The organism is Stenotrophomonas sp. C3(2023), from assembly GCF_032911385.1.
GTDB lineage: Bacteria > Pseudomonadota > Gammaproteobacteria > Xanthomonadales > Xanthomonadaceae > Stenotrophomonas.
The window spans coordinates 2435605-2493275 of record NZ_JAWJLO010000001.1; the positions used below are offsets into that span (position 1 = coordinate 2435605).

At 67.0% G+C, this 57671-nt stretch carries 48 protein-coding genes and 1 riboswitch (1 of these 49 running past the window's edge); of the genes, 27 read left to right on the plus strand and 21 right to left on the minus strand.

Going from position 1 to position 57671, the window contains the following annotated elements; all coding sequences use genetic code 11:
- Positions 1-71 precede the first annotated feature (71 nt).
- The 3 genes from obgE to rplU form a co-directional block, all read right to left on the minus strand.
- Entirely contained in the window at positions 72-1124 is a 1053-nt protein-coding gene (gene obgE, locus RZA67_RS10990; RefSeq protein ID WP_317212782.1) for an Obg family GTPase CgtA, read from the minus strand.
- A gap of 177 nt (positions 1125-1301) precedes the next feature.
- On the minus strand, positions 1302-1565 hold the full coding sequence (rpmA, locus tag RZA67_RS10995; RefSeq protein WP_317212783.1) for a 50S ribosomal protein L27: 264 nt from the start codon (positions 1563-1565) through the stop codon (positions 1302-1304).
- A gap of 18 nt (positions 1566-1583) precedes the next feature.
- Positions 1584-1892: a 50S ribosomal protein L21 gene (gene rplU, locus RZA67_RS11000; RefSeq protein ID WP_108748943.1), complete on the minus strand. Its 309-nt coding sequence runs from the start codon at positions 1890-1892 to the stop codon at positions 1584-1586.
- A 288-nt stretch (positions 1893-2180) separates the two neighbouring features.
- Here rplU and uvrA point away from each other — a divergent pair, with 288 nt between their 5' ends.
- Together uvrA and RZA67_RS11010 are read left to right on the plus strand one after the other, a co-directional pair.
- A complete protein-coding gene (uvrA, locus tag RZA67_RS11005; RefSeq protein WP_317212784.1) occupies positions 2181-5144 on the plus strand; it encodes an excinuclease ABC subunit UvrA in 2964 nt (987 codons plus the stop codon).
- Complete coding sequence (locus RZA67_RS11010) at positions 5144-5551, plus strand: thioesterase family protein (RefSeq protein WP_317212785.1); 408 nt, start codon at positions 5144-5146, stop codon at positions 5549-5551. Before uvrA ends, RZA67_RS11010 begins: the two co-directional genes overlap by 1 nt.
- A 74-nt stretch (positions 5552-5625) precedes the next feature.
- Here RZA67_RS11010 and RZA67_RS11015 read toward each other — a convergent pair whose 3' ends face one another.
- Positions 5626-6063 carry a copper chaperone PCu(A)C gene (locus tag RZA67_RS11015; RefSeq protein ID WP_317212786.1) on the minus strand — a complete coding sequence of 146 codons (438 nt, stop codon included), beginning with the start codon at positions 6061-6063 and terminating at the stop codon, positions 5626-5628.
- A 33-nt stretch (positions 6064-6096) separates the two neighbouring features.
- On the opposite strand from RZA67_RS11015, the gene RZA67_RS11020 reads away from it, so the two are divergent.
- The 6 genes from RZA67_RS11020 to RZA67_RS11045 all read left to right on the plus strand — a co-directional run bounded on the left by RZA67_RS11020 (position 6097) and on the right by RZA67_RS11045 (position 11866).
- Positions 6097-6876 carry an enoyl-CoA hydratase/isomerase family protein gene (locus RZA67_RS11020; RefSeq protein WP_317212787.1) on the plus strand — a complete coding sequence of 260 codons (780 nt, stop codon included), beginning with the start codon at positions 6097-6099 and terminating at the stop codon, positions 6874-6876.
- Positions 6877-6970: 94 nt separating this feature from the next.
- Positions 6971-7879, plus strand: a complete 909-nt coding sequence (gene tesB / locus RZA67_RS11025) for an acyl-CoA thioesterase II (protein WP_317212788.1) — start codon at positions 6971-6973, stop codon at positions 7877-7879.
- A 9-nt stretch (positions 7880-7888) separates the two neighbouring features.
- Positions 7889-8383, plus strand: a complete 495-nt coding sequence (locus tag RZA67_RS11030) for a pathogenicity-like protein (RefSeq protein WP_317212789.1) — start codon at positions 7889-7891, stop codon at positions 8381-8383.
- An 84-nt stretch (positions 8384-8467) separates the two neighbouring features.
- Positions 8468-9676 carry an RNA polymerase sigma factor gene (locus RZA67_RS11035; RefSeq protein WP_317212790.1) on the plus strand — a complete coding sequence of 403 codons (1209 nt, stop codon included), beginning with the start codon at positions 8468-8470 and terminating at the stop codon, positions 9674-9676.
- A 178-nt stretch (positions 9677-9854) separates the two neighbouring features.
- Positions 9855-10610, plus strand: coding sequence for an arginyltransferase (locus tag RZA67_RS11040; protein ID WP_317212791.1), 756 nt, complete (start codon positions 9855-9857; stop codon positions 10608-10610).
- A 38-nt stretch (positions 10611-10648) separates the two neighbouring features.
- Complete coding sequence (locus RZA67_RS11045) at positions 10649-11866, plus strand: endonuclease/exonuclease/phosphatase family protein (RefSeq protein ID WP_317212792.1); 1218 nt, start codon at positions 10649-10651, stop codon at positions 11864-11866.
- A 75-nt stretch (positions 11867-11941) separates the two neighbouring features.
- Here the strand turns inward: RZA67_RS11045 and purT are convergent, their stop codons facing one another.
- A complete protein-coding gene (gene purT, locus RZA67_RS11050) occupies positions 11942-13132 on the minus strand; it encodes a formate-dependent phosphoribosylglycinamide formyltransferase (protein WP_317212793.1) in 1191 nt (396 codons plus the stop codon).
- Positions 13133-13260: 128 nt separating this feature from the next.
- Here purT and RZA67_RS11055 point away from each other — a divergent pair, with 128 nt between their 5' ends.
- The 9 genes from RZA67_RS11055 to pnuC all read left to right on the plus strand — a co-directional run bounded on the left by RZA67_RS11055 (position 13261) and on the right by pnuC (position 21616).
- Positions 13261-14142 (plus strand): SPFH domain-containing protein, encoded by an 882-nt coding sequence (locus RZA67_RS11055; RefSeq protein WP_317212794.1) that lies wholly within the window; start codon positions 13261-13263, stop codon positions 14140-14142.
- 66 nt (positions 14143-14208) lie between these two features.
- Positions 14209-14388: an Arc family DNA binding domain-containing protein gene (locus RZA67_RS11060; protein WP_317212795.1), complete on the plus strand. Its 180-nt coding sequence runs from the start codon at positions 14209-14211 to the stop codon at positions 14386-14388.
- Positions 14385-14564, plus strand: coding sequence for a DUF4177 domain-containing protein (locus RZA67_RS11065; RefSeq protein WP_317212796.1), 180 nt, complete (start codon positions 14385-14387; stop codon positions 14562-14564). Before RZA67_RS11060 ends, RZA67_RS11065 begins: the two co-directional genes overlap by 4 nt.
- A 1-nt stretch (position 14565) precedes the next feature.
- Positions 14566-15849, plus strand: coding sequence for an alpha/beta fold hydrolase (locus tag RZA67_RS11070; protein WP_317212797.1), 1284 nt, complete (start codon positions 14566-14568; stop codon positions 15847-15849).
- The gene (locus RZA67_RS11075; RefSeq protein WP_317212798.1) at positions 15846-16403 is read left to right on the plus strand and encodes a PH domain-containing protein; all 558 of its coding nucleotides are present in this window, start codon (positions 15846-15848) and stop codon (positions 16401-16403) included. Before RZA67_RS11070 ends, RZA67_RS11075 begins: the two co-directional genes overlap by 4 nt.
- Before the next feature lie 261 nt (positions 16404-16664).
- Positions 16665-17450 carry a D-alanyl-D-alanine carboxypeptidase family protein gene (locus RZA67_RS11080; RefSeq protein WP_317212799.1) on the plus strand — a complete coding sequence of 262 codons (786 nt, stop codon included), beginning with the start codon at positions 16665-16667 and terminating at the stop codon, positions 17448-17450.
- A gap of 58 nt (positions 17451-17508) precedes the next feature.
- The gene (locus RZA67_RS11085; protein ID WP_317212800.1) at positions 17509-18645 is read left to right on the plus strand and encodes a phosphotransferase; all 1137 of its coding nucleotides are present in this window, start codon (positions 17509-17511) and stop codon (positions 18643-18645) included.
- A gap of 53 nt (positions 18646-18698) precedes the next feature.
- Positions 18699-18795, plus strand: a riboswitch (TPP riboswitch).
- A 68-nt stretch (positions 18796-18863) separates the two neighbouring features.
- Positions 18864-21032 (plus strand): TonB-dependent siderophore receptor, encoded by a 2169-nt coding sequence (locus RZA67_RS11090; RefSeq protein WP_317212801.1) that lies wholly within the window; start codon positions 18864-18866, stop codon positions 21030-21032.
- Positions 21029-21616: a nicotinamide riboside transporter PnuC gene (gene pnuC / locus RZA67_RS11095; protein WP_317212802.1), complete on the plus strand. Its 588-nt coding sequence runs from the start codon at positions 21029-21031 to the stop codon at positions 21614-21616. The genes RZA67_RS11090 and pnuC overlap by 4 nt, the downstream gene beginning before the upstream one ends.
- 278 nt (positions 21617-21894) lie before the next feature.
- Here the strand turns inward: pnuC and RZA67_RS11100 are convergent, their stop codons facing one another.
- The 4 genes from RZA67_RS11100 to RZA67_RS11115 all read right to left on the minus strand — a co-directional run bounded on the left by RZA67_RS11100 (position 21895) and on the right by RZA67_RS11115 (position 25489).
- Positions 21895-22269: a DUF423 domain-containing protein gene (locus RZA67_RS11100; protein WP_317212803.1), complete on the minus strand. Its 375-nt coding sequence runs from the start codon at positions 22267-22269 to the stop codon at positions 21895-21897.
- A gap of 85 nt (positions 22270-22354) precedes the next feature.
- Entirely contained in the window at positions 22355-23434 is a 1080-nt protein-coding gene (locus RZA67_RS11105) for an SRPBCC family protein (protein ID WP_317212804.1), read from the minus strand.
- A 235-nt stretch (positions 23435-23669) separates the two neighbouring features.
- Complete coding sequence (locus tag RZA67_RS11110) at positions 23670-24311, minus strand: response regulator transcription factor (RefSeq protein ID WP_317212805.1); 642 nt, start codon at positions 24309-24311, stop codon at positions 23670-23672.
- Positions 24311-25489, minus strand: a complete 1179-nt coding sequence (locus tag RZA67_RS11115; RefSeq protein WP_317212806.1) for a sensor histidine kinase — start codon at positions 25487-25489, stop codon at positions 24311-24313. Before RZA67_RS11115 ends, RZA67_RS11110 begins: the two co-directional genes overlap by 1 nt.
- A 140-nt stretch (positions 25490-25629) precedes the next feature.
- On the opposite strand from RZA67_RS11115, the gene RZA67_RS11120 reads away from it, so the two are divergent.
- From RZA67_RS11120 to RZA67_RS11140, 5 genes are read left to right on the plus strand one after another with little or no spacing between them, the layout of a single operon-like run.
- Positions 25630-26226 (plus strand): GNAT family N-acetyltransferase, encoded by a 597-nt coding sequence (locus RZA67_RS11120; RefSeq protein ID WP_317212807.1) that lies wholly within the window; start codon positions 25630-25632, stop codon positions 26224-26226.
- Between the two features lie 14 nt (positions 26227-26240).
- Entirely contained in the window at positions 26241-27017 is a 777-nt protein-coding gene (gene minC / locus RZA67_RS11125) for a septum site-determining protein MinC (protein WP_317213998.1), read from the plus strand.
- A gap of 37 nt (positions 27018-27054) precedes the next feature.
- Positions 27055-27864 (plus strand): septum site-determining protein MinD, encoded by an 810-nt coding sequence (gene minD / locus RZA67_RS11130; protein ID WP_317212808.1) that lies wholly within the window; start codon positions 27055-27057, stop codon positions 27862-27864.
- Positions 27865-27866: 2 nt separating this feature from the next.
- Positions 27867-28127 (plus strand): cell division topological specificity factor MinE, encoded by a 261-nt coding sequence (minE, locus tag RZA67_RS11135; RefSeq protein ID WP_317212809.1) that lies wholly within the window; start codon positions 27867-27869, stop codon positions 28125-28127.
- A 44-nt stretch (positions 28128-28171) separates the two neighbouring features.
- A complete protein-coding gene (locus tag RZA67_RS11140; protein ID WP_317212810.1) occupies positions 28172-28651 on the plus strand; it encodes a hypothetical protein in 480 nt (159 codons plus the stop codon).
- Positions 28652-28728: 77 nt separating this feature from the next.
- On the opposite strand, the gene RZA67_RS11145 is transcribed toward RZA67_RS11140, so the two are convergent.
- The 3 genes from RZA67_RS11145 to RZA67_RS11155 form a co-directional block, all read right to left on the minus strand.
- A complete protein-coding gene (locus RZA67_RS11145; RefSeq protein WP_317214000.1) occupies positions 28729-29973 on the minus strand; it encodes a DUF819 family protein in 1245 nt (414 codons plus the stop codon).
- A gap of 92 nt (positions 29974-30065) precedes the next feature.
- Positions 30066-32144: a S9 family peptidase gene (locus RZA67_RS11150; protein WP_317212811.1), complete on the minus strand. Its 2079-nt coding sequence runs from the start codon at positions 32142-32144 to the stop codon at positions 30066-30068.
- A 279-nt stretch (positions 32145-32423) separates the two neighbouring features.
- Positions 32424-34388 (minus strand): oligopeptide transporter, OPT family, encoded by a 1965-nt coding sequence (locus RZA67_RS11155; RefSeq protein ID WP_317212812.1) that lies wholly within the window; start codon positions 34386-34388, stop codon positions 32424-32426.
- Between the two features lie 184 nt (positions 34389-34572).
- Between RZA67_RS11155 and RZA67_RS11160 the strand changes: the two genes are divergently transcribed.
- Entirely contained in the window at positions 34573-36345 is a 1773-nt protein-coding gene (locus RZA67_RS11160) for an oligopeptide:H+ symporter (RefSeq protein ID WP_317212813.1), read from the plus strand.
- Between the two features lie 40 nt (positions 36346-36385).
- On the opposite strand, the gene RZA67_RS11165 is transcribed toward RZA67_RS11160, so the two are convergent.
- Positions 36386-38362, minus strand: a complete 1977-nt coding sequence (locus tag RZA67_RS11165; protein WP_317212814.1) for a S9 family peptidase — start codon at positions 38360-38362, stop codon at positions 36386-36388.
- A 205-nt stretch (positions 38363-38567) separates the two neighbouring features.
- Complete coding sequence (locus RZA67_RS11170; RefSeq protein WP_317212815.1) at positions 38568-39203, minus strand: LysE family transporter; 636 nt, start codon at positions 39201-39203, stop codon at positions 38568-38570.
- A gap of 137 nt (positions 39204-39340) precedes the next feature.
- Between RZA67_RS11170 and RZA67_RS11175 the strand changes: the two genes are divergently transcribed.
- The 3 genes from RZA67_RS11175 to RZA67_RS11185 all read left to right on the plus strand — a co-directional run bounded on the left by RZA67_RS11175 (position 39341) and on the right by RZA67_RS11185 (position 43257).
- The gene (locus RZA67_RS11175; protein WP_317212816.1) at positions 39341-40249 is read left to right on the plus strand and encodes a LysR family transcriptional regulator ArgP; all 909 of its coding nucleotides are present in this window, start codon (positions 39341-39343) and stop codon (positions 40247-40249) included.
- Positions 40250-40436: 187 nt separating this feature from the next.
- Positions 40437-42131, plus strand: coding sequence for a malate dehydrogenase (quinone) (mqo, locus tag RZA67_RS11180; RefSeq protein ID WP_317212817.1), 1695 nt, complete (start codon positions 40437-40439; stop codon positions 42129-42131).
- A 178-nt stretch (positions 42132-42309) separates the two neighbouring features.
- On the plus strand, positions 42310-43257 hold the full coding sequence (locus RZA67_RS11185; protein WP_317212818.1) for a nucleoside hydrolase: 948 nt from the start codon (positions 42310-42312) through the stop codon (positions 43255-43257).
- A 147-nt stretch (positions 43258-43404) separates the two neighbouring features.
- Here RZA67_RS11185 and RZA67_RS11190 read toward each other — a convergent pair whose 3' ends face one another.
- Entirely contained in the window at positions 43405-44535 is a 1131-nt protein-coding gene (locus RZA67_RS11190) for a metallophosphoesterase (RefSeq protein ID WP_317212819.1), read from the minus strand.
- A gap of 347 nt (positions 44536-44882) precedes the next feature.
- Between RZA67_RS11190 and RZA67_RS11195 the strand changes: the two genes are divergently transcribed.
- A complete protein-coding gene (locus RZA67_RS11195; protein WP_317212820.1) occupies positions 44883-46415 on the plus strand; it encodes a M4 family metallopeptidase in 1533 nt (510 codons plus the stop codon).
- A gap of 70 nt (positions 46416-46485) precedes the next feature.
- Here RZA67_RS11195 and RZA67_RS11200 read toward each other — a convergent pair whose 3' ends face one another.
- The 6 genes from RZA67_RS11200 to RZA67_RS11225 all read right to left on the minus strand — a co-directional run.
- On the minus strand, positions 46486-46971 hold the full coding sequence (locus RZA67_RS11200; protein ID WP_317212821.1) for a chemotaxis protein CheW: 486 nt from the start codon (positions 46969-46971) through the stop codon (positions 46486-46488).
- Positions 46968-48278, minus strand: a complete 1311-nt coding sequence (locus RZA67_RS11205) for a chemotaxis protein CheB (protein ID WP_317212822.1) — start codon at positions 48276-48278, stop codon at positions 46968-46970. The genes RZA67_RS11200 and RZA67_RS11205 overlap by 4 nt, the downstream gene beginning before the upstream one ends.
- Entirely contained in the window at positions 48265-54765 is a 6501-nt protein-coding gene (locus RZA67_RS11210; RefSeq protein WP_317212823.1) for an Hpt domain-containing protein, read from the minus strand. The genes RZA67_RS11205 and RZA67_RS11210 overlap by 14 nt, the downstream gene beginning before the upstream one ends.
- A 115-nt stretch (positions 54766-54880) precedes the next feature.
- Complete coding sequence (locus tag RZA67_RS11215; protein ID WP_317212824.1) at positions 54881-56917, minus strand: methyl-accepting chemotaxis protein; 2037 nt, start codon at positions 56915-56917, stop codon at positions 54881-54883.
- A gap of 47 nt (positions 56918-56964) precedes the next feature.
- Positions 56965-57495 carry a chemotaxis protein CheW gene (locus tag RZA67_RS11220; protein WP_317212825.1) on the minus strand — a complete coding sequence of 177 codons (531 nt, stop codon included), beginning with the start codon at positions 57493-57495 and terminating at the stop codon, positions 56965-56967.
- Positions 57495-57671: the end of a response regulator gene (locus RZA67_RS11225; protein WP_317212826.1), read on the minus strand. 186 nt of this gene lie beyond the right edge of the window; 177 of the gene's 363 nt are visible here — the last part of the coding sequence; the start codon falls outside the window, past its right edge — the gene reads right to left on this strand; its stop codon occupies positions 57495-57497. The genes RZA67_RS11220 and RZA67_RS11225 overlap by 1 nt, the downstream gene beginning before the upstream one ends.

Here is a 57671-nt window from a genome sequence, read left to right on the forward strand (position 1 = left end):
CGACCGTTGGTCGTCACGCTTCTCAAGAGAGTGACGACCAACGGTCGTCACCTACCACAGCCCACACGGCCTCAGCCGGCGTTGCGGGCTTCCAGCTCGTCTTCTTTCTGGCGGTCGAAGAACGCCATGATGCGGCTCATGATCGGGAACGTGCCTTCGCGGCCCAGCGCCGAAACCAGGAACCACGGCTCCTTCCAGCCCAGCTCGGCCACGATCTGCTCGGCGGCAGCCCTGGCCTCGTCCTCGAACATCAGGTCGGCCTTGTTGAGCACCAGCCAGCGCGGCTTGGCCAGCAGTTCAGGGTCATGCTTCTCCAGCTCGCGCTCGATCGCACGTACCTGCTCGACCGGCGAAACGCCGTCCACGCCACCTTCCATCGGCGAGATGTCCACCAGGTGCAGCAGCAGACGGGTGCGCTGCAGGTGGCGCAGGAACTGCGCGCCCAGGCCGGCACCGTCAGCGGCACCCTCGATCAGGCCGGGAATGTCGGCGATCACGAAGCTGCGGTAATTCTCCACCTTCACCACGCCCAGGTTTGGGTACAGCGTGGTGAACGGGTAATCGGCCACCTTCGGCGTTGCCGCCGATACGGCGCGGATCAGCGTGCTCTTGCCTGCGTTGGGGAAGCCCAGCAGGCCGACGTCGGCCAGCAGCTTCAGCTCCAGCTTGAGCGTACGCTCTTCGCCCGGCTCGCCCGGCAGCGCCTGGCGCGGCGAGCGGTTGGTCGAGCTCTTGAAGTGCATGTTGCCCAGGCCGCCGCGGCCGCCCTTGGCCACCAGCAGGCGGTCGCCATGGCCGGTGAGGTCGCCGATGACTTCGTCGGTGGCCACGTTGATGATCACGGTGCCCACCGGCACGGTGATGACCAGGTCTTCGCCGCCCTTGCCATAAGCCTGCCGGCCCATGCCGTTCTCGCCGCGCTGCGCCTTGAAAATGCGGTCATGGCGGAAGTCGACAAGCGTGTTCAGGTTCTCGTCGGCGCGGATCCACACGCTGCCGCCCGCACCACCGTCGCCGCCGTCCGGGCCGCCGAGCGGAATGAACTTCTCGCGACGGAAGCCAATGCAGCCGTTGCCGCCGTTGCCGGCGAACACTTCGATTTCTGCTTCGTCTACCAGTTTCATTGTTTTGATGCCTGCGATGCGCGCGGCGTCAACGCCGCTGCCTTGAGTGATGCCGACCTCAGGCCAGCAAACGGACCGAGTCCGTTTTTTACCATTGATTCCAACGAAAAGCCCCGCCGAAGCGGGGCTCTTCATGCAGCATTCCATGCCGGGGCATGGCTGCCGGCGCTGGCCTGATCAGGCCTCGGCCGACACGATGCTGACGGTGCGACGCTTCTTCGCACCCTTGACCGAGAACTCCACCTTGCCGTCCACGAGGGCGAACAGGGTGTGGTCGCGGCCCAGGCCGACGCCTGCACCCGGATGGAACTGGGTGCCGCGCTGACGCACGATGATGTTGCCGGCTTCGATGGCCTGGCCGCCGAAGATCTTGACGCCCAGGTACTTCGGGTTGGAGTCGCGACCGTTGCGCGAGGAGCCTACGCCCTTTTTATGTGCCATGACTGCTTCTCCTGATGCTTAGCCGGCGATGCCGGTGATTTCGATTTCGGTGTAGTACTGACGGTGCCCCTGGCGCTTCATGTGGTGCTTACGGCGACGGAACTTGATGATCCGGACCTTGTCAGCACGACCCTGGGACACGACCTTGGCGGTGACCGAAGCGCCGCTCAGTGCGTCGCCGATCTTGATACCGTCGCTGTCGCCCAGCAGCAGGATGTTGTCAAACTTGATCTCGCTGCCGACTTCGACTTCGAGCTTTTCGACGCGGAGCTTTTCGCCCTGCGCCACGCGGTATTGCTTACCGCCGGTGACCAGTACTGCGTACATGACCAGACTTCCTCTGTAGTTATTGTGGTCTGTTGAACTGCCGCCATCGAGGGCGGACAGGAGCGGGATTGTACGCAGATCAGTGCGGCACGGTCAAGTCAAGCCCCGCCATGACCGGAGCGTCTTCATGAACGGGCGCGTACCCGATCTCAGCCGGTGAGACCAGCGACTGGCATTGTCGCCCATTGCCCCCATCTGGTCACCTCGGTAGGCTGCTTGATTGCCGCCGTTTCAGACCCGTTTCTTTCGGCTGGCCGGCCCAGCCCCGCCCCCACAACCGGATTCCCCATGGCGATGGATTACATCCGCATCCGCGGTGCGCGGACGCACAACCTCAAGAACCTGGACCTGGACCTGCCGCGCGACAAGCTGATCGTGATCACCGGTCTGTCCGGCTCGGGCAAGTCATCGCTGGCCTTCGACACGATCTACGCCGAAGGCCAGCGCCGCTACGTGGAATCGCTCAGCGCCTATGCGCGGCAGTTCCTGAGCGTGATGGAAAAGCCGGACCTGGACCACATCGAGGGCCTGTCCCCGGCCATTTCGATCGAACAGAAGTCGACCTCGCACAACCCGCGCTCGACCGTCGGCACCATCACCGAGATCTACGACTACCTGCGCCTGCTGTTTGCCCGCGTCGGCACCCCGCGCTGTCCCGACCACGGCTATCCGCTGGAGGCGCAGACGGTCAGCCAGATGGTCGACCATGTGCTCACGCTCGACCCTGAGCAGCGCTACATGCTGCTGGCCCCGGTGATCCGCGACCGCAAGGGCGAGCATGCGCAGGTCTTCGACCAGCTGCGTGCGCAGGGCTTTGTGCGCGTGCGGGTGGACGGCGTGCTGTATGAGATCGATGAGGTGCCGCCGCTGGCGCTGCGCCAGAAGCACACCATCGAGGCGGTGATCGACCGCTTCCGCCCGCGCGAGGACATCAAACAGCGCTTGGCCGAGAGCTTTGAAACCGCGCTGAAGCTGGGCGATGGCATGGCCTCGGTGCAGTCGCTGGACGCCGACGGCGCCAGCCCGGCGCTGTTCTCCTCCAAGTACTCCTGCCCGGTCTGCGACTACTCGCTGCCCGAGCTGGAGCCGCGCCTGTTCTCGTTCAACGCCCCCATGGGCGCCTGCCCCGGCTGTGATGGTCTGGGCATGGCCGAGTTCTTCGACCCGGCGCGCGTGGTCGTGCACCCGGAGCTGTCGCTGGCTGCCGGTGCGGTGCGCGGCTGGGACCGCCGCAACGCGTACTACTTCCAGCTGATCGCCTCGCTGGCCAAGCACTACAGGTTCGACGTCGATGCGGCCTGGAACACCTTGCCCGAAGGCGTGCGCAAAGCAGTTCTCTACGGCAGCGGCGATGACATGGTGACCTTCACCTATTTCACCGAAGCCGGCGGGCGCACCCAGCGCAAGCACCGCTTCGAAGGCATCATTCCCAACCTGGAACGCCGCTACAAGGAAACCGAATCGGCGGCGGTGCAGGAAGAGCTGGGCAAGTACATCAGCGAGCGGTCCTGCCCCGAGTGCGGAGGCGCACGCCTGAACCGGGCTGCGCGCAATGTGTTCGTGGCCGACCGCGCCCTGCCCGAACTGGTGGTGCTGCCGATCGACGATGCGCTGACGTTCTTCCGCGAGCTGAGCCTGCCGGGCTGGCGCGGCGAGATCGCCAGCAAGATCGTCAAGGAGATCGGTGAGCGGCTTGGCTTCCTGGTCGATGTGGGTCTGGATTACCTCACCCTTGAGCGCAAGGCCGACACCCTGTCCGGTGGTGAGGCGCAGCGCATCCGCCTGGCCAGCCAGATCGGCGCCGGCCTGGTCGGGGTGATGTACGTGCTGGATGAGCCGTCCATCGGCCTGCACCAGCGCGACAACGAGCGGCTGCTCGGCACCCTCACCCGCCTGCGTGACCTGGGCAATACGGTGATCGTGGTCGAGCACGATGAAGATGCCATCCGCCTGGCCGACTACGTGCTGGACATCGGCCCGGGTGCCGGCGTGCATGGTGGCGAGATTGTCGGCCAGGGCACGCTGCAGGACATCCTGGACGCACCGCGCTCGCTGACCGGCCAGTACCTCTCCGGCAAGCGGGCCATCGAGATTCCCAGCCGTCGTCACGCGCCCAACCCGAAGACGACCCTGCACCTGCGTGGCGCCTCGGGCAACAACCTCAAGGGCGTGGACCTGGCCATCCCGGCCGGCCTGCTGACCTGCGTGACCGGTGTGTCCGGCTCGGGCAAATCGACCCTGATCAACGACACACTGTTCTCGCTGGCTGCCAACGAGATCAACGGCTCCTCGCACCCGGTCGCGCCGTACAAGCGCATCGACGGACTGGACCTGTTCGACAAGGTCGTGGACATCGACCAGTCGCCGATCGGCCGCACCCCGCGTTCCAACCCGGCCACCTACACCGGCCTGTTCACGCCGCTGCGCGAACTGTTCGCCCAGGTGCCCGAGGCGCGCGCGCGTGGTTATTCGCCGGGACGTTTCAGCTTCAACGTGCGCGGCGGACGCTGCGAGGCCTGCCAGGGTGACGGTCTGATCAAGGTGGAGATGCACTTCCTGCCCGACGTCTACGTGCCCTGCGATGTCTGCCATGGCAAGCGCTACAACCGCGAAACGCTGGAAGTGCTGTACAAGGGCTACAACATCAACGACGTGCTGGAGATGACGGTCGAGGATGCGCTGAAGCTGTTCGAGCCGGTGCCGTCCATCGCACGCAAGCTGGAAACACTGGTGGATGTGGGCCTGAGCTACATCAAGCTGGGCCAGAGCGCGACCACGCTCTCCGGTGGTGAAGCGCAGCGCGTGAAGCTCTCCAAGGAGCTCTCGCGCCGTGATACCGGCCGCACCCTGTACATTCTCGACGAGCCGACCACCGGCCTGCATTTCCACGACATCGAAGCGCTGCTGGGCGTGCTGCACAAGCTGCGCGATGAAGGCAACACCGTGGTGGTGATCGAACACAATCTGGATGTGATCAAGACCGCCGACTGGATCGTCGACCTCGGTCCGGAAGGCGGCCACCGCGGTGGCACCATCCTCGTCACCGGCACGCCCGAGGACGTGGCCGCCTGCCCGCAGTCGTACACCGGCCAGTTCCTGGCGCGCATGCTGCCTTCCACCGAAGCGCGCCCCGAGCGGCCGGCCGCTGTGGCCAACAAGCCCGACGCGCGGCCGCCGCGCAAGGTGAAGCCGGAAAAGCCGGCGAAGAAAGCCGCCGCGAAGAAGACCACGCGGAAAACCGAGAAAGCATGATGAGCAGCGAACACAAAATACTGGCCCGCATTCCCATCAGCGTGCGCTGGCGCGACATGGACAGCATGGGACACGTCAACAACGCCAAGTACATTTCCTACCTGGAAGAGGCGCGCGTGCGCTGGATGCTCGGGGTGGAAGGCGTGGCGATGACCGATGCCATCGCCCCGGTGGTGGCCGCCACCAATGTCAACTACCGCCAGCCGCTGGTGTGGCCCAACGACATTGTGGTGGAGCTGTTCGTCGAGCGGCTGGGCAACAGCAGCGTGACCATCGGTCACCGCATCGTCGACCAGCAGGACCCGTCCAGGCTGTACTCGGACGGCAACGTGGTGGTGGTCTGGATGGACACCACCACCGGCCGCAGTGCCCCGCTGCCCGAGGCGATCCGCAACGCGTCGACCTGAGCGGACACCCGCCCGTCTGCGGTACGTGAGACGGGCATGGCTCGCCAGCACCGCGTGCCCTCTGGCGGCGCGCGTTACCGGGCGCTGCCGCGCACCGCCAGCGGCACGCGCACTTCACCACCATCGTGCAGCTGCAGGGTCACCTGCAGCTGCTGCGCCGGCTGCAGGGGCGCCACCGGCTGCATCAGCATCAGATGCAGGCCACCGGGCTTGAACTCCACCGACGCGCCACGCGCCAGCGGAACCTCGTGCACATGCTGCATGCGGCTGACGCCATCGTTGAGTGTGGTCTCATGCACGGAAACGTCAGCGAACTGGGCGCTGCGGGCACCGACGATGCGCACGGCATCCGGGCATTCATTGCGCAGCGTCATGTAGCCGGCGGTCATGCTTGCCGCGCCGGGCGGCAGCCGCGCCCAGCCGTCACTGACCTTCACGCAGTCCACCTGCACGGCCGACGCCGACCCCGCACACAGCATCAACAATACGCCAACGAATGGTTTGGTTATCATCGGGTCCATATCCTCTGTGCACGAGACCGCAGCATGACCAGCTCCATCGAGGTGATCAACCACGGCCCGATCCGCGAACTGCGCCTGGCACGGCCTCCGGTCAATGCACTGGACACCGACCTGTGTCGGCAGCTGATCCATGCGGTAGAACTGGCGATGGCCGAGGATGCCCACGGCATCGTGCTCTCCGGCAGCCCGCGCGTCTTCACCGGCGGCATGGATGTGCCGCACCTGCTGGCCCATGGCGACGACAGCCCTGCCCTGCTGGACAGCTGGAATGCCTTCTTCGGCGCGGTGCGCTCCATTGCCGAGTGCCGCATCCCCGTGGTGGCCGCGCTGACCGGCCACGCGCCGGCCGGCGGCTGCGTGATGGCTCTGTGCTGCGATTACCGGGTAATGGCGCGCAGTGTCGACGCCGGCCACCCGTACACCATCGGCCTGAACGAGGTACAGGTCGGGCTGGTGGCGCCCGAGGGCATCCAGCGCCTGCTGCGCCGGGTGGTGGGCGTCCACCGTGCCGGCGTATTGCTGACCACCGGGGCGATGCTGCCAGCCGAGCAGGCCCAGCAGATCGGCCTGGTCGACGAGCTGGCCGACGGCGAGCTGGTGGTGCCACGCGCCATCGCCTGGCTGCAGCAGCTGCTGAAGATGCCGCGCCAGCCGATGCTGCTGACCCGGGCGGTGGCCCGCGAAGATCTGCATCAGGCCCTGCACCCGGACCTGATCCAGCTCGACCGCTTCGTTGAGGCCTGGTACGCCCCCGACGCCCAGCAGGCACTGCACGCACTGACCGCCCGGCTGGGCAAAGGCTGAGCGCGCAGGCCACGTGCCGGGTCGTTCAGAGCAGACAGATCGCCACCGTCGCCACCGCTATAATCACGCTCTGTCCCACACCGGCTGCAGCCCTTTGAGCGCCTCGCACGAACCCGTCGTCTCCGAACTGATCGACCTGCTCACGCTCGAGCGGCTGGAAGACAACCTGTTCCGCGGACAAAGCCGCGACATCGGCACCAAGTACGTCTTTGGTGGGCAGGTGCTGGGCCAGGCGCTGGCCGCCGCGCAGGCCACGGTCGACAACGGCCGCCATGTGCATTCACTGCACGCCTACTTCCTGCGCGCGGGCAACATCGATCATCCCATCGTCTACGACGTGGACCGCACCCGCGACGGTGGCAGCTTCTCGGTGCGCCGCGTGACCGCGATCCAGCATGGCAAGGTGATCTTCTTCTGCGCCGCCTCGTTCCAGCAGGCCGAAAGCGGGGCCGAGCACCAGCACAAGATGCCCGAGGTACCACAGCCGGAAGATATCGAACCGAGCCGTCCGCTGCCCCCTGAAGTGCTTGAACGTCTGCCGATCAAGGTGCAGCGCTGGCTCTCGCGCGGCGGCCCGTTCGAGTTCCGCCATGTCTACCCGCGCGATGAGCTCAATCCGCCCAAGCGCCCGCCCTACCACCAGGTCTGGCTGCGTCTGACCGAGCCGGTGGGCGATGCGCCGGAGCTGCACCAGGCACTGCTGGCCTACGCCTCGGACTTCCATCTGCTCGGCACCGCCACCTTCCCGCACGGCATCAGTTACTACCAGCCGCACGTGCAGATGGCCTCGCTGGACCATGCGCTGTGGTTCCACCGTCCGTTCCGCGCCGACGACTGGCTGCTCTACTCGCTGGACAGCCCCAGCGCGCAGGATTCGCGCGGCCTGGCGCGCGGTCAGTTCTTCGACCGCCATGGCCGCCTGGTCGCCAGCACCGCGCAGGAAGGCCTGATCCGTGTGGTGCCCGACAGCGCGGCTGCCGCTGCCGTGCCGGCCAAGGACTGAGGACATCCCATGCGCCAGATTTTCAGCAGCCAGCGAGTGGAAACCGTGGAGGGCGTGGCCGAGCTGCTGCGCAGCCACGACATCGAGGTGCGCGTGACCAACGGCCGCACCTACCACAGCCGCCGCCGTGGCCAGTTCAGCTATCTCGACCAAGGCAAGGCCAGCACCCATCCGGCGGTCTGGATCGTGCGCGCCGACGACCAGCCGCGTGCGCGCGAGATCCTGCGTGACGCGCGCCTGCTCGACACCACCCGTCGCGACCATCCCACCGCCGAGTTTGCCTTCCGCGACGAGCCCAGTACCGGTACGGGGCGCAGTTGGGCCTGGCGGATCCGCATCGCGCTGCTGGTGGTCATCGCCGGCGTCGCATTGGTGATCGGCCTGCGCCACCGGGGTGGCGATGCGCCCGCCGCACCGCAGACGCAGCCGCAGAACGCACCGGCCAGTCCGGCGCCGGCCGAAGACGAAGAAGAAGTGCGGGTACGGGTGCAGCCGGCCGGCTGAGCCGCCCCGGCCGGCGACGGTCACATCGCCGGCAGCGCTTCGTCTGGGTCACACTGCCAACGGCGCCTGCCGGAGATGACCGTGATGATTGCTGCCAGCATCGACGACACCCTCGACCACGAGCTGCCCGCTGCGGCCGCCGGTTGCCAGCATGCCTACGGTCGTATCGTGCAGGCGTGCCAGAACACCATCACCGCCATCGCCCTGGCCATCACCGGCGACCGCGCGGCCAGCGAAGACATCGCGCAGGAGGCATTCGTGCGCGGCTGGCAGCAGCTGCATCAACTGCGCAGCCCCAGCAGCTTCCTGCCATGGCTGCGGCAGATCACCCGCAACCTCGCCCGCGACTGGCTGCGCGCCCAGCGTGGACGGCCGATGTCCGGTGAGGCAGCCGAGCTGGCGATCAGCATGGCCGCCGATCCGGCGCCCGACAGCCTGGACAGGCTGGCACGACTGGAAGAGGAAGTTGCCGCCGAGGACATCATTTCAAGCCTGCCAGCCGACAGCCGAGAGGTGCTGCTGCTGTATTACCGCGAAGGCCAACGCTCGCAGCAGGTGGCATCGCTGCTGGGGCTCAGCGATGCCGCCGTGCGCAAGCGCCTGTCGCGCGCACGTGCACTGGTGCGCGAGGGGCTGCTGCAGCACTTTGCCGGGTACGCACGCAGCAGCGCGCCGAGCGCTGCTTTCGCCACCGGCGTGGTGTCGCTGCTGATGGTGGCCGCCCCCGGTACCGCCAGCGCGGCGGCCATCGCGCTGGGTACGGGACTGGGTGTGGGCGGCAGCAAGCTCGGTCTCGGCGGTGCCAGCGTCGGCGGCGGTACGGCGATGGGCTCGCTGACCGCTGTCGCCAGTCAGGCCCCCGCGCTGCAGGCGCAGATCGGTCTGTCCAGCATCGTGGCAGCGGTAGGTTTCGGCATGCTCGGTGCCTACGTGGGCGGACGCTATCTGCTGCGTTATGCCGACACCGCGGATGAGCGTGCGCGCATCAGTCGCTTCGTGGCGGCCAACAGCCTGACCGCCGCCGGGGTCTGCGTGGCGATTCTGGGGACCATGCTGCTGCATCTGCCGGCCATTGCGGTTGTCGCGGCACTGGTGCTGGGCATGGCGGTGCTGAACTGGCAATGCCTGCACACGCTGCAGCGGCTGATGGCGCCGCTGATCGCGCGCGACGCGGCGCGGCGCGGCCGTACCCGGTGCAACTGGGCTTACGAGCTGAGCTATGGCCGGACGGCTGTCATGGTGATGAACGTGATGGTGATCGGCTCGGTGTTCTACGCGCTGTATCGCACGTAAGGCCGGATTACGGCCGGCTGCTGTTCGCACAGATCGCGACGGCACACAGCCGCGCGGTGCGCGGCGAGCCGACCGCAGTGCCGGTTCGAGCAATGACCGATCCCAGTGCCCCCTGCCCCTGCCCGCTGTCCGCTACGCAGTCGCGGCTGCTGCGACCGCCAGCGGCTATGCTGTGGTCATGGCGATACACGGCGATCGAGACGATGACCTGCGGCTGTTCCAGACCGGCGAGCACCCCTGTGGCTACTGGCCCGAGCGGGTGGCCCGCGATCTGGTGCTGGACCCGCATGACCGCCGGCTCGGCGGTCTGTACCCGCTTGCACTGAGCTGGGGCTTCCGCCGCAGCGGCGACCTTGTCTACCGCCCCCACTGCGCGCACTGCCAGGCCTGCGTGGCCGTGCGCATTCCCGTGGCCCGCTTCCGGCCCGACCGCAGCCAGCGGCGTTGTGCCGCCCGCAACGCCGATCTGGAAGTACGCATCACCGCCGCCAGTGCGCGCGATGACCTGTTCGCCCTGTACCAGCGCTACCTGCGCCACCGCCATCGCCACGGGGGCATGGACGAGCATGGGCCGCACGAGTTCGAGCAGTTTCTGATCGGCAGCTGGTCACACACCCGCTTCATGGAAATCCGCCTGCCCGGCCGCGACGGGGCGCCCAGCACCCTGCTCGGCGTGGCGGTCACCGACGTCACCGAACAGGGCCTGTCAGCGGTCTATACCTTCTTCGATCCGGCCTGCGCCGAGCGGGGCCTGGGCACCTTTGCGATCCTGCAGCAGATTGCCTGGGCCGAGCGCGAAGGCCTGCCGCATGTCTACCTGGGGTACTGGATCCGCGAACACCAGAAGATGGACTACAAGCGCCGTTTCCGCCCGCTGGAAGCCTACGATGGCCGCCGCTGGCACGATTTCGACAGCGAACTGGACGGACGCTGACAAACCGCTGACACCGGGCCGGGTGCACAATAGCGCCCATGAACAACCTCGCCCGACGCCATCTGCTGCCCTTCGCCCTGGCCCTGCTGTGCGGCGCCTGCTCCCAGACGCCGGCAAAGACCGCTGCCATGCCCGATCCCGCCACCGCGCCACTGCGCCTTGCCACCTACAACACCTCGCTGTATTCGGACGAGGCCGGCGGGGTGATCGAGCAGCTGCAGGGTGACAGCGAACACGCGCGCAAGATCGCCGCCGTGCTGCAGCAGGTGCGCCCGGACCTGGTCCTGCTCAACGAGTTTGATTTCGACCAGGCCCATCGCGCTGCCGACCTGTTCCAGCAGCGCTACCTCGAAGTGGCCCAGCCCGGCGGTGGGCAGCCTCTGCACTACGCCTACCGGTATCTGGCCCCGGTCAACACCGGCGTGCCCAGCGGCCTGGACCTGGACAACAACGGCGTGATCGGCGGCGAAGGCCGCAGCCGTGGCAACGACGCCTGGGGCTACGGCCTGCACCCGGGCCAGTACGGCATGCTGGTGCTGTCGCGCTACCCGATCGATGAGGCCCGGGTGCGCAGTTTCCAGCTGCTGAAGTGGAGCAGCATGCCCGGCGCGATCCGCCCGCTGGACCCGCGCACCGGCCAGAGCTTCTACAACGACCACGTCTGGTCGCAGCTGCGCCTGTCGTCCAAATCGCATTGGGACGTGCCGGTGAAAACCCCGGGCGGCGTGGTGCACATGCTGGTCTCCCACCCCACACCACCGGTGTTTGACGGACCGGAGAAACGCAACGCGGCGCGCAACCACGATGAGCTGCGGCTGTGGAAGGAGTACCTGGACGGCGGTGAGGCGCCGTGGCTGTGCGATGACAACGGCACCTGCGGCGGCCTGGCCGCCGATGCACGCTTTGTGATTCTGGGCGACCTCAACAACGATCCGGTCGATGGCGATGGCCGCCACGAAGGCATTCTCGAGCTGATCGAACACCCACGCGTGCTGCGCTACCCGACGCCACGCAGCGTGGGCGGTGAGCAGACCAGCCTGGCCTACGCCGAGAAGGGCATCACCCGGCGCGGCGCACCCGCCCACGCGACCGGCGACTTCGGTCCGAAGAGCGGCACGATGCGTCTGGACTACGTACTGCCGTCGGTGGGCTTCCAGTATGCGGGGAGCGGCGTGTTCTGGCCGGCGCAGGAAAGCCCGGAGGCGAAGATCGCCGATGGCAGCGACCACCACCTGGTCTGGGTGGACGTGCGCTGAGGCACCCAGGCCGACCTTGGTCGGCCCTGATCAACGTGCTGCCGACCGTTGGTCGGCCCTTGCGGCTCCCGGTTCTCAGGCCGGGCGCAGCGCCACGCCGATCGTCTCCGCCGCCTGACGAGCGGTCGCACGCGCTTCATCAATCGTCTCACCGCGCGCCAGCGTGACGCCGACGCGGCGCTGACCGTCCACGCTTGGCTTGCCGAACAACCGCACCGCCGTATCGGGCGCCTGCAGCGCCGCCGCAACGTTGTTGAAATACGGCACACCCGTGCCCTGCGCAAGCAAGGCGCACGACGCTGACGGACCGCTTTGTCGGATCAGTGGCACCGGCAGGCCGAGAATCGCTCGCGCATGCAGCGCGAACTCGCTCAACTCCTGCGACACCAGGGTCACCAGCCCGGTGTCGTGCGGCCGCGGCGACACCTCGCTGAACCACACCTGGTCACCTTTGACGAACAGCTCCACACCGAACAGGCCCCAGCCGCCGAGGTCGTCGGTGATCGCGCGCGAAACCGCTTCGGCACGCTGCAGCGCGCGCGGCGACATCGCCTGCGGCTGCCAGCTCTCACGGTAGTCACCGTCGCGCTGCAGGTGGCCGATCGGTGCGCAGAACGCGGTGCCACCGGCATGGCGCACGGTCAGCAGGGTGATCTCGTAATCGAAATCGATGAAGCCCTCGACGATGCAGCGACCCGCACCGGCACGGCCACCGGTCTGCGCGTACTCCCACGCCGGGCCGATGTCGGCCTCGCTGCGCAGCGTGCTCTGCCCCTTCCCGGAGGACGACATCACCGGCTTGACCACGCACGGCAGGCCGATGGCCGCCACTGCCTCGCGGTACTCCGCTTCGGTATCGACGAAGCGGTACGGCGAGGTGGGCAGCCCGAGAGTTTCGGCGGCCAGACGACGGATGCCTTCGCGGTCCATGGTCAGCCGTGCCGCGCGTGCGGTCGGCACCACGCGCAGGCCCTGCTCCTGCTCCAGCGCCACCAGTGTTTCGGTGTGGATGGCCTCGATTTCCGGCACCACCAGGTGCGGCTGTTCCTGTGCGATCAGCGCACGCAGGGCCGCCGCGTCGAGCATGTCGATCACATGGCTGCGGTGGGCCACCTGCATGGCCGGTGCGTTGGCATAGCGGTCGGCAGCAATGACTTCCACGCCCAGTCGCTGCAGCTCGATGGCCACCTCCTTGCCGAGTTCGCCCGAGCCGAGCAGCAGCACGCGGGTGGCGGAGGGAGACAGCGGGGTTCCAAGAGGCGACATGGGCGGTCCGGCAGCAATCTGAAGGCGGATGGGCATTCTAGCCGGTCCGCCCCGGTTTCCCGACCAACGGCACTTGCAACCTGATATCACTTTGATATCTTTCATCCAACCCTCAAGGACGTACCGCCATGAAAGAGAAGTCACTGTCCTCCCTCAACGGCCTCGGCTTCATTGCCCTGGGTCTGCTGGTCGCCGCCGTCGGCGCGGTGATGTTCGTGCTGGGCATCGCTGCCAAGGCGTCGGTCGGCGCGCCCAACCTGTGGCTGCTGTTTGGCGGCCTGCTGACAGGCACCCTGGCCCTGCTGGCCATGGCCGGTCTGTACACGGTGCAGCCCAACCAGTCGGCGGTCGTCAGCCTGTTCGGCAAGTACATCGGCACCGTCAAGGACAACGGCCTGCGCTGGAACAACCCCTTCTACAGCAAGCGCCGCGTCAGCCAGCGCGTGCGCAACTTCGAAAGCGGCAAGCTCAAGGTCAACGAGCTCGATGGCAGCCCGATCGAGATCGCCGCGGTGATCGTCTGGCAGGTCGTCGACGCGTCCGAAGCGGTCTACAACGTGGACGACTACGAGAGCTTCGTGCACATCCAGTCCGAGTCGGCCCTGCGTGCGATGGCCACCAGCTACCCCTATGACCAGCACGAGGAAGGTCAGCTGGCGCTGCGCAGCCATGCCAACGAGATCTCGCTGCACCTGAAGAACGAACTGGCCGAGCGCCTGGCCGACGCCGGTGTGCAGGTGCTTGATGCGCGCATCAGCCACCTGGCGTACGCACCGGAGATCGCCCAGGCAATGCTGCAGCGCCAGCAGGCCAACGCGGTGATCGCCGCGCGCACGCGCATCGTTGCCGGTGCGGTGGGCATGGTGGAAATGGCTCTGGCCGAACTGCAGAAAAACGGTGTGGTGCAGCTGGACGAAGAGCGCAAGGCACATATGGTGAGCAACCTGCTGACCGTGCTGTGTTCCGACCGCGGCACCCAGCCGGTGGTCAACGCCGGCTCGCTGTACTGATCCATTGCTGCAGCCGCCTGGCGGCACGCATTACCGGGGCGCCCCCGCGCCCCGTCAGGAGTCACCATGAGCGAGAAGAAAGCCTACCCGCTGCGCATCAATGCCGACGTTCTGGCGGCGGCACAGCGCTGGGCCGACGACGAGCTGCGCAGCCTCAATGCCCAGATCGAGTACGTGCTGCGCGACGCGCTGCGCAAGGCCGGGCGGCTGCCAAAACCCCAGTCAACGCGTGAGGACAAGGAATGAGCAAGCGCTGGAACTACCAGACCATCGAGCTGAAACCACGATTCCGCGGCACCCTGTGCCCGGAGACGGTGCAGAACGAACTGACAAAGCAGGGGCTGCAGGGCTGGGAGCTGGTCAACATCATCCACCCGGCCACCAACCACCCCGCCCTGCTCGTGTTCAAGAAGGAGAACTGAGATGCGTATCGCTGCCCTTCTGTTGACTACCCTGCTGGCCTGCACGGTCGGCAACGCGCACGCCACGCCGCGCGACACCGCCCAGCAGCTGATCGACCATCTGCAGGCCGGACGCACCGATGCCGCCGAGGCCATGTTCACCGCACAGATGGCCGCCGCCGTGCCCGCCGATCGCCTGAAGGTCCTGTGGGACTCGCTGGGTGCACTGCAGTCGCGTGGCGAGCCGCAGATCACCGAACAGCAGGGCATGCAGGTAGTGGCCTGGCCGTTGCAGTTCGCCAACGGCGCGGTCGTCGCCCAGGTCGTGGTGGACGCGCAGGACAAGGTCGCCGGCCTGATGCTGCGCCCCGCACCGCCGACTGCGGCACCGCCTGTGCCGCCCCATGCCGGCTACAGCGAGGTCGCGTTCGATGTGCCGCAGGCGCGCGGCGCGCTGCCCGGCACCCTCGCGGTACCGCAGGGCAAGGGCCCGTTCCCGGCCGTGGTACTGGTGCATGGGTCGGGCCCGCAGGACCGCGACGAAACCATCGGTGGCAGCCGTCCGTTTCTGGATATCGCACGCGGGCTGGCCGCACAGGGCATCGCCGTGCTGCGCTACGAAAAGCGCAGCCACGCGCATCCGGAGCAGTTCCAGGGCAGCTTCAGCATCGACGATGAAACCACCGACGACGCGGTAGCCGCCGTGGCCGCTCTTGCTGCAGATGCGCGTGTCGATGGTGCCCGCGTCTTCGTGCTGGGCCACAGCCTGGGCGGGATGATGGCACCGCGCATCGCCAGCCGCGCAGCACAGGCGCGCGGTGCGATTCTGTGGGCAGCGCCGGCACGCGACCTGCTCGCCCTGCTGGCCGAACAGAACCGCTACCTGTTCGGTCTGGACGGCAGCATCAGCAGCGAGGAGCAGGCGTTCCTGGACACCCTCGATGCACAGATCGCCGCAGCCCGCAGCAGCGCCCCGGCCACGCCGGCGCAGCTGCCGCTGGGGGTGCCGCAGGCGTACTGGCACAGCCTGCTGGCGGTGGATGCACGCGCCGAGGCCAAGGCGCTGGGCAAGCCGATGCTGATGCTGCAGGGCGGGCGTGACTTCCAGGTGCCCGATACAGACTGGACGCTGTGGCAGCAGGCGCTGCAGGGTCGCACGGACGTGCAGTGGCAGCGCTTTGCCGAGCTCAACCATCTGGGCATCGCCGGCACCGGCGCCAGCTCGCTGCAGGAATACGGCCGCGCCGGCCATGTCGACACGCGACTGGTCGACACCGTGGCCGGTTGGGTCAAGGCGCAGCGATGAGCACGCGCGACGGACGCGGATTCGCCCTCGCCGAAAGCTCGCCGCTGCGCCTGGGCTGGGTGGTGCTGCCGCTGGTAGTGACGCTGGGGTACACCGTGTACAGCCAGCTTGATGGTCGCCCGCTCCAATCGGTGTGGGGCGTGGACAACGTGAGCGTCTGGAGCACGGTCGCGCTGGTCGGGCTGGGCGTGGTGCTTGGCGGTTTTTTCTTCCGCCGCGAGGTATCACTGGAGAGAGGAACCCTGATCGTCCACTCGACCCTGTACAGTCGCCGCGTTGCGGTCTCCGCGCTGCAGCTGGACCGGGCCGAAGTGATCGACCTCAAGCGCCACCCGCGCTGGAGCCTGCGCTGCAAAAGCAACGGGTACAGCGTGCCGGGCTTCCACTCTGGTCACTATCGGCTGCGTGATGGAAGCAAGGGCTTCGTGCTGGCCACACGGATGGACAACGTTCTGGCGCTGCCGGTGAGTGGCGGTGCGACCCTGCTGCTCAGCGTGGAATCGCCCCAGACGCTGCTCGACGCATTGAGCAAGGCGCAGCCGAGGGTGTCCTGACGCCCGGCGTTGCCCGGCGCTACAACACCGCGCCTTCGGTAGGTGACGACCGTTGGTCGTCACGCTGTTGCCCGTGCGCGCAGCGGCACGGCACGCCTGCGCCGCTCGACGCGAGCAGCCGCGCTGCGCGCTGCGCGCTGGCCGGGCAGAGCCCGGCGCTACGAACCCCGCGCTGCGGCACGGCACGGCTACGCCGCTGGAGCGTGACGACCAACGGTCGTCACCTACCCCAGCTGCGCTGCCGCGCGGTAAGCTGGTGGCATGCTGCGAACCGCTCCCCTGCTGCTCAACGGCGCCGAGATCGAGATCTGGCCAGCGGCGCTGCTGCGCGCTCGCGGCAACACCGACGCCCGCCTGCTGGCGCAGGCCACGCATGTTCTCCGCCGCAAACGCGATGGCCGCTATCTGGCGACCGTGTCCGCGCGTGGCGTGCATTCGCTGGTGCCCCGCCTGCCCAGCGAACCCGGTGTGGCCCAGGCACTGCAGCTGCTGGACCAGCGCGCGCAGACGCTTGAACCTCACCTGCAGCCGCTGCACGCGCTGCACCAGTACCTGCACCACCTCGGGCTGGATGCGGACCGCTACGCCGCCGACACTGGGTTGTCGCTGGAAGCCGAACCGAGCGTGCTGCATTTTGCCGGTCGCGACCGCTTTGCGCGGCCGCTGTGGCTGCGACGCGGCGCGGCGCACGCCTGGCGCCGCCTGCGCCGGCACGCTGCCATCGATGGCATCGCGCTGGATGCGATCTCAGGCTACCGCAGCCATGCCTACCAGCTGGGCATCTTCGAACGCAAACAGGCCCGCGGCCAGTCCGTCGACCAGATCCTGACCGTCAACGCCGCGCCCGGTTTCAGCGAACATCACAGTGGGCGGGCACTGGATATCGGCACGCCTGGCGCACCGCCCGCCGAAGAGCAGTTTGAAACCACCGCGGCGTTCGCTTGGCTGCAGACCCACGCGGGACAGCACGGATTCCACCTCAGCTACCCGCGCGACAATCCGCACGGCATCGTCTACGAACCGTGGCACTGGTGCTGGCGCGGTTGAATCCCGGCGCGGTGCCGGTATTCTCGCTGCCCTCGCCCACCGTGCTGTGCTGCCCGCAATGACCCACTCTCCGCACCGCGTACAGGGCCTGGCTGACGACGAGGTTGCCGCCGACTGGCCTCCGATCAGTGCGCAGGAGATCGCCGCACTGGGTGCGCTGCATCCGCGGCTGCACGGGCGCTGCACGCTGCGCTGGCGCAGCCCGCGTCCGTTCTCGGCTGCGGCCATCATCGATACCGCCACCGGTGCGGTCTTCCTCAAGCGTCACCACCACAGCGTGCGCAGCGTCGCCACCCTGCTGGAAGAACACAGCTTCATCGAGCACCTTGGCCGGCAGGGCATGCCGGTGGTGCAGCTGCTGCCCGATGCGCAGGGCCGGACCGCCTTCGCCCACGGCCGCTGGACCTACGAACTGCACAGTGTTGCTCCCGGTCATGACCTGTATCGCGATGCGGCGTCCTGGACCCCGGTGGGTGCGCGCGCGCAGGCGCAGCAGGCCGGGCGCATGCTGGCACGACTGCATCAGGCATCGGCCAGTTACCGCGCGCCGCAGCGGCAGACCCACATCCTGGTGGCACGTGACGACCTGATCCGGGCCGACGACCCGATCGCCGCGCTTCAACAGCAGTTGCCCGGCCGACCTGCGCTGGCCGACTACCTCGGCAGGCGTGACTGGCAGCAGCAGCTGGGCGAGGACGTGCTCGCGCTGCACTCCGGCCTGCCCGGAAAGCTGCGCGGGGTGCCACGGCAGTGGGCGCACAACGACTGGCACGTCTCCAACCTGCTGTGGCGCGCTGAGCCGCAGCCGCCTGGCATCAGCGCGGTGTTCGATTTTGGTCTGGCCTCACCCACCAGCGCGCTGTTCGACCTGGCCACCGCCATCGAACGCAACGCCATCGCCTGGCTTGCACTGGACGGCCCCGCACCGCCCGCGCGCACCGATATCGCGTTGGGGCTCGTGCAGGGCTACAGCGAACTGCAGCCGCTGCGTCCGGAACAGCTGGAGTTGTTGGCCGCGCTGCTGCCGGTGGTGCATCTGGATTTTGCCCTCTCCGAGGTCGAGTACTTCCACGGCATCACCGGCTCCACCGCCAACGCCGACGTGGCCTGGTACACCTTCCTGCTCGGCCATGCGCGCTGGTTCGGCAGCAGCGATGGCCAGCAACTGCTGGATACCCTGCGCGGCGCGCGGTGAGCCGCCTGCGCCGGCGCCGATTGGCATTCCCGGCCGGTTTGGTGTGAAATAGGCCCCTGAAGCGGGGGTGCCTGGCAACAGCCAGGCTGAGAGAGTCCCTTGGAACCTGATCCGGTTTGCACCGGCGTAGGGAGCTTTGAGCAGCATCCATTCCCCGCCCCGCGCGGGTCATGGGCGCGCGCCTTCGCTTCGTCTCCCCTTGGCTGATGACGAACCGAATGAACCGCTGCCTGCGCCCCACCCTGCTTACCCTCGCCCTGTGCGCCGCCCTGCCCCTGCATGCGGTGGCCGACAGCGTGCACGACGCTCAATCGCCGACCGACCTGGCCGAGGTGCGTGTCCAGGCACGCAAGGCCGAGGTCAGCCCCTCGCCGTCGGGTGCGTTCGGCGCTGCCAGCTGGAAGGACGCGCCGGCCTCGATCAACGTGGTGAGCCGTGCCACGCTCGATGATCGTCACGTCCGCACGCTCAGCGAAGTGGCGCGGCAGGATGCATCGCTGGGTGACAGCTATGCGCCGCTTGGTTACTACCAGAACGTTGCCATCCGCGGCTTCGCGCTGGACACCGGCACCGGCTACCAGTTCAACGGACTGTCGACCACTGGCGAACAGCGCATTGCGCTGGAACACATCGCCCAGGTCGAAGTACTCAAGGGAGAAGCGGGGCTGGCGGCCGGCGTCATGGCGCCGGGCGGCATCATCAACTACGTGGCCAAACGCCCCGACGAAGTACGCGCGCTCACCTTGGGCACCGACTCGGAGGGCTCGCGCTACGTGGCTGCCGATGTGGGCCACTGGCTGACGCCACGCTTTGGTGTGCGCCTGAATGCCGCCTGGGAACAGCCGCATACCTACATCGACCACACCGACGGGCGCCGCAATTTCTACGCGCTGGCCACGGACTGGCTGATCAGCGACCGCAGCCGCCTGCAGGTGGACGCCAATTACCACACCAGCGCACAGCGCTCCGCCTCCGGCTACCAGCTGCTGGGCGGCAGCGCGCTGCCCGGACGTGTGGACCGCTCGCAGCTGCTGGGCTACCAGGCCTGGCAGAAGCCGGTGGCCATCGCCAGCACCAACATCACTGCGCTGCACACCTACCAGTTCAATGACGCCTGGCAGTCGCGGCTGTCGGCCGGGCACAGCCGCAGTGTCATCGATGACAACGTGGCCTTCGCCTACGGCTGCTTCTACGCGGCAGCGTGCGCTGACGGCAGCGTGCCGGGGCAGTTCTTCGCGCCCGATGGCGACTATGACATCTACGACTACCGCAGCCCGGACGACACCCGCATCAACCAGCAGGCACGCGCCGAACTGCGTGGCCGTTTCACTACCGGCAGTGTCAGCCACGAACTGAGCCTGGGCGCCGATGTGCTGCGCCGGACCGTGGACAAGCGCCGCAACGTCAACGAATACGTCGGCACAGCCAACATCGGCGACCGGCAGGTGCCGCAGTTCGAGCCGTCGCCCCTGCAGCCGGGCCCGTCGGTGCGCCGCCTGTACAGCCGCCAGGATGCCCTGTTCGTGCTGGACCGGATCAGTCTGGGCGAGCAGTGGCAGCTGCTGGCCGGCGGCCGCCATGTGCGGCTGGACGAGCGCGCCCATGACAAGCGCGGCAATCTGGAGCGACACAGCCGTCTGTCGCGCTTCCTGCCGCAGGCGGCAGTGATCTGGAAGCTGGATGCGGACACCAACCTCTACACCAGCTACGTGCGCGGCATCGCGCTCGGCCAGGAAGCACCGTTCTGGACCACCAATGAAGGCACCTTCCTGGCACCGGTGCTGTCGCGCCAGCTGGAAGTAGGCCTGAAGCATTCGCCCGTTGCCGACCTGCAGCTGGGGGCAGCGCTGTTCCGCACCTCACAGCCGTTCCAGTATGCGATGCCGGACGACAGCAGCGCCGGTTTCAGCTTCGTCCAGCGCGGGCAGCAGACCCACACCGGGCTGGAGCTGACCGCCAATGGCCGGCTGACCGAGCGGCTGCAGCTCACCGCCAGTGCCAGTTTCCTGCAGGCGCGTGCACGCGACGCGGGCACCCCCGCCTATGAAGGTCACCAGCTGGTCAATGTGCCCAAGCTGCGCGCCAACGTGCACCTGGATTACCGCCTGCCACAGGTTGAAGGACTGGCAGTGAGCGGCGGCTGGCGCTACGCCGCGGCCAACCCGGCCACCGCAAATGGTGCGGCGCGCGCGCCGGGCTACAGCGTGTTCGATGCGGGCCTGCGGCTGCAGCACGAGGCAGGCGGGCGCCCGCTGACCTGGCGCCTGTCGGTGGACAACGTGTTCAATACCTTCTACTGGCGTGACACCGGCAGCAGTGCGGGCGATTACTACCTGTTCCCCGGTGCGCCACGCCAGGCACGCCTGACGGTGACCGTCGGCCTATGAACCCGGCCGTGCTCGAATGGACCGCCGCAGGCGTCAGCATGCTGGGGGTGTGGCTGATGTCACGCCGCGTGCTGGTCGCCTGGCCGGTGGGCCTGGTGTCGGTCGCGCTGTACGCGCTGGTGTTTGCGCAGGCGCGGCTGTATTCAGACACGCTGCTGCAGGTGGCTTTCGGCGGCTTTCTGTTGTTCGGCTGGGTGAGCTGGCGCGGCAGGCAGCAGGACGATGGCAAGGTCGCCATCGTCGCGCTGTCCCGGCGCCTGCTGGTGCGCGATCTGAGCATGGGGCTCGGTGCCGGCGTGCTGCTCGGAGCGCTGATGCATCACTTCACCGACGCCGCCCTGCCGTGGCTGGACGCCATGCTGGCCAGCCTCAGCCTGGTCGGTCAATGGTGGCAGGCCCGCCGACATGTGGCGGCCTGGTGGATGTGGCTGGCCGTGGATGTGGTCTACATCGGCATGTACGTGGTCAAGTCGCTGCACGTAACGGCGGCACTGTACGCGGTGTTTCTGGTGCTGGCGGTGATCGGGCTGCGCGCGTGGCGTGCGGCGGCGGCGCAACAGCCGGTGACGGCGGCCGGTAGGTGACGACCGTTGGTCGTCACGTCGTTGCCTCCGCTCCGGCAGGTGACGACTGTTGGTCGTCACGCTGTCGCCTCCGCTCCGGCAGGTGACGACCGTTGGTCGTCACGCCGTTGCCTCCGCTTCGGCAGGTGACGACCGTTGGTCGTCACGCTGTCGCCTGCGCTCCGGTAGGTGACGACCGTTGGTCGTCACGCCGCTGCCTCTGCGCGCAGCAGCACGGCGCGGGTGCGCGGTTGGAGCGTGACGACCAACGGTCGTCACCTACCAGCAGCATTGCAACGTCAGCGCCGCAGCGCGTTCACTGCCAACAGCAGCCAGCCGACCATCAGCGTGGTGCCGCCGACCGGTGCCAGCCGGGTCGGCCATTGCCACAGGGCCCCGCCGGCCAGGCTGCCGGCGAACAGCAGCGTGCCCAGCAGCAGCAGATACAGCGCAAGATGGCCGACGACCCCACGCGCACGCGCGCCCAGCGCCGCCAGCACCGCGCCATGGGCGAAGGCATATGCCGCCGCCAGGTTGAGGTGCGACTGGGCAAGCGCATCACTCACCCCGTGCGAGGCATAGGCGGACAGGCCGACCGCCGTCCCGGCAAGCAATGCGCCCAGGAAGGCCAGCAACGAGGGCTGGCGGGCACGTCTATCGGTTGCGAAAACCACGTTCCTTCTCCTGCACGAGGACCAAAAAAAACGCGCCGCAATATGCGGCGCGTTTTCGTTTGCAGCACTACATCAGCTGCCGGGCTTACTTGACGGCCCAGTAGATATCGTAGGTGCCTTCCTGGGTGAACGACTTGGCCACGCCGTCGTTCCAGCTTTCGTACGGACGGTCGACCACGTCGTTGCCGTTGGTCACAGCCCAGGCACGCAGGGCGTTGCGGGCAATGTCCAGGCCGGCCATGTGGCCAACATAGGTCGCGTGAGCCGAGCGGTGCGGTGCGGCGCGCACGTACTTGACCGGAGCGCCACCGTCGATCTTCACTGCCAGCTCTTCAGCGGCAACGCCTTCGGCACCCTTCTTCTTGACCGGCTGGGCCACGTCGAAGGCGTACTTCTCAGCACCGAAATCGGTGGTGATGATGCGCATCGGGCCGGCAGCTTCCAGACCGTTGGCTTCCATCACGCGCTTGATCCACTCCTGGTTGTCCTGGATCGACTTGGTGATGGTGGCTTCGCCACGCTCCACGTTACCGGCATTGACCACCAGCAGGTCTTCGGCCGGCACCTCGATGATGCCCAGATCCTTCAGCGGCGCTTCGGCCTGGCGGTAGTCCACGTTCGGCACGGTGGCCAGCATGTTCGCCATGCGCGAAAGACCCAGCTTCATGTCATCGCCGATGTGGCGGCTGACATACAGGCCGGCGTAACGACCGAACAGGTCGAAGCCGTACTTGACGCTGTAGTCCTGGGTGATCTTGACGTTGCGGCCACCCTTGCCGGTCGGCTCGAGGTTGAACGTGGTCACCTTGTCATGGCCCTTGGACGAGTCCTCGATGGCGATGGCAACACGCTTGTTTTCTTCGCTCTCGGTGATCTTCCAGGTGCCCTGGCCCAGCGACGCGTCCTTGGACACATAATCCAGGGTGGCGCCGACGCCGGAGGCCGGGCCGGAGAATTTCAGTTCAGCAGCGGGATCGCGCAGCAGGAGCGGATTCCAATCCTTGAAACGGCGCAGGCTGTTGACCGTGTCGTACACGATCGTCATCTTGCGGTTGGTCTCGATGCTCTCGGTGATGTGGCGCTCGCCCGGCAGACACACGCCAATGATGACGAACAGGCCAGCCACGATCCCCAGGGCGATCAGGAACTCGATAATACGGGTCATTCAGGAGGTCTCCGGGGCCGATCCCACGGCCGGGTTGATATTGAAGCGAAGCGCCAATCCTAGCAGGCTTCGCGGACATTGTTCATCTGGATTGGCGCACCGGTTTCCTTGCCGGCGCCGGAATCTTCCACACAGGGTCCGGAAGGGTAACGCAAACACGAGCGCCGCCAACAGGGGCCTGCCTGGCCTGTTTTGTTCAGGCTTTTCGCAACCCGTTGTTTAGCCTGCGATTTGTCTAGACAAGCTGAAGTTCAAAAGCCTTCAACACGGCGCGGGTGCGGTCGCGCACGCCGAGCTTTGAAAGAATGTTGGAGACGTGGTTCTTGATGGTGCCTTCAGCCACGCCCAACGAGTTGGCGATCTCCTTGTTCGAGAATCCGCTGGCCATCAGGCGCAGGATCTCGGTTTCACGGTCTGTGAGCGGATCGGGCCGGTCCAGGCTGACAAACTCGTTACGCATGTGCTCCAGCCCGGAAAGCAGTCGCTGGGTCACCGCTGGCTGGACCAGCGAGCCCCCATCGGCCACGGTACGGATCGCCCCGACCAGCTGGTCCAGTGTCACGTCCTTGAGCAGGTAGCCCTTGGCGCCGGCTTTCAACCCGGCCAGCACCAGCTGGTCATCGTCGAAGGTGGTCAGAATGATGGTCGGCGGCAACTGCTGCAGCTTGGACAGCATCTGCAGCGCTTCCAGCCCGGACATCACCGGCATGCGCATGTCCATCAGCACCACGTCCGGCTTGACCTGGGGCACCAGCTCCACGGCCTGCCGTCCATCGCCCGCCTCGGCCACCACCTCGATGCCATCATCCAGCGCCAGCAGCGATCGGATGCCTTGCCGCACCAGGGTTTGGTCGTCCACCAGACACACGCGAATCATCAACGCACTCCTTCGGGGGCGGTACTGAGCGCCAGGGACGGCGCCGCAGGGACCGACGCGCGCAGGCCGAAACCTTCGCCGCGACCGGTTGTGATCTGAAGCTCTCCACCACATTGCTGCAGGCGTTCACGCATGCCGCGCAAGCCATTTCCCACCAGCAGCGCATCGGCACCACGACCATCGTCGCGGGCCTCCAGCACGATACCCTGCTCGTCGCGCCGCACCTTGATCCACAGGTTGCGCGCACCGGAATGGCGGATCGCGTTGGTGATCGCTTCCTGTGTGCAGCGTAGCAGCACGTGGGCCCGCTCGGGGTCTTCCACGCTCAGCGGGCTGGGCATGTCCAGATGGATGTCCAGCGACGGTACCTGTTCGGCCAGCGGACGCAGTGCGGCGGCCAGGTCGATCGCCCCGCTGTCGCGCAGGTGGCTGACCGCTTCGCGCACATCGGTCAGCAGCAGACGGGCCAGCGTGTGCGCCTGGTGCACATGCTCCTGGGCCCGGCCCTCGGTGATGTGGCCGGCCACTTCCAGATTCAGGCTCAGCGCGGTGAGGTGATGGCCCAGCAGGTCATGCAGCTCGCGCGAGATGCGGGTGCGCTCGTTGACCCGCGCACTTTCAGCCAGCAGCACGCGGGTGGCCCGCAGTTCGGTATTGAGACGGCGCTGCTCTTCGCGCGCGTCGGTCTGCTGGCGGGCCACCAGACTGGTCACGAAGATGAACATCGAGAACCCGCCGTACAGCAGTGACTGCATCACGGCCTCGAACAGCGGGAATGGCAGGAACAGGTAGTAGACCGGCGCCACCGCCAGCTGGCTGGCCAGCAGCCAGAACACGCCGAAGCGCGCGGGCAGCATCCACGGAATCACCCCGGCAGCGACCATCATCAGGATGCTGCCCAAGCCCGAGCCACTGAGGAAGCTGACGGCGAGCGCGCAGACGGTCAGCAGCAGCAGCATGGCGCGATCGAAGAGGCTGGCGTGGCGACCGCTGCGCAGGTCGCGGGTCAACCAGAAGTACGCCCCACCAAAAATGAAATACGCCGCAAACAGCAGCAGCCCCCAGCGCATGGCCGACGGGTCGCCAGCGGCGAGCAACGCCAATGGCAGACCGACCATGATCCAGGTGAACAGACCGGCCAGACGGAGGACGCGGGTATGACTGAGGGCTCCCAACATGCCTGCATAGTAGGCTGAACCCGCAATGCTGCCGTGCGACGGAAGTCATGCCCGCATTTACCCCGGCGGCGGCGGCCCATGCAATAATCGTGCGAACAGGTCCACCCGCTGGGCCTACCGCGTTACCCCACGGAGTCACAATGTCGATTGTCATCCGCGACGTGCGCGAGCACGAGCTCGATTCCGTCCTGGCCTTGAACAACAATGCTGGCCTGGCGATCCTGCCGATGGACGCGCACCGTCTGCACCGGTTCTACGAACAGGCGGAGTATTTCCGCGTTGCCGAGCGCGACGGCAACCTGGCCGGCTTCCTGATCGGGTTCGGCAGCCACAGCGATCACGACAGCAGCAACTTTGCCTGGTTCAAGCAGAACCTGGACAGCAGCTTCTTCTATATCGACCGCATCGTGGTGGCCAGCCGCCGCCGCGGTGGCGGCGTCGGCCGTGCCTTCTACGCCGATGCCCAGAGCTACGCCGAACTGCGCTACCCGCAGATGACCTGCGAAGTGTTCCTCGACCATGGCGCCGACGCCGCGCTGCTGTTCCACGGCAGCTTCGGCTTCCGCGAGCTGGGCCAGAACACCATGCCGCAGGTGGACGTGCGGGCCAGCATGCTGGCCAAGGAGCTGTGCAGCTACAGCTGGGTCAACGACACCTACGCCGGAAAGCTGCCGGACGTGCCATGGGCGCGTGGCCGGGCCCTGCCGGTGCAGGCACAGCGGCCGACGGGGACCTGAGCGTGGCGGTGAACATGGATTACGAACAGGCCGGTGAACTGAAGATCGGCCAGGTGGGCATCGCCAATCTGCGCATCCGCACCATGGATGTCGCGCGGCTGGTGCAGGAAATGCAGGAGCGCGTCGCCCGTGCGCCCAAGCTGTTCGGGCGGGCGGCGGTCATCCTTGACTTCGGCGGCCTCAGCCGCACGCCCGATGTGGACAGCGCGCGCGCCCTGCTTGATGGGCTGCGCGGAGCTGGCGTGCTGCCGGTGGCGCTGGCCTACGGTACCTCGGAGATCGACCTGCTGTCACAGCAGCTTGGCCTGCCCCTGCTGGCCAAGTTCCGCGCCCAGTACGAGCGCAGCGAACCGGCAGCGGCAGCGACGGCACCCGCGCCGCCGCCTGCGCCTGCACGTGAGCCTCGCCGCGCAGCCCCGGCCGCTGTGGCAAGCGTGGCCGCACCGACCGAGGCGGCGCCCAAGCCGGGCCGCATGCAGCTGGCCAACGTCCGTTCGGGCCAGCAGTTGTATGCGGAAAACTGCGACCTGACCGTGATGGCCACCGTCGGCGCCGGCGCCGAGGTCATCGCCGACGGCAGCATCCATATCTATGGCACCCTGCGCGGTCGCGCGCTGGCCGGTGCCCAGGGCAATACCGCGGCACGTATTTTCTGCCGCGAATTCCATGCCGAACTGGTGGCCATTGCCGGCCACTACAAGGTATTGGACGATGTACCGGACAACCTGCGCGGCAAGGCCGTGCAGGTCTGGCTGGAACAGGACCAGATCAAGATCGCTGCGCTGGATTGACGCAGCACCAACCTAATGCAGAACCAGGAGAAGTCCTTTGGCTGAAATCATCGTAGTCACCTCCGGCAAGGGCGGCGTCGGCAAGACAACCACCAGCGCAAGCCTTGCCTGCGGCCTGGCACGCCGTGGCAAGAAGGTTGCGGTGATCGACTTCGACGTCGGCCTGCGCAACCTGGACCTGATCATGGGGTGCGAGCGCCGCGTGGTGTACGACTTCGTCAACGTCGTGCACGGCGAAGCCACCCTCAAGCAGGCCCTGATCAAGGACAAGCGCTTTGACAACCTGTACGTGCTGGCTGCCTCGCAGACCCGCGACAAGGACGCGCTGACCCAGGAAGGCGTAGGCAAGGTGCTCAAGGACCTGGTTGCCGACGGCTTCGATTTCGTCATCTGCGATTCCCCGGCCGGCATCGAGAAGGGCGCATTCCTGGCGATGTACTTCGCTGACCGCGCCGTGGTGGTGGTGAACCCGGAAGTCTCCTCGGTACGTGACTCGGACCGCATCATCGGCCTGCTGGATTCGAAGACGCACAAGGCCGAATCGGGCCAGAGCGTGCCGGCCTTCCTGCTGCTGACCCGCTACAGCCCGCCGCGCGTGGAAACCGGTGAGATGCTCAGCATCACCGATGTGGAAGAAGTGCTTGGCCTGAAGGCCATCGGTGTGGTGCCCGAATCCGGCGACGTGCTCAACGCCTCCAACAAGGGCGAGCCGGTCATTCTCGATACCGAATCGGCAGCCGGCCAGGCCTACGAGGATGCGGTAAGCCGCATTCTTGGCGAGGAGCGCCCGATGCGCTTCACCACCGTGGAGAAGAAGGGCTTCTTCAGCAAGTTGTTTGGAGGTTGAGCATGGGGCTTTTTGATTTCCTGAAAGCGAAAAAGACCACGGCCGAGACCGCCAAGAACCGTCTGCAGATCATCATCGCGCAGGAACGCAGCCACCGCGGTGGTCCTGACTACCTGCCACTGCTGCAGCGCGAGCTGCTCGATGTCATCAAGAAGTACGTCAACATCGACGCCGATGCGGTGAAGGTGGACCTGGTCAAGGACGGCCAGCATGACGTGCTGGATATCTCCGTTGCCTTGCCCGAAGGGCCGGACAAACCCTGATCCCCTGCCCGCCCGTGCCTGGCACGGGCAGGCGCGGCTGTGCCATGACGACCACTCCGACCGAAGCCGACGTGACCTGCGTGGGCGACATTGCCTTTGCCGATGCCCGGCAGCTGCTTGCCGGGCACGGCCTGCTGCTGCATCACGTGGCAGCAGGTGAGCCGATTCCCGGAAGTTACTGGGGCGAGCCCGAGGCCGGGATCATCGGCAGCAACGTGTACGTGCGCGATGACACGCCGGTGCACTCGATGCTGCACGAAGCCTGCCACCTGATCGTGCTGCCGCCCGAACGACGCGCCCTGGTACACACCGATGCCACCGACTCGGTAGCCGAGGAAGATGCCACCTGCTATCTGCAGATCGTGCTGGCCGGACAGCTGCCGGACGTGGGCAGCGCGCGTCTGATGGCCGATATGGACGCGTGGGGGTATACGTACCGGCTGGGCTCGACCCAGGCCTGGTTCGAGCAGGATGCCGAGGACGCCAAAGCCTGGCTGCTGGAGCGCGGCCTGCCGGTCGCGTAGAGCCGGGCTCTGCCCGGCTGCTCTTCGGTCAGATCACGCTGAAGCCGCGCTGCGCGCTCGCCGGGCAGAGCCCGGCGCTACGAGGCCAGCGCGCGCAGGGTAATGCCGACGATGTAGGCCAGACAGGTGCCGGTGGCATAGCCCATTGTGCCCAGCAGAACACCCACCGGCGCCAGCGCGGGATGGAACGCGGCGGCAACCACCGGCGCCGATGCCGGTCCGCCGATGTTCGACTGTGACCCGATGGCGAAATAGAAGAACGGTACGTTCAGCAGCCGGCCCAGCAGCCACAGCAGCACGATGTGCACGGTGATCCAGATCAGCCCGAGCAGGAACAGCAAGGGCCGCTCCAGCAGCGCCAGCAGGTCCATCTGCATGCCGATGCAGGCGATCAGGAAGTACAGCAGCAGCGACCCCAGCTTCGATGCACCGGCCCCCTCCAGCGTCCGCGCCCGGGTGAAGCTGAGCACCAGACCAAGGCTGCTCGACAACACCACGACCCAGACAAACGGCGCATCCAGGCTGAACTGCGCAGCCCAGCCAACGTTCGCCTTGAACCACGCGGCCAGCGGTGCGGCGATGGCGTGAGCCAGCCCGACGCCGCCAAAAGCCACCGCCACGATCAGCATCAGGTCGGTCAACGAGGGAATGCGTTCGTGCTCGGCCTGGAAGCGCGCGATGCGCGCTTTGAGCGCATCGATCGCCGAGGTATCAGCGCCGCTGGCGCCGTCGATCCGGGCGGCGCGACCGGCCATGAAGATCAGCACAGCCATCCACACATAACCCACGCCCACATCGACCACGGCAAACTGGCCGAAGGTGGTGGCGTCGACATCGAAGACCTCGCGCATGGCGAGCATGTTGGCGCCGCCGCCGATCCAGCTGCCCGCCAGTGCGGCCATGCCGGCCCACGCATCACCGGCCACAGTGGGCGGGTGGATCAGCCGCATCAGCAGGAACGCCAGCACCGCACCGATCATGATGCTCAACGACGCACCGAGGTACATCAGCACCAGCTTGGGACCCAGGCGCAGGATGGCCTTGATGTCCACCGCCAAGGTCAGCAGCACCAGCGCGGCCGGCAGCAGGATGTCACGCGCGACCGGGTTGTACAGCCGCGTGTTCTGGCCGTCGATGAGCCCGACCGTGTTGTAGATGCCCGGCAGCAGATAGCACAGCAGCAGTGCCGGCACGAAGGTGTAGAAACGCTTCCACGGACCGTGCGGTCGCGAAGCGGTCCAGAACACCGCCCCCAGGGTGGCGGCGATCAGCCCGAAAACCACGATGTCATTCTGGATCAGGGCAGTGCCGATCATGCGCAGGCTCGGGTAACGCCGGGCCCTGCCCGGCGGCGGTGGGTGCGGAAAGGGGACTTGGAAAAAAAACGCCGCCCCGAAGGGCGGCGCTGTCTGCATCAGTTGCCGATGTGCTGCTTCAGCCAGCCGTTGACCGTGTCGTGCCAGAGGATGCTGTTGTGCGGCTTGAGCACCCAGTGGTTCTCGTCGGGGAAGTACAGGAACTTCGACTCGATACCCTGGCGCTGGGCGGCGGTGAACGCCGCCAGCCCCTGTTCGACCGGGATGCGGAAGTCCTGCTGGCCGTGGATGATCAGGATCGGCTTCTTCCAGTCAGCCACGTGGTTGACCGGGTTGAACTTCTCGTAGTTGGCCGGCTTCTCGTACGGCGTACCGCCCTGCTCCCATTCGGTGAACCACAGTTCCTCGGTGGCGTACCCCATCATGCGCTGGTCGAACACGCCGTCATGGTTGACCAGGCACTTGAACGGGCTGTTCCAGTTGCCGGCAATCCAGTTGACCATGAAGCCGCCGTAGCTGGCGCCCAGCGCACAGGCCTTGTCACCGTCGAGGAAGCTGTACTGCTTGAGCGCGGCGTTCCAGCCCTTCTGCAGATCCTCAAGCGGGCGGTCGCCCCAGTGCTGGCTGATCGCATCGGTGAAGGACTGGCCGTACCCGGTGGAGCCGTGGAAGTCGATCATCACCACCGCGTAGCCCTGACCGGTATAGGTCTGCGGGTTCCAGCGGTAGCTCCAGCCGTTGCCGAAGCTGCCCTGCGGACCGCCGTGAATCAGGAAGGCCACCGGATACGTGCGCCCTTCCTGGTAGTCATGTGGCTTGACCACATAGCCGTGCACGGTCTCGTTGTTCCAGCCTTTGAACGAGAACTGCTCGTAGTCGCCGAACTGCACGTCCTTGAGCACCTCACCCGCTTCGGGGGTCAGCGCGCGCAGGCCGTCGATGGCCTGCCCGTCCTGGCCGATGCGGCCCACCAGCACCTGGTCGTTGCTTTTGAGGCTGTTGCGGGTCACCGCCACGGTTGCACCGGCCACGTCCACCGAGGTCACGCTGCCTTCGCCGAGCAGCCTGGTGACCTTGCCACTGGCCACCTCGACTTCGAACAACGGGTGTTCACCGAGATCGTCGGCGGTGGTGTAGATGCGGCTGCCATCGGCAGAGAGCACGATGCCGCCGGCCGAGCGGTCCCACTGCGGGGCGATCTCGCGCGTCTGGCCGCTGGCCAGGTCCATCGCCATCAGCCCGAAGCGATCAGCTTCGAAACCCGGGCGCTTCATCGCGCGGTAGAACAGCGTCTTGCCGTCGGCGCTGAACACCGGGCCGGCGTCCCAGGCAGGATTGTTGGCGGTCAGGTTGACCGGCGCCTGCCTGCCGCTGGCGTCAAAGCGGTACAGGTCGAAGTTGGTCGACCACGGTTCCTGCGCACCGGCCACACGGATGCTGGCCACCACGCTGGTGCCGTCGGGCGACCAGGCGAAATCATCATTGCCGCCGAACGGCTTGGACGGCGCGTCGCCGGCCAGGGTGGCGCTCAGCGCCGAGGCCCCCTTGACCGCAGCGGCGTTGCCGGTGGGCAGCGGTGCCACGAACAATGTATTGCGACGGCCATCATTCCAGGTATCCCAGTGGCGCACGAACATCGCGTCGAACACCTGGCCGCTGGCCTTGGCGTCGCGCTTCTGCTTGAGCTTGCCTTCGGTGCAGGCCAGGTCCGAGCCACAGTCCTGGAACACGCCGGCGCTGAACAGCACACGGTCGTCCTGCGGGGAGACGTGGTAGCTGTCCACGTCCACCGGGAAATCGGTCAGCTGGCGCGGGGCACCGTCGCTCAGCGACTGCGCGTAGAGCTGCTGGCTGCCGTTTTTCGCGCTGAGGAAGTACACGGTGCGCCCATCGGCTGACAGCGAGGGGGAGTTGACGTTCCAGCCGGCCGGCGTGAGCTGGCGCGGTGGTGCGGCGTCGCGGGTGAGCAGGTTGCGCACGAACAGCGCACTGGTGGATTTGTAGCTGGCATCGGTGGTGCGCTTGGCGAAGACCACATTGCGGCCATCGGCACTGAGCACCGGCGAGGAAACCCGGTCCAGGGTGACCATGTCGCGCACATCCAGGCCACGGGCAGCGGCCAGTGTCGGCAGGGCGGCGAGCAGGCTCAGCGGCAGCAGGGCATGACGGAACTTCATCGGGGTTCTCCGCAGGACGGCAAAACGCCGATGGTAGGCCCGTGGACGCTCGGCTGCCAAGGCCATCGGTCATGGCGGGCGGTCCGCCGGGTCTGGCGGCGTCGGAATGACGACGCTAGATCATCACGCACAGCCCGGTAGGTGACGACCGTTGGTCGTCACACTCGGGCAGCTGGGTCACCGCAGGCCGGAAGCCAGGAGCGTGACGACCAACGGTCGTCACCTACCGCGGGCGAGGCGCGTGACGCCGGTTGGTCGTCACGCTCCAAGGGACTTTCTTCAGGCCATGCCGCGCTTGCCAGCGCGGTAGATCAGCCAGCCCACCAGGAACAGCGCGGCCAGGCCGACCCACTGCGCGCCGGGGATGGCGAACGGTACGGCCAGCACGTCGGCGCTCTCGTAGACCACGATCGGCACCGCGATGGCGATACCCATCAGCGCCTCACCGGTGATCAGACCGGCGGCGAACAGCACGCCCGGCTTGTGCACACGGTCACGGCCCTCTTCGTCGTCCGCGCGGATACGGTGATAGCGCTCCACCAGGTGGGCGATCAGACCGCCAAGGAAGATCGGCACCATCAGTTCCAGCGGCAGATAGATGCCGATGGCCGCGGCCAGTACCGGCACGCGGAAACGGGCATTGCGCGACTTCAGCCACTCGTCGATGGCAATGATCGCCGCGCCGACGACCGCACCCATGGCGATGAAGCCCCACGGCAGGTCACCGCCGAACAGGCCACGTGCGACAGAGGCCATCAGGTTGGCCTGCGGTGCCTGCAGCGGATTGGGATGCGCTGCGGTCGGGGTGCCGATGCCATAAGCCTGGGCAAGCAGGTTGAGCACCGGCGCCATGATCAACGCACAGGAGAACGCGCCGATGCCCAGCATCAGCTGCTGCTTCCACGGCGTCGCACCGACGATGTAGCCGGCCTTCAGATCCTGCAGGTTGTCACCGCCCACGGCCGCTGCGCAGCACACCACGGCGCCGATCATGATGGCCGCCACCGCACCCAGCGGCGCGCCGCTGGCCCCCACCGGACGCACCCCATCGGCGCCGAGCAGAACCACCAGCACGGCCGAGGCGAACAGGATGGTGGAGATGGTGATGCCCGAGACCGGGTTGTTGGACGAGCCGATCAGACCGGCCAGGTAGGCCGAGACCGAAACGAACAGGAAGCCGGCGACGATCATGATCACCGTCATCGGGATCGATACATGCCACTGGCCGACAATGGCCTGGTACAGCGCCAGCAGCGGCAGCACGAACACCACCAGAGCAACCAGCATCCACTTCATCGGCAGGTCGCGCTCGGTGTGCGCCAGCACCGGCCCGCCGCTCTTGCGTGCGGCGGCAAAACCGCTCTTGACGCCGTTGAGCAGCGACTTGCGCAGCGAGAACAAGGTCCAGATGCCGCCGATCAGCATCGCGCCGACACCCAGGTAGCGCATCTTTGCCCCCCAGATGGCGAAGGCGGCATCGGCCGAGGAGGCCGTGGCGATCGAAGCGGCCAGGGCCGGGTCGCTGTCCAGGAAGAATGTCTGGTACAGCGGAATGGCGATGTGCCAGGTCAGGATCGAACCGGACACCACCACGATGCCGACGTTGAGCCCGACGATGTAGCCCACACCCAGCAGTGCCGGGGACAGATTGGTGCCGATGAACGCGGTGATCTTCGAGCTGCCGACGTAGGCCGAGGCGGCCCATGCATCGGGAATCAGCCGCATGCCGCTGGCGGCCGCCAGCTTGACGAAGGCGCCGATCACCGCCGACAGGCCCAGCAGCTTCAGGCCCGGGCCGGGGTTCTCACCGGCCTTGAGCACCTCGGCGGCCGCTTTGCCTTCCGGGAACGGAAGCGGATCTTCGACGATCATCGAGCGCCGCAGCGGCACCGAGAACAGCACGCCCAGCAGGCCACCCAGGCCGGCGATGCCCAGCACCCACCAGTACTTGAAGTCCGGCCAGTAGCCCATGATCACCAGCGCCGGAATGGTGAAGATCACACCGGCGGCGATCGACGAGCCGGCCGAGGCGCCGGTCTGGACGATGTTGTTTTCCAGAATGGAGCCACCGCCAAGCAGGCGCAGCACGCCCATGGAGATGACAGCGGCGGGAATCGCGGTGGCGATGGTCAGGCCTGCGAACAGACCGAGGTAGGCGTTGGCGGCCGACAGCACCACCGCCAACACGATGGCCAGGGCCACTGCGCGGAAGGTGAGCTGCTTGGGCGCAGCGTCGTGGTTCATGGATGCCCCTGCTGGCAGAAAATCCCGCTCACGCTAGCGCCGGTGCTCAAGCAAGTCCAGTTACCGAAGACACCCTCGCCGCCCCCGGCAGATGCCGCCATGTCCGGCAAACCTGTGCGGCCGCCTGCGTTTCACGCCAGTCGACCGGGAGCGGCGACCCGCTGCAGGTGCCTATAATCCGCGGATGATCGCCCCCGCCTCCGTCCCTGCCCTCGCCTCTGGTTCCGACGACTTTCTGGGTCATCCCAAAGGCGTCTACATCTGTTTCTTCACCGAAATGTGGGAGCGCTTCTCCTTTTATGGGATGAAGGCGCTGCTGCTGCTCTACCTGACCAAGTACCACCTGTTCGGCGACAAGGCCGGTCTGGACCTGCTCGGCGCGTACGGCGGGCTGGTCTACTGCATTCCGGTGTTCGGCGGCATGCTCGCCGACCGCTGGCTGGGCATGCGCCGGGCGGTCCTGTTTGGTGGCGTGCTGCTGGTGCTGGGACACCTGGGCATGGCGTTCGAGGGTCACGCGGCCTACCGCGAGAACGGCCAGGTGATCCGGGATACCGGTGCGCTGGCCACCACCTATCTGTCGCTGGCGCTGATCATCATGGGCGTGGGTTTCCTCAAGCCGAGCATCTCCACCATCGTCGGCAAGCTGTATGCCAAGGATGACCCGCGCCGTGACTCCGGCTTCTCGCTGTTCTACGCGGGCATCAACCTCGGCGCGCTGTTTGCCTCGCTGGTCTGCGGTTTCCTCGGCGAAGCCTACGGCTGGAAATACGGCTTCGGCGCTGCCGGCGTGGGCATGCTGGCCGGGCTGGCCATGTTCATCTGGGGCCAGAAATACCTGCATGGCCATGCCGAATCAAGCAACCCGGCCGCGCTGAAGCAGAAAGTGCTGGGCCTGCGCCGCGAATGGCTGATCTATGCACTGGCGGTGGTCGGCGTGCTGCCGTTGGCCTGGCTGATGTGGGCCGCCGGCAACGGCGCCTTTGCGCTGGGCGGCGAGATCAGCCTGGCGCTGCTGCTGATGCTGCTGGTGCTGGGCGGTGTGCTGGTCTGGTTTGCCTGGTTCACCGGCACCCAGTGCACGCCGGTGCAGCGCCAGCAGATGATCGCGCTGATGGCGCTGATCTTCATGGCGCTGGTGTTCTTCACCCTCTACGAGCAGTCCTACGGCTCCTGGGTCACCTTCACCGATCGCCTGCTGACCAAGGACATCGTGCCGGCGCTGGTGATCACCGAGGGCACGCCCCTGCCCTGGTCGATCGCCTCGCTGCTGCTGGCGCCGCTGGGCTTCGTGCTGGCCGCCCGCCTGTCCGAGCGGCGCCCCGGCTCGCGCGCGCCGCGCCAGCTGTTCATCGCCATCGTCGCGCTGATGCTGGCGCTGCTGTTGCGCGACTGCCTGGTGGTGCCACAGACGGCCGGCTCGCTGACCTACCTGGGCGGTCTGTTTCTGGTGCTGCTGGCACCGGCCTTCGCGGCGCTGTGGGCGTGGCTGGCGCGCCGCGATGCCGAACCGGGCAAGGCGCTGAAATCCTCGCTGGGCCTGATCCTGGGCGCGCTGTCGTTCGTGCCGCTTGCACTTGCGGCGCAGCAGGTTGGCGTCACCGGGCAGATGGCCAGCGTGTGGTGGTTGGTACTGGCCTACTTCCTGCTCGCTGCCGGCGAGATGTGCCTGTCGCCGGTCGGGCTGTCGGCGGTGACCCAGCTGGCCGTACCGCGGGTGATGAGCCTGATGATGGGCACCTGGTTCCTGGCCACCGCGTTCTCCGAGACCCTGGCCGCCCTGTTCGGCAAGCTCGCTGCCATCGATGTACCCGACGACGGCCAGCTCGACCTGGCCGCTGCGGCCGGTGCCTACGCCCATCTGTTCTGGCTGCTGATGTGGATCGGTCTGGGCTGCGCGCTGCTGGCGCTGCTGTGCGCGCCGCTGCTCAAGCGCATGATGCACGGCGTGCGATGACACCTGCGTTGGCGCCGGACCGCAGCCCGGCGCCAGCAGATCACGGCGCTGCCGGTCGGGCCGGTGCCGCGGTTTCGCCGCCCAGGCTGCGCGACAGGAATGCGAGCAGGCGGGTGTAGTACTCGCGCTGGTTGGCCGGCGTGTAGAAACCGTGGCCTTCGGTCCTGTAATACAGGCTTTCCACCGGGACGCCCGCCCGCTTGAGCGCTGCTTCCATGCGCTCGGTATGCTGGACCGGGGCCCGCTTGTCCTCCCCCCCTGCAGCCAGCAGCACCGGCACCTTCACCTGCGCGGCCAGGTTGACCGGCGAGGACTGCGCCAGCTGCGCCGGATCGCCCAGCCACTGCCGCAGGTAGGTCATGCCCGAGGCCACATCCTGGGTGTCGCCACGGGTGAACATCAGCGGCAGGTCATACACCCCCACATAGCCGGCGGCGCACTGATACAGCCCCGGCTCGCGGATGGTGCCCATCATCGCGGCATAGGCACCATAGCTGGCGCCGTAGATGCAGATCCGCTTGCTGTCGGCGATGCCTTCGCCGATGGCCCACCGCGTGGCATCAGTCACATCGTCCTGCATGCGCGCGCCCCATTGCCGGGCCCCGGCCTGCTCATGGGCGCGCCCATAGTTGGACGAACCGCGGAAGTTGATCTGCAGCACCGCGTACCCCGCGGCGGCCAGCATCTGCGCTTCGCGGTCGTAGCGCCCGCTGTCGTGCACACCGATCGGCCCACCGTGCGGCACCACCACCATCGGCAGATTGCGACCGTCGCTGCCATGGGGCACGGTCAGAAACCCGTGCAGGGCGAGTCCGTCGCGCGCCTGCAGCTGTACCGGGCGCACACGGGCACTGCGGTCCACATCGAGCCAGCTGCCGCGGCTGATCAGATGGCGGGCCTTCTTCGCTTTGTTGTCGAACAGGTAGAAATCGCCCGGATTGCCGCCCGACCAGGTCTCCACCAGCAGCTGATCGCCATCGCGGGTGCTTGAGTTGACGTACACCGGCCCGCCAAACGCCGCCTGCAGGCTGCGGTTCAAGCGCGCGTCGGCGGACTGCTCGTCGAAAAAGCGCGAGCGCGGCACATCGCCCATGAACAGTGCACCGACCGGCACCTGGGTACCGGGCCGGTAGATGATGCGGTCCGGATCAACGACATCATCGCGCAGCACGGTGACGCGCTCGCCAGTGGACGGGTTCCAGCTGACGATGGCGCTCGGGCCCTGCGGCTGCTCGGACACCAGATAGGCCAACGCGCCATCGTCGGAGAAGCCGATCGGTCGGTCGATGCGGTTGTTGACCGCTTCGTCGTTGACCAGCACCCAGTTGTCGCCCATGCCCTGGCGGTAATAGAGCTTGTTGTTGTTGTCACTGCCCGCGCCATGGGCAAAGCGCACCTCGCCGGCGGCATCGGCGGTGAAGTCCGCCCGGCGCACCGGCGGACGCGCCACCGTGGCGCGACGGCCGCTGTAGACATCCAGCTTGTCGGCGCGGGTGAACGGGTCCTCATTGAATGGCCACACCGCCACCAGCACGTTGCGCGCATCGTTGGGCAGATCGTCACTGAGGAAGGCCGCTACCGACTCGACTTTCTTGGGCTGGATGCGGGTGCCGGCCCCGCCGCCCTCGACGCGGTAACCGACCAGCAGGCTGCCGGCCTTGCCATCGAAGTTCATCGCGTAGAGCTCGCCGGTGCGCTGGGGTTGGTCGAGCGAGCCGGACTTCTCGGCCAGGCCGACCAGCACGCGCTCGTCGTTGACCCAGTCGAAATGATTGGCGTGGTTGTTGCGCGGCGGCTGGAACGTGCCGACCACGCTGCCGTCGTCGGTACGCATGACCACAAGGGCGGTGGTGCGCTCCAGTGGCACGGTGGCGGCGATGTACTGTCCGCCTGGTGAGAGCTTGATGTCGGTGAACGCTTCCTGCCGGATGTAGTTGTCCAGCTCCACCGCTGCATGGGCCGTGCCCCACGCTACCCAAAGCGCGGCCATTGCGACCGCCAGCAACTTCCTGTTCATGCCCTGTCCCGGATCAACGCAGACGTCGTGTCTGCCGTTTCACATTCTATGCACACCTGCCGCGCCGACTGCAAAGCAGGTGACGACATCCGGCTGGGTAGTGGCCACTGTTCGTCAGGCCACTACGCACCACCGGAAAAAAAGCGGCGCCGTTGCCGGCGCCGCCTTTACCACGTCCTTGGAGAGAGTCGGTGGATGCGTTGGCTCAGTGCGCGCCGCGCACTGCCAGGGTCAGGGCGAGGATGCTCAGGATCACCGCGATGGTGCCGTCAAGCACGCGCCAGGTGCTCGGCTTGGTGAACAGCGGCGCCAGCAGGCGCGCACCCAGGCCCTGCGCGGTCAGCCACAGGCAGCTGGCGGTGACGACACCGGCGGCGAAGGCCATGCGTGCATTGCCGAAGTTCTCGGCGATGGAACCGATCACCATCATGTCCAGCCAGAAGTGCGGATTGATCAGCGAGAAGCCCACGGCGGCCATCAGCACGGCACGACGGCTGCCGTCATCACTGTCGACCTCACCCATGCCGCCGCCGCCGGCAAACGCACGGCGTGCCGACTTCATGGCGTACCAGGCCAGGAAAGCAACGCCGGTCCACAGCACGGCGGTGGTCAGCCAGGGCAGTGCATTGGTCAGGGTGCGCAGACCTGCCACGCTGGCGAAGATGAAAATCGCATCGATCGCCGCGCAGGTCGCCACGACCGGCACGATGTGCTTGCGCAGGATGCCCTGGCGCAGGATGAAGGCACTCTGCGCGCCAACCACGGCAAAGAGGCCGACGCCGGTGGCGGCACCACTGAACCAGGCCGCAAGGCCCGTGCTGGCGGAAATGATGGAGAACATGGGTCAACTACCTTGTAACGGGGGAAACGGCGCCTCGCGAAGGCGGAGCAGCACCGTGGAATGGCGCTATTGTCGCGGCGCAGCATGGAAAAGACGAGCTAAACTTACTAAACCTTCTTTAGCAGAGCTTAATTGCCATGCGCATCGATCATGCCCAGCTCCGGGCCCTTGCAGCGGTCATCCGCGAGGGCAGCTTCGACCGCGCAGCGCAGTCGCTGAATGTCACCGCGTCGGCCATCTCCCAGCGGGTCAAGGCGCTGGAGGACCGGGTGGGACGCCTGCTGGTGCAGCGTGGCGCACCGGCCGTGGCCACGGCCGAGGGCCAGGTGCTGGTGCAGCTGGCTGAACAGACGGCGCTGCTGGAACACGATGCGCTGCACCGCATGGGGGTGGCCGATGAGGATCTGCCGCGCGCCAGCATACCGGTGGCGGTCAACCATGACAGTCTGGAAACCTGGTTCCCGCAGGCCGCGCAGGGGTTTGCCGAAACCACCGGCACCACCCTGGACCTGCGCGTGGAAGACCAGGACCACACCGTCGAGCTGCTGCGCAAGGGCACCGTGCTGGGGGCGGTAACCACCCTGGACGAACCAGTGCAGGGCTGCCAGATCCATGCGCTGGGCAGCATCCGCTACGCCGCTACCTGCACCCCGGAGTTCCACGCCCGGCATTTCGCCAAAGGCATTACCGCGCAGGCGCTGGAGAACGCCCCGGTACTGGTGTTCAACCGCAAGGACGACATGCAGACCCGGTTTGCCCGACGTCTGGCCGGCGATGAAGTACCCGCCACAGCGCCGACCTGGTGGATTCCTTCTACCCGCGCCTTCGTGCAGGCCAACCTCGGCGGGCTGGGCTGGACCATGAACCCCCTGCCGCTGGTCAAGCGACACCTTGATGCCGGGCGACTGGTGTATGTGCGCCAGCGTGCCTGGGAGGACGTGCCCTTGTACTGGCAGCACTGGAAGGGCGACGTGCAGACCATGACCCTGCTGACCCGCGCGGTGTTGGCGGCCTCATCCAGTCTGGTCGGCAAACGCAGACGCTGAGCCGGCGGGCCCGACGCTGGGCGGCTTGGGTCAGCGAGGTCGAGCCGCAAAGCGGATGCTGCGTTGCAGCAATATCGGACCGGAAACGGTTAAAATCACGCCATGGATGTCCGGTCTTGACAACATTTGACGTGATTTTCCGTTCATGTCCGCATCCTCATTCCCTCCCCTATTGAATCCCCTTCCCATGAAAAGAATTGGCAAGGCGCTATTGGCGTTGTTGATCCTGGCGCTGCTCGCATCGGTCCTGTTCCTGTTCTGGCCGCTGACGCAGCGTTCGGTGCCGGCCGCCAGCAACGAAGACGCACCGGTGGACGTGGTGATGGTCGGTGCCGGCATCATGAGCATCACCCTGGCCACCTATCTTCAGGAGCTGCAGCCGGACTGGAACATCCAGGTCTACGAGCAGCGCGACGGCGTGGCCGAAGAAAGCTCGGACGGCTGGAACAATGCCGGCACCGGCCATTCGGCCTTTGCCGAGCTCAACTACACCCCGGAACTGCCTGACGGCAGCATCGAGACCAAGCGCGCGGTGGCCATCGCCGAGCAGTTTGAAGTCTCACGACAGTTCTGGGCGCACCAGGTCAAACAGGGCCGCCTCAGCCAGCCCAGCGACTTCATCAACCCGACGCCGCACATGAGCTTTGTCTGGGGCGATGACAACATCAGCTTCCTGCACAAGCGCCAGCAGGCGCTGGTGAAGAATCCGCTGTTCCATGGCATGCAGTACAGCGAGGACCCGGCGCAGATCCGGCAGTGGGCGCCGCTGATGATGGAAGGCCGCGACCCGCAGCAGAAGGTGGCTGCCACCTGGATGCCGCTGGGCACGGACGTGAACTTCGGCGTGATCACCCGCCAGCTGACCGCCGGCCTGCAGCGCAGCCCGAACTTCGGCCTGCACCTGGGCCACCAGGTCGACGCGCTGCGGCAGAACCAGGACCGCACCTGGAATGTCACGGTCAAGGACCTGAAGACCAACACCGAAACCACCACCCGCGCACGCTTTGTGTTCATCGGCGCCGGTGGTGCGGCGTTGAAGCTGCTGCAGATGTCCGGCATTCCCGAGTCGCGCGACTATGCCGGTTTCCCGGTGGGCGGCCAGTTCCTGGCCTTCCAGGGTGAGAACGTGGCCGGGCGCCACAGCGTGAAGGCCTACGGCATGGCCGAGACCGGCTCGCCGCCGATGTCGGTACCGCATCTGGATGCGCGCAAGCTCGACGGCAAGCCGGTGGTGCTGTTTGGCCCGTTCGCGCTGTACAGCACCAAATTCCTCAAGCATGGCTCCTGGTTCGACCTGTATTCGTCGGTCAACCACAACAATGTGGGCCCGATGCTGCGCGTGGGTGCGGACAATCTTGACCTGGTGCAGTATCTGCTGGCGCAGGCGCGACTGGATGACAGCGACCGCCAGGCCGAGCTGGTCAAGTACTTCCCCAACGCCAAGCCGGAAGACTGGAAGCTGATCACCGCCGGCCAGCGCGTGCAGATCATCAAGCGCGATCCGCTGAAGGGCCCGGTGCTGCAGTTCGGCACCGAGATCGTCACCGACAAGGACCACACCCTGGCCGCGTTGCTGGGGGCCTCGCCCGGTGCGTCGACCTCGCCGCCGATCATGCTCGACCTGATGGCCAAGGCCTTCCCGGACGAGATGAAGGCCGGCTGGGAAACCCGCCTGCGCCAGATCGTGCCCTCCTACGGCCTCAAGCTCAACGACAGCGCGGCGCTGACCAACCAGATCCGTGGCCAGACCAGCCAGGCACTGCACCTGCCTTACGTGGAAGTACCGGCCGATCTCGGTACGGCGCCCGCGCCTGCGGCGCCGCCGCAGGCCGAACCGGCCGCCCGCAAGCGCAACGCCAACGAGGAACTGCAGGCGTTGTAACGCACTGCTGCCTGTGGCGTACAGCGAACGGCCACCTCCGGGTGGCCGTTCGTCTGTGCGGGTCTGACAGGCAGGAACCGGCCGCTGCTGTCATCATGCAGATCCAGTTGAGACACTACGCTTCGGGCGGCAGCAACCAACGCCGCCCCGCATTACACGGAAGAAGAAGAACAACAACATGCATAAAGTGATTTTCGATACCGACCCCGGCGTTGACGATGCGCTGGCCCTGCTCTACCTGCACAAGCACCCGCAGATCGACCTGCTCGGCGTGACCACCGTGTTCGGCAACGCGGCAGTGGAGTCCACCACGCATAATGCGCTGTACCTGAAGCAGGTATGGGGCCTGACCGCGCCGGTGGCGCGCGGCGCCGCCGGCCCGCTGCAGCCCGACGCCCAGCCTGAAGCGTGGCCGGTGCACATCCACGGCCACAATGGCCTGGGCAACCACCCGGTGCCGGATGTGCTGGAAGCCACGGCCGACACCCGTGAGGCACACCAGCTGATCATCGACCTGGTCCGCGCCCATCCCGGCGAGATCACCCTGATCGCCGTGGGCCGCATGACCAACCTGGCCCTGGCCCTGCAGCACGCCCCGGACATCGCCGGGCTGGTGCGCGGTGTCGTGCTGATGGGCGGCGCGTTCCATGTCAACGGCAATATCACCCCGGCTGCCGAAGCGAACATCTGGGGCGATGCCGAAGCGGCCGACATCGTGTTCACCGCCCGCTGGCCGGTTACCGCCATCGGGCTGGACGTGACCACCCGCGTGGAAATGGACCGCCATGGGCTGGATGCCTTGGCTCATGCTGGCGGCGCTGATGCCGACCTGGTCCGTTCGCTGTCGCAGGAGTATGTCGACTTCTACCTGCAGGCCGGCCACAAGGGCATGGTGGTGCACGACTGCTGCGCCTGCATTGCCCTGACCCGCCCGGAACTGTTCCAGTTCGAGCGTGCCAGCGTCCGCGTGGCCTGCGACGGCGTGGCCCGCGGCATGACCATCCCCAAGCCCGAAGGCATGGCCTTCGGCCCCAGCGTCTGGGACGACCAGGTCGTGCAGACGATCGCCATCGGCGTGGATGCCAGCGCCGTGCTGGCCGACATCGAGACGACGCTGGCCGGATGATCGCCGTAGTGCCGGGCTCTGCCCGGCACGTCACGGGCTCAGGCATCCCCTCAGCGGGGCAGAGCCCCGCTCTGCCCGGCACGTCACGGGCTCAGGCATCGCCTCAGCGGGGCAGAGCCCCGCTCTACGCCGAACGTGCGCTGCTGCTCACCGCTGCGCTGCGCGCAGGGTGATCAGGGTAATCTCCGATGGCACGCCGATGCGTGCGGCAAAGCCCGGCCACAGACCAGCGCCGTTGCTGACGTACAGCGTCATGCCGTCGACCTCATAACGGCCCGATACGAAGCCACCGTTGGCGCGCTTCACCAGCTGATCCATGCCGACGATGTGACCGCCGTGCGTGTGGCCGGAGAGCTGCAGCGCCACACCGTGGGCGGCATTGCGACGCGCGTCGACCGGCCGGTGGTCCATGAGGATCACCGGCGCGCCCGGGTCGGCGCCGGCCAACGCCTTGGCCAGATCCGGCGGCGGCAGATCGTAGCGGCTGGCGACCGGGTCGGTAACGCCGGCGATGGTGAGCGCCGCGCCGCCGCGTTCCACCTGCGTATGACTGTTTTCCAGCACCTGCATGCCCAGCGCGCGGAACGCCTGCATCCACTGCGTGTACTGCGCGTAGTACTCGTGGTTGCCGGTGATGGCGATGACGCCGTCGTGCGCCTGCAGCGTACCCAGCGCGGCAACGTCGGGACGTCGTGCGGCGACCTCGCCGTCGATGAGATCGCCGGTGATCAGCACCAGATCCGGCTGCAGCGCGTTGGTGCGTGCTACGACTTGGGCGACCCACTCACCGGTGAGCAGCCGGCTGGCATGGATGTCGGTGAGCTGGACGATGCGATAGCCATCAAAGGCGGCCGGCAGGTTCGACACCTTGACCTCGATGCTGCGCGTGGCCGGCACGGCCATGCCCTGGCTTACCCCGTACACACCCAGCAGCAGGGCCAGCACGGCGCTCGCCTGTCGCCATCGCGGCTGCGCCAGCACCGCCACCGCGCGTGGTCTGCGCAGCAGCCACGCCAGCGCCAGCGCCAGGTCCATCGCCAGCACCAGCACGGCGGTCAGCAGCAGGCCGGTAAAGCCACTGGCCAGCACCGCGATGGCCATCTTTGGAATCTCGGGCGAGGCCATGGTGCCGGCAAAGCTGGCCACGATGCGATGATGCAGCGCCAGTGCCAGCACCGCCACGGCCAGCAACAGACGGACCACGACCGGCGCCCGCAGGGGCCATACCACGCGCGCGATGAGATAGAGGGCCAGCAGCGAAGCGATGGTACTGAGCACAGGCGGATTCCACATAGGGGCACAGGAGGGCAGCTGCACATCCTGCCCTGCGCGTTGCCGCGGCGCCACCTCCAGGCGAGCGTGATCGGCTCGGCGCAGTGCTCCGCCTGCGTGTGCAAACCGGAATTCGCTGAGGGCTTTTTCTGGTTATGCAGCTGCACAAGCGCCAGACCTTGCCGTTTCTGCGCAGTACCTGCGCGGCCAGCACGTTCTTACGCCGTCGCGCTGGTGCGGGCCCGGCTTGCAGTGATGGCGGTCCTTGCCGACCGTGGCCGCGCGGCACAGGTTCGTGCCACGCTGCCCCGCGCACGTCGTGCCGGGTCCATAGCAGACCACAGGAGCTTGCCATGACGTTACGTTCTTCCCACCACCTGGCCGTGCTGGTTACCGCACTGACCGCGTTGAGCACCGCTTCTGCAGCAGAGCGCATCCAGCTCGACCGCAGCGACGACAGCACGCCGCTCGCCGTGCTGTCGAGCACCAACGCAATGGCGCAGCACGCGCAGCTTGCCAACCTGCCGCCGGGTTCCACCCTGCAGGCACTGCGTCGCTACACCGACGCTGCTGGCGTCGAGCACATCCGTTATCAGCAACTGCATCGCGGCATCCCGGTGTTCGGTGAGCACATCGTGGTCGCGCAGACCCGTGAGGGTCACGTGCAGTCACTTTCCGGCGTCGCGGTCGCGGGTCTGGAGGCGGACCTCGCTGCCACATCACCGCGGCTCAGCGCTGCACGGTCGATGCAGATCGCCACACGGCAGGCGCTGGGTAGCCGCGCAGGCACGATGCGGGTGCAGGACACCGACAGCCGCCTGATGATCCACCTGGACGACCGCGGCAAAGCGCGTGTGGCGTGGGTCAACCGCTTCTTTGCCGACCTTCCGGACGGCGGCGCTCCCACGCGGCCCCATGTCATCATCGACGCAGTCGATGGTCGCATCCTGGCCCAATGGGACGGTCTGACCTTCGAGAAATCCGGGACCGGTCCCGGGGGCAACCTCAAAGCCGGCAAGGTCGAATACGGTGCAGGCATGCGTCCTTTTCTCGACGTCACCGTCGACGGTGCGTCATGCAGCCTGCTGACGCCGCAGGTGATGACCATCAATCTCAATCACGGCACCAGCGCACGTGACCCCTTCAGTTACACCTGCCCGCGCAACATCGTCAAGGAAATCAATGGCGCATACGCACCGCTGAACGATGCGCACCATGGCGGCGGCGTGGTCTTTGCCATGTACAACCAGTACCTGCAGGTTGATCCACTGAGCTTCCAGCTGCGGTTGCGCGTGCATTACGCGAACAACTACGAGAATGCCTTCTGGGATGGCCGACAGATGACATTTGGTGATGGGCGGACGCGGTTCTACCCATTGATCTCGCTGGATGTTGTCGCCCATGAGGTATCCCATGGGTTCACCGAGCAGAATTCGGGTCTGATCTACGCAGGGCAGTCCGGTGGCATCAACGAAGCGTTCTCGGACATCGCAGGCGAAGCCGCCGAGTTCTTCGACACCGGGAGCAATGACTTCAAGGTGGGCGAGAGCATCTTCAAGGAGCCGGGCAAAGCACTGCGCTACATGCAAGACCCGACCCTTGATGGCAGCTCCATCGACCACGCCAGCAAGTACTACAACGGGTTGGGCGTCCACTACTCTTCCGGCATCTACAACCGCGCGTTCCATCTGCTCGCCACGACAGAAGGCTGGGATGTGGAGAAAGCGTTCAAGGCGTTCGGCAAGGCCAACACGGATCACTGGACGCCGTCGACCACCTTCGCGCTTGGCGCCTGCGGGGTGAGCAGGGCCGCAACGGCGCTGGGCTATGCAGCCGAAGACGTGGTGGCTGCATTCGCCAAGGTCGGGGTGAGCTGCCCGCTCTGACCGGGTGCGACGTACGCGGTCGGCGGGCACGGCGTGCCCCCGGCCGCGGTGCGGCCGATGCCACGCGTGATCAGGGGCAGGCGGACGCCGGTACCCGCGGCAGCGATGCCAGTGCCGCGTCCAGCGCGTCGAGGTTCGGCAACAGCGCGCTGTGCTCGCCGAGCAGGACACGCATGTGCACCGTCGGCGGCAGCGTCTCCTCCGAAGCGTCGGCAAGCAGCCCATCGCGGGGAACCGAGATGAGCTGCGGGAAGCTCTGGGTGAGCAGCGCCAGGTAGGGGCGCTGAGGGTCACCCGCCAGTGACTTGAGCACCACCACCTTGTTGTGGGTGGAGATGGCCTCCCTGCCCAGCCCGGAGAGCATGGCGAAGGACAGCAGCGGCACCTGCCAGCCGTGCCAGGCCAGTTCGCCCAGCAGCCAGTGCGGCGCGTCCTGGACCGGCTGGACATCCACCCGGGACATCATCTCGGCCACGGTGGCGTTGGGCAGCAGTACGCGCTCGACACCTGACTGGATCAGAACTCCACGAATCTCGTCACTGCTGGCGTAGCTCACGGCTGTTGCTCCTCATCAATGGCCCAGCGGGCCGCCACGGCCCTTGCCAGTTCCTGCGGCTCGCCGGCGAACATGCCAGCGGCGACCACGGCGGTGGCAGCGGCGGGGTCATAGCAGCCCTCGCCCACCTGCCCGCCCACCCACGCGCCGGCCTCGGCCAGCGTCAATGCCGGATCGACCTGCAACAGGTCGGCGCCGCTGAGCAGGATCACCGCACTTTCGGCAGCCGGCAGACTGGACACCTGCAGACCGGCGCTGCTGGCAATGAAACACAGCCCGCCATTGCGCAGCTCCACACCGACCGCGTCGGACAGAATATGCACCTGGCCCGGCTCTACCGGCTGTTCGGGTTCGGCCAGGGTCACCGGCAACGCCGATACCCGTGCCATCTGCTTGACCAGGTTACCGTAGCGCGCGCCGTCCAGCGGCATGTGCACCAGCACCGGCACTGACAGGCGCGAAGGCAGCTCGCTCAGCAACCGGCGCAGCGCGTCGGGCCCACCGATGCCGGCCAGCACCAGCACGGCACCGCGCGCGCCGCGCCGCGGCCCGGTAGCGGGTTCTTCCATCTCCACCAGGCTGAGCCGGTCGAGATCGAACACCGGCAGCGCCTGCGCAGTGACGGTAGACGCCGCTGCAGGTGCCGCATCCTCATCCAGCAAGGACCAGCTGCTGTGATCGTTGACGTCCGTTGCCGGATGCCCGCCCGGCGCCGCCGTCGCTGCAGCGGGTGCAAGCGGAACGGTGTCCTGCATCGCAGCCAGCGCCTGCTCGAGTGTCAGCACATCGTCGCCCTGCCGCCTGTCATGGAGGCTGTCGCCGGGCAATGTGCCCGCTACGTCCGCTGCCTCGTCGACGTGCGGGTCGATGCCTGCGTCGGCATGCGCCTGTGCAGGTGTCTGCGGCAGACCGGGTTCAGGCAGCAATGCCTGCTCCTGCTCTGCTCCCGGCGGCAGAACCTGCTGATGACCATGCAGCTTTGCCGCCAGATGACGGCCCCAGCGCTGGGCATCCCACCCGTCGCGACGCGCGGCCACTTCGGCCTCATCGAACACCAGCAGAAAACCGGGCGAGGACAGCACCGGTTCCAGACGCTCCAGCGCATCGTCCACGGCCGCTTCAAGCGCGACCACGACCGCCTGCGGGGCTACGGCCAGCAGTAGTGCAGCATCGAGACTGTTGGGGTCTTCCTCAAGGACGATGGCCACGTTGGCGTGCGAAAGCGCCTCACGCAGGCGCTCACGGGCCGCACCGGCACGGGCCAGCAGTGCCACCGAGGGAATCGTGTCGGGATCAGGTACGGGCACGGGCAATTCCCAGCAGGTCGTAGACATTACGCATCAGGTCAAGCTCCTGGTAGGGCTTGCCCAGGTAGCGCTGCACGCCGATCTCGAACGCACGCTGACGGTGCTTCTCACCACTGCGCGAGGTGATCATCACAATCGGTACCTCGCGGTAGCGCGGGTCGGCCCGCATGGCGGTGGCCAACTCGTAACCGTCCATGCGTGGCATTTCGATGTCCAGCAACATCAGGTCCGGCACGCGCTCTTCGAGGCATTCCAGCGCCTCCACGCCATCGCGGGCCACGCTGACCTCGAAGTTGTGGCGCTCCAGGATGCGGCCAGTCACCTTGCGCATCGTCAGCGAATCGTCGACCACCATCACCAGTGGCACCTGACGCTGCTGTGCCTGTGCGGCAGGCAGCAGCGGCTGCTGCGGATTGGCCTGGTAGCGGCGCACCAGCGGTGCCACATCGAGGATGACCACCACCCTGCCATCGCCGGTGATGGTCGCCCCGTAGATGCCAGGCACCGAAGCGATCTGAAGCCCTACCGGCTTGACCACGATTTCACGGTTGCCCACGACCTGGTCCACCGCCACGGCTGCGCGCAGATCGCCTGCCCGCACCAGCAGCAGCGGCACCTGGTGCTGGCCATCGGCACGTGCCGCCGCCTGGCCCACCAGGCTGCCGAGATCGTACAGGCTGTAGTCTTCGCCGCTGTAACGGTACGTACCGTCGCCCGCTTCAAAGCGCTCACGCGCGATCCGGCCGATGCCGCTGACCGACGCCACCGGCACCGCGAAGCTGGTCTCGCCGATCTGCACGAATACCGCCTGGGTCACCGCCAACGTCTGCGGCAGTCGCAGGGTGAACCGCACGCCCTGCCCGCGCACCGACTCGATATCCACGCTGCCGCCGAGCTGACGCACTTCGTTGCGCACCACGTCCATGCCCACACCACGGCCGGCCAGCTGGCTGACCTGGTCGACGGTGCTGAAGCCGGAGGCGAAGATCAGGTTGTCCAGCTGGGCGTCTGTGACCTCGGCGCCGGCATCGAGCAGACCCCGCTCCACCGCACGCCGCTGGATGGCCTCACGGTCCAGGCCGGCACCATCGTCAGCGACCTCGAGCACGATTTCCGAGCCTTCGCGGCGCAGGCGCAGCGCGATCTGGCCTTCTGCCGGTTTGCCCGCAGCGCGCCGCTGCTCGGGTGTCTCCAGACCGTGGGCCACCGAATTGCGCAGCATGTGCTCGAGCGGCGCCACCATGCGGTCAAGGACATTGCGGTCCAGTTCGCCATGTGTGCCTTCCAGCGTCAGGTGTACCTGCTTTCCGGTTTCAATGCCGGCCTGTCGCACCACCCGCCGCAGACGCGGCACCAGTCCGTCGAATGGCACCATGCGCGCGCGCATCAGACCATCCTGCAGTTCCGAGCTGACGCGTGACTGCTGCTGCAGCAGTCCGTCGTACTGACGCGACAGGTCGTCGAGCACACCCTGCAGCCCTCCCAGATCGGCGGCAGACTCGTTCAGTGCACGGCTGAGCTGCTGCAGGGTCGAGAACCGGTCCAGTTCGAGCGGGTCGAACGCATGGTCGCTCTGATCCTGTTCACGCTGGTAGCGCGCCACGATCTGCGCCTCGGTTTCCAGGTCCAGACGGCGCAGCTGGTCACGCAGGCGCGCATTGGTGCGCTCCAGCTCACCCATGGCGCCGCGGAAGGCACCCAGCTGCTGCTCCAGTCGCGAGCGGTAGATGGCCACTTCACCGGCATGATTGACCAGCCGGTCGAGCAGATCGGCGCGCACACGCACCTGCTCCTGCTGCGGGCGTGCCAGCGGGTCGTCCTCACTGCCCGATTCGGCCGCCAGCGGCGCCGAGAGGGGCTGATGGACCACTGCCGGGAGTGCCGTCCCAGCCGCTGCGTCCGCGTCGTCGCCAGCCGGCGACGGCCCGAGCGTGCGCTGCTCGAAGGCGTCGAGCAGATCGTCGGCCGCCGTGGCCTGGCGATGCTCGCCCGTCAGCATCAGCTGTTTGTGCAGTCGATCAAAGCCACGTTCGAGCAGCTGCACGTCGGCAAGCTCGATACGGGTCCGACCAGCGGCCACTGCTTCGAGCAGCGACTCGATGCCGTGGCCGAGGTCACCAATCGCGTTGATACCCGCCATCCGGGCGCCGCCCTTGAGCGTGTGCAGATCCCGCTGCAGATCGGCCAGCACGTCGCGGTCATCGGGTGTCTCGCGCAGCGCGCTGACCAGCCCATCGCAATGATCGAGCAGGTCGTTGCCCTCCTCGACGAAGATATCCACCAGCTCGCGGTCAAGGACCGAGAAATCCAGCGCGTCGGTGGCGGCCGGCGCGTGCGTCGGCTGCACCACGGCGGCGTGCGCAGCCGTGCCCGGCACTTCCATCTCGAAGAACGGAGCCGGCGCTGCAGCAGGCTCGCTGGCAGCTTCTTCAGGCGCAAGGCCTGCAGCGTCAGCATCGTCGGCATCGGCATCGGCATCGGCATCGACCTCCGCGTCCTCGAGCCCGTGCACGGTGAGAAGCACAGAACCGGACGGCATATCGGATGCGGGCTCGTCCAGCAGATGCAGACCTTCCTCCAGCGCCTGCTCCAGGCTGACCGGCGCATCGAAGTCGCGCTGCTGGTCCTGCTCCGTCGGCTCCTCGAGATCGAGATCGAGGTCGTTCTCGGTCTCGGTATGGGTATCGGTGTCGGTCTCGATCTCGGTCTCGGTCACCGCCGGCTGCAGCTCGGATGCAGGCGCGTCCAGCGGATGCAGACCTTCCTCCAGCGCCTGCTCCAGGCTGATCGGCGCGTCGAAGTCGCGCGGGTCGTTCCGTTCCGCCCCATCCTCCACGCCAAGGTCGGCCTCGGCATCGGTGTCGACAATCGCCTCGTCCATCAGGCTGTCGGCAGCAGGCGGCGTTTCCGCTTCCCCAAGGAGGCCAGGTTCGACGACCGCTTTGGGCATCATGTCCGGTTCCTGGATGGCATCAGAGCCGACGGTCGTGTCGACCTCCTGCACCGCATCCTGGACCAGATCGAGTTCCCGCTCGGCAACCGTTTCCGGCAGCTGTACCCATTCCGGCTCCGCGCCAGCATCGAGCGGCGACAGTGCCACCGTTGCGCGCGCCTGGATGTCGTCAGCCGCAGCATCAACCACAAGGTCCTCGTCCCCGACGGCCTCACCGGGCAGATCATCCTCGTCCACTGCCATTGCCGGCCAACGCGCTTCAGGCAACGTATCGGCCAGCGCCTGCAGGCGCGCAGCCAGCATGTGCTGTGCTGGCACCCGCGGCTGCGGCTGCTGCAGCACCTGCATCGTGGTCTCGATGGCGGCAGCAGTCTGCTGCAGGGCGTGCACCGCGTCGGACGAGGGCGTGATACCGGCAGCAAGCGCACGCTTGATGTAGCTTTCGGCCGCCGCGGTGACCGCGGTGATTTCCGGTACGTCCGTCATCGCGAACGCACCGTTCATGGTGTGCATCGCGCGCAGCAGCGGGTCTTCCACAACCTGCGGTTCGCCGTGCTCCAGCCATTGCCGCAGCGTTACCAGATGAGCCTGCACTTCGGCTTCGAGAATCTCGCGCAGCACATCGTCGATGTGCGCCGGCGTGCCTTCGTACGCGTCGCGCATTGGCTCGTGCTGGTCGACCACGCCGACAGGCGCCGCCGCTTCCTCGTCCGCAGCTGCGGTGGCGTCGGGGTCCTCGGAGGGCATTGCGGGCAAGGGTACGAACCAGGTTTCCTCGCCCTCGGCCACGCGATCGGCCACGGCCTGCAGCGCCTGGATGTCCACACTCACCGCCTGACCGTTGGCCAATGCAGCGTGCAGCTCCGGCAGGGCCTGCTGTGCCTGCTCGACCATCGCCACCACAGCCGGCGATGCGCTGCGGCTGCCGTCGAGCACGCGGTTGAGCATGCTTTCCAGCTTCCAGGCGAACTCACCCAGCGTGCGTGCACCAACCAGCCGGCCACTGCCCTTGAGCGTATGGAACACGCGGCGGATCGGCCGCAGGCGATCGATGTTGTCCGGCTGCGCGCGCCACGCCGGAACCAGGTTGGCGAGGTTGCCCATTTCGTCCTCGAACTCCTCGAGGAACACATCGCGGATGTCCTGGTCGATGTTCTCTGCCTGGTCGTCAAAACCGGCATCAAAGACCGGTGCAGGCGCCGGCGCGCTGGCAGCGGCCTGCGGCTCCGGAGCGGCCGACGCGATATGGTCGCCGAGCGGGTTGAACGCAGCGGCGGCCGCATCGAGCTCGGCAAGGAAGCGTGCATGTGCCGGGTCGATCTCACCCCCGTCCATCGTCTGGACCGCTTCGCTCTGCACGTCGGCGTCCGCTTCAGCGGTACCAGCATCGGACGTGGCACCTGCTTCGGCTGTCGCCCACTGCGCGATGACCTCGTCCATGCCCGGCATCGACGCAGGTGCCGGCGCGGCGGCAGCCGGGGCGTCGTTTACCGCCGACATGTCCATGACCGGCGGCGTGGCTTCGACCTCATCCAGCGCCAGCACGCCATCGGCGTGGCTCAGTACGCCGTCGTCGAACACGTAGCTCACCGCAGGCTGGGCGCTGTCATCCAGGGCGACTTCGGCCATCACCGGATCGAACGGACTGGTGTCCATCCCGGTCGTCTCACGCTCATCAGCGCGCACGCTGGTCACGGGCGCGAACGTGGAAAGCGACCCGGCCGGTGCCCCACCGGCATCAGCATCGGCGACGACGGACTGCAGATCCCAGCGGACATCGCTGATAGTGCCGCCGTAACCTGGATGCAGCGTGTCGGCGGGCTGCCAGATGCCCGACACCTGCTCACCGGCGGTATCGCTGGCAGCCTCTTCGGCGGGTGTCCCGCGCCCCTCGTCCTCGGCACGGACCGGATCGAACCCGGCGAGCGTCGGCACCGGCTCGTTCTGTTCCGTCAGCCTTGCCGGCTCAACTGTGTCCAGCTGCCACAGCGGCTGTTCCGGCGGCGGCTGCAGGGTCGCGGCGAACACCAGTTCGCTTGAACCGGTGCCGGCCGGCACGGCAACGTGGTCCTGGAGCGCCGGTGCCGACGGCAGCGGATCGAAAGTGAAGTCGGGCAGCGGTGGCGGCACGCTGCCCGGAGTCAGCAGCGGCGCGGGGGCGCGCGTGAGTTCGGGCATCGGTGGTGGCGCCACCATCGGCAGCGGTGGCGGCACGGACTGCCGCTGTACGGGCTGCGGTCCGGCCGCTGCAGATGAGGCCGTTTCCGCAGGCGCGGTGTCATCGGTCAGCGCAGGCAGCGGCCAATAACGCAGTGCTTCCAGGCTGCTGCGGGTAATCTCCAGAATGTCTTCGCGTCCTGGCCGCCGGTCGCGCAGGGCCTCCAGGTAATACTCCATGCTGGCCATGGCATCGGCCAGCGTGTCCAGCTGGCGTCCACTGGGCACGCGTTGGCGTGTCACCAGCTCCACGTCGATGTACTGCTGCACACCGCGCAGGTAGTCGGCCGAGGTGCCAAGGTCGAGCATGCGCAGCGCACCGGCAACCTCCCCAAGCAGGCGCGGCACGTCCTGCAGTTCGGCATGGTTCCAGTTGGTCTCGATGAAGGCGACGAAGTGCTCGCGCGCTGCCGTGAAATTGGCGATGGCCTCGTGGGCCAGCACTTCGACGGTACGGCGTGTTTCGGCCGCGGCCGGATCATCCTCGCCATTGCCAACCGCGCCGAGGTGGGCGACCTGGTCGTCCAGCGAGGCGTCGACGTACAGCAGCGCGCCTGCGATATCCAGCAGCAGGCTTTCGTCGATCTGCTGCTGGCCCTGGGCCACCGCAGCCAGCGCGTCGCGCTGCTGCACCACCACATTGCGCGCCACGCCGAGGCCCATCATGCCCAGCGTGTCGCCTACCGCGGTGAGCTCGTCGACCTGCTGCTGCAGCTGCTGGGGCATCCCGCCGGTACGCAGGTGCAGGTCCAGCGCATCCTTGATCCGCAGCAGCTCTTCCTTGACCGCATTGCCAACGGTGTCTAGCAGCTCGCGGTTGCGCCCGCTCAGGCTGCCACGTGCGTGCTCGACCTCGGCCTGCGTTGCACTGATGCTGTCCGGAGCGAAAGCAAACAGCACGCTCTCATTGATGCCAGGCGCGCCGCGCGCGGCGCGGATCTCGTTCAACAGCGGCAGCAGCACGATCGGAATATCGCGATGGCCGTTCTGCAGCCGCTCCAGATAATCCGGCAGCAGTACGCTGCCGCGCATCAGGGCGGAACAGGCTTCGTCACGGTCGAGCACCTCGCCGGCGCTGATCGAGCGCGCCAGCTGCTCAAGCTCCTCGGCGACCATGGCCGGGGCATACAGTTCCACCATGCGCAGGGTGCCCTGCACCTGGTGCAGGTGACCGGCGCACACCTCCATGCGGCCGGTCCCGGCAGGATCTTCAGCGAAGTACTCCACTTCATTGCGCACCTGGCGCAGGGTTTCGTCCAGCTCCGGCTTGACCCAGCCCAGCGCTGCATGGCTCATCGCGTCGCGCAGCGTGCTCATGCCCGGACTCCACTGGCCATGGCGTGGCTACGCGCATTGAACGCATGCGCGGCCATCTGGCGGTTTACAGGAAGGTGCATCATCGTGAGGGTCCTTGCTGCGCCACGGTGCCGGCTCAGGCCGGCAGCTTGAAGTCGGCAACCGAGCGGCGCAGATCGGCCGCCAGCTGTGCCAGGTGGCCGATCGATTCGGCGGTCTGCCCGGCGCCCTGCGAGGTCTGCCCGGTGATCTGCCGGATCACGCCCATGGTCAGGGTGATGTCCGACGCCGCCGCCGACTGCTGCTGGGCCGCTACCGAGATGCTCTTGATCAGGTTGTTGAGGGCGTTGGACACGCGCTCGATTTCCGTCAGCGCGGTACCCGCATCCTCGGCCAGGCGCGCACCGGAGACCACCTCGGCGGTGGTCTGCTCCATCGAGTTGACCGCCTCGTTGGTGTCGGCCTGGATCGCCTGGACCAGGCTCTCGATACGGCTGGTCGCGCCGGAGGTGCGCTCTGCCAGGCGCTGCACTTCGTCGGCCACTACGGCAAAACCACGACCGGCCTCGCCCGCCGAGGCCGCCTGCACGGCTGCATTCAGCGCCAGGATGTTGGTCTGCTCGGAAATGTCGTTGATCAGTTCCACGATCGAGCCGATTTCCTGCGAGGACTCGCCGAGCCGCTTGATGCGCTTGGAGGTCTCCTGGATCTGGTCGCGGATCTGGTCCATGCCCTGGATGGTCTCGCGGACCACGCCAGCACCCTCGGCAGCGATGACCACCGAACGATGAGCCACATCGGCCGACTCGGACGAGTTGCGCGACACCTGCTCGATGCTGGCGGCGATTTCGCCGATACGCTCGGATGCACTGGTGATCTGGTTGGCCTGATGGCCCGCCGCTTCAGCCAGCTGCATCGCCGTGGCCTGCGTTTCCTGGGTGGACAGGGCGACCTTGGCCGACGTGTCGTTGATCGTGGTCACAAGATGGCGGAGCTCGTCGACGGCGTAGTTGATCGCGTCGGCGATTGCACCGGTCATGTCCTCGGTCACCGACGCCTTGACCGTCAGGTCGCCCTCACCCAGCGAGCTGATTTCATCCAGCAGCCGCATGATCGCCTGCTGGTTGCGGCTGTTGAACTCCACCTGGGTCTGATACCGCAGCTCCTGCTCGCGCGAGCGGCCGCGCACCGAGGTGGCGACGAAGCCGATGATGGCGATCAGTGACAGGGCGCCGGAGACCACACCGATCCAGAAGTTCGGGAACAGGCGGGTGTCGCTGACCGAGCCGAACGAAGAAAATGCGTTGAACAGCGAGCGGCTCTCGTTGAGCATCGTGGTCGAACCGCTGGTCAGGCTGGCAGCCGCCGACTGGGCGGCAAACAACTGCCGGGAGCTGGCCAGAATGGCGTCGGCGTCGGTCTTCATCGTCGCCCACTGCTGCTGCGACTGCTCCAGCGCAGCCAGGGCACCAGCCCCGCGCACCGGCGCGATCCCCAGCTCGGCATTGCCATCACGCAGTGCGTCGAGCACCTGGGTGAACACGGTGATGTCACGTGCCAGCGCGTCGCCGGCGGCGGCAGCGCCCGCACCGCCAGCGCGGATCTCGGTGACACGGCGGGCCATGGAGCCGGCCACGACCACCTGCTGCAGCGCACTGTAGATCTGCGAGGCCGGTGCACCGGAGGCGCTCATCGCGCGTACGACTTCATTCAACTGCGCCTGCAGCCCCGGCACCGCGCCGGAGAAACTGTTGGCCTTGCCGGCCAGCGCCAGCACGGCCGGCTCGCTCGCAGCCAGCTGCCCGGCACTCTCACCCAGCGGCGCCCAGACGCGGGCCAGCGAAGCGATCGGCGCGGTGACGCCCGGCTCCTTTCCGTAGCGCGTCTGCAGCGTGGCCACGTTCTCTTCGATGGCGGCGCGGGTCGCCTTGAAAGCCGTGAAGGCCTGCGCGTTGCCGGCCACGGCCTCACGACCCTGGTTGGCAAGCTGCTGTGACAGCACCTGCAGATCGGCGGCCTTGGTACTGGCATCGGCCAGACGGCTGCCCTGCCAGGTGGCCACGCCGGTGTTGGCACCGAACAGCACCATCGACACCAGCAGCAGGACCAACCAGCCGTTGATGCCCGCCAGGCGCAGCTTGCTGTTCCTGGACGATTCGGAAGCAGTACTCATCGCTCAACCTCGGTGTTCAATGCAATGCGAGAGACGGCAGGCGGCCTTCAGGCGGCGGCTTGCCGGAATTCAGGGGTGCGCGACAGCAGCGACAGCGAGAAAACGCCCCAGTCATGGCCGTCGGCATGGAAGGCGCGGTCGACGAAGTGCGCGTAGCGCCCCTCGGCCAGTACCCCCGCCTCCACCTCCTGCCCCGGCTCGAAGCTGCGCTGGCCGAACAGCTCGTCGATGGCCAGCGCCACGTCGCCGCCGCTCTGGCGCATGATCAGCACCCGCTGGCCTTCCTGCTGCACGGTGCGCGCGCCTTCCAGAAACAGCTTCAGGTCGATCACCGGGAACAGGTTGCCGCGCAGGTTGCCGACGCCGAGCAGCCAGGGCTGCGCGCACGGCACCGGGGTCACCGGCGGCATCGGCACGATTTCCACCACTTCGCGGAAGTCGGACACCAGCCGCCGTTTGCCGATGCGATAGCCCACGCCGCGCCACAGATCCTGGTCGAACTGGCGTTCCGGCAGCTGCACGGCATGGGCCAGGCTGCGCCGTTCATAGGCCTGCAGGATGTCGAAAGGTGAACGCATCACGCCACCAGTTCGTTGATGCGCGCGATCAGATCTTCCTCGCGCGGCGGTTTGACGATGTAGTCGGCCGCCCCTTGGCGCAGTCCCCACGCCTTGTCGGTTTCCATCGATTTGGTGCTGACGATGATGACCGGAATGCGCCGCGTAGCCTCCTCGCGCGCCATCGCACGGGTGGC

Bases quoted from the DNA above. Each gene is read 5' to 3' on its own strand.
- obgE (WP_317212782.1), bottom strand. From the start codon at position 1,124: ATGAAACTGGTAGACGAAGCAGAAATCGAAGTGTTCGCCGGCAACGGC.
- rpmA (WP_317212783.1), bottom strand. From the start codon at position 1,565: ATGGCACATAAAAAGGGCGTAGGCTCCTCGCGCAACGGTCGCGACTCC.
- rplU (WP_108748943.1), bottom strand. From the start codon at position 1,892: ATGTACGCAGTACTGGTCACCGGCGGTAAGCAATACCGCGTGGCGCAG.
- uvrA (WP_317212784.1), top strand. From the start codon at position 2,181: ATGGCGATGGATTACATCCGCATCCGCGGTGCGCGGACGCACAACCTC.
- RZA67_RS11010 (WP_317212785.1), top strand. From the start codon at position 5,144: ATGAGCAGCGAACACAAAATACTGGCCCGCATTCCCATCAGCGTGCGC.
- RZA67_RS11015 (WP_317212786.1), bottom strand. From the start codon at position 6,063: ATGATAACCAAACCATTCGTTGGCGTATTGTTGATGCTGTGTGCGGGG.
- RZA67_RS11020 (WP_317212787.1), top strand. From the start codon at position 6,097: ATGACCAGCTCCATCGAGGTGATCAACCACGGCCCGATCCGCGAACTG.
- RZA67_RS11030 (WP_317212789.1), top strand. From the start codon at position 7,889: ATGCGCCAGATTTTCAGCAGCCAGCGAGTGGAAACCGTGGAGGGCGTG.
- RZA67_RS11035 (WP_317212790.1), top strand. From the start codon at position 8,468: ATGATTGCTGCCAGCATCGACGACACCCTCGACCACGAGCTGCCCGCT.
- RZA67_RS11040 (WP_317212791.1), top strand. From the start codon at position 9,855: ATGGCGATACACGGCGATCGAGACGATGACCTGCGGCTGTTCCAGACC.
- RZA67_RS11045 (WP_317212792.1), top strand. From the start codon at position 10,649: ATGAACAACCTCGCCCGACGCCATCTGCTGCCCTTCGCCCTGGCCCTG.
- purT (WP_317212793.1), bottom strand. From the start codon at position 13,132: ATGTCGCCTCTTGGAACCCCGCTGTCTCCCTCCGCCACCCGCGTGCTG.
- RZA67_RS11055 (WP_317212794.1), top strand. From the start codon at position 13,261: ATGAAAGAGAAGTCACTGTCCTCCCTCAACGGCCTCGGCTTCATTGCC.
- RZA67_RS11060 (WP_317212795.1), top strand. From the start codon at position 14,209: ATGAGCGAGAAGAAAGCCTACCCGCTGCGCATCAATGCCGACGTTCTG.
- RZA67_RS11065 (WP_317212796.1), top strand. From the start codon at position 14,385: ATGAGCAAGCGCTGGAACTACCAGACCATCGAGCTGAAACCACGATTC.
- RZA67_RS11070 (WP_317212797.1), top strand. From the start codon at position 14,566: ATGCGTATCGCTGCCCTTCTGTTGACTACCCTGCTGGCCTGCACGGTC.
- RZA67_RS11075 (WP_317212798.1), top strand. From the start codon at position 15,846: ATGAGCACGCGCGACGGACGCGGATTCGCCCTCGCCGAAAGCTCGCCG.
- RZA67_RS11080 (WP_317212799.1), top strand. From the start codon at position 16,665: ATGCTGCGAACCGCTCCCCTGCTGCTCAACGGCGCCGAGATCGAGATC.
- RZA67_RS11085 (WP_317212800.1), top strand. From the start codon at position 17,509: ATGACCCACTCTCCGCACCGCGTACAGGGCCTGGCTGACGACGAGGTT.
- RZA67_RS11090 (WP_317212801.1), top strand. From the start codon at position 18,864: ATGAACCGCTGCCTGCGCCCCACCCTGCTTACCCTCGCCCTGTGCGCC.
- pnuC (WP_317212802.1), top strand. From the start codon at position 21,029: ATGAACCCGGCCGTGCTCGAATGGACCGCCGCAGGCGTCAGCATGCTG.
- RZA67_RS11105 (WP_317212804.1), bottom strand. From the start codon at position 23,434: ATGACCCGTATTATCGAGTTCCTGATCGCCCTGGGGATCGTGGCTGGC.
- RZA67_RS11110 (WP_317212805.1), bottom strand. From the start codon at position 24,311: ATGATTCGCGTGTGTCTGGTGGACGACCAAACCCTGGTGCGGCAAGGC.
- RZA67_RS11115 (WP_317212806.1), bottom strand. From the start codon at position 25,489: ATGTTGGGAGCCCTCAGTCATACCCGCGTCCTCCGTCTGGCCGGTCTG.
- RZA67_RS11120 (WP_317212807.1), top strand. From the start codon at position 25,630: ATGTCGATTGTCATCCGCGACGTGCGCGAGCACGAGCTCGATTCCGTC.
- minC (WP_317213998.1), top strand. From the start codon at position 26,241: ATGGATTACGAACAGGCCGGTGAACTGAAGATCGGCCAGGTGGGCATC.
- minE (WP_317212809.1), top strand. From the start codon at position 27,867: ATGGGGCTTTTTGATTTCCTGAAAGCGAAAAAGACCACGGCCGAGACC.
- RZA67_RS11140 (WP_317212810.1), top strand. From the start codon at position 28,172: ATGACGACCACTCCGACCGAAGCCGACGTGACCTGCGTGGGCGACATT.
- RZA67_RS11150 (WP_317212811.1), bottom strand. From the start codon at position 32,144: ATGAAGTTCCGTCATGCCCTGCTGCCGCTGAGCCTGCTCGCCGCCCTG.
- RZA67_RS11155 (WP_317212812.1), bottom strand. From the start codon at position 34,388: ATGAACCACGACGCTGCGCCCAAGCAGCTCACCTTCCGCGCAGTGGCC.
- RZA67_RS11160 (WP_317212813.1), top strand. From the start codon at position 34,573: ATGATCGCCCCCGCCTCCGTCCCTGCCCTCGCCTCTGGTTCCGACGAC.
- RZA67_RS11165 (WP_317212814.1), bottom strand. From the start codon at position 38,362: ATGAACAGGAAGTTGCTGGCGGTCGCAATGGCCGCGCTTTGGGTAGCG.
- RZA67_RS11170 (WP_317212815.1), bottom strand. From the start codon at position 39,203: ATGTTCTCCATCATTTCCGCCAGCACGGGCCTTGCGGCCTGGTTCAGT.
- RZA67_RS11175 (WP_317212816.1), top strand. From the start codon at position 39,341: ATGCGCATCGATCATGCCCAGCTCCGGGCCCTTGCAGCGGTCATCCGC.
- mqo (WP_317212817.1), top strand. From the start codon at position 40,437: ATGAAAAGAATTGGCAAGGCGCTATTGGCGTTGTTGATCCTGGCGCTG.
- RZA67_RS11185 (WP_317212818.1), top strand. From the start codon at position 42,310: ATGCATAAAGTGATTTTCGATACCGACCCCGGCGTTGACGATGCGCTG.
- RZA67_RS11195 (WP_317212820.1), top strand. From the start codon at position 44,883: ATGACGTTACGTTCTTCCCACCACCTGGCCGTGCTGGTTACCGCACTG.
- RZA67_RS11210 (WP_317212823.1), bottom strand. From the start codon at position 54,765: ATGAGCACGCTGCGCGACGCGATGAGCCATGCAGCGCTGGGCTGGGTC.
- RZA67_RS11215 (WP_317212824.1), bottom strand. From the start codon at position 56,917: ATGAGTACTGCTTCCGAATCGTCCAGGAACAGCAAGCTGCGCCTGGCG.
- RZA67_RS11220 (WP_317212825.1), bottom strand. From the start codon at position 57,495: ATGCGTTCACCTTTCGACATCCTGCAGGCCTATGAACGGCGCAGCCTG.